The following is a 57671-nucleotide window of genomic DNA, read 5'->3' on the forward strand; positions in this document are numbered from 1 at the left end:
TGCTCGCCGAGACGCCGCGCCAGAAGCTGGCGTAAGGGCCGATGGCCAAGCGGCGTTCCGTAGTCCGTCAGCCCGCTCGCCTCCAGCTTGGATGCCGATTTAAGAGCACGGCGGATTGCAGTTTCCGGCATCCAGCTCGGCGGCAGCCAGCCGCAGCCGGGCTTCAGCACGCTATCGCCCGTTTCCAGCGCCTGGCGCGACACCCACAGCGGATCGACGGCCCGGTCGAGCCGCGGACCGATCTCGGCCAAAGACAGAGGCGCCAGCGGCGCCGCCACGAAGAAGCCGGCGCCGGGCTTCGAGCGAATGACACCTTCGGCCACCAGCCGTTCATAGGCTTCGACGACGGTGGATTTCGAAACGCGCATGGTGTTGGCGAAGGCGCGGATCGACGGAAGCTTCGCCCCCGGCGTTAGGACACGCCCGGCGATCCGCTGCCGGATCGTCGACATCACGCCTTCGAGCAGCGTTTCGCTGCCGAGCTCCAACTCCTGAACCGTCATCCGTACTGCTCATACATCCAATACAGTTTTGCAAAACTGTACCGCATTGTCTCTGGCAGAGCCAGTCCGTTCGACGGATACAGACGAAAAAGGAGAATGCTATGGACAAGACGGCAGACGGTTGGATGAGCGGTTTTCTCGGGGTGCTGATCTTCAGCGGATCATTGCCAGCGACCCGCGTCGCAGTGATGGACTTTGATCCGGTGTTTCTGACAGTCGCGCGCGCGGCGATCGCCGGCCTGCTCGGCCTCTTGCTGCTTCTCATCTTCCGCCAGCCGCGACCGGCGAAGGCCGATCTCGTTTCGCTGGCAATCGTCGCCTTCGGCGTCGTGCTCGGCTTTCCGCTGCTAACCGCGCTGGCCTTGCAGCACGTCACCTCGGCGCATCTGATCGTCTTCGTCGGACTTCTGCCATTGGCAACCGCGATCTTCGGCGTGCTTCGTGCCGGCGAGCGGCCGCGCCCAGCCTTCTGGTTCTTTTCCTCGCTCGGCAGCGCCGCGGTCGTCGGTTTCGCGCTGGTGCAGGGCTTTGCCGCATCGCCCGTCGGCGACCTCCTGATGCTCGGCGCCATCATTGTCTGCGGCCTCGGCTATGCCGAAGGCGCCAGCCTTTCGCGCAAGCTTGGCGGCTGGCAGGTGATCTGCTGGGCGCTGGTCCTGTCCTTGCCGATCATGCTGGCGCTGACGCTCTTCACGCTGCCGGCCTCCTTCGCAGCCGTCACCAACGGCGCCTGGGCGGGCCTTGCCTATGTCTCGCTCTTCAGCATGCTCGTCGGCTTTGTCTTCTGGTATCGCGGCCTTGCGCTCGGCGGCGTCGCCGGCGTCGGACAGTTGCAGTTGCTGCAGCCCTTCTTCGGCCTGGCACTCGCTGCAACACTTCTCGGCGAGCCGGTCAGCTGGAGCATGCTGGCCGCGACCGGCGCGATCGTGCTCTGCGTTGCCGGCGCCAAGAAATTCGCGAAATAGGCGGCTTTTCACGGGGCGGCGCAGCCCAAGCCCTTCAGAGGCGGTCGAGCTTCAACCGCGCGCCGAGCAGATCGAGAAAGCGGCGGATCTTTGCAGATGGGGTCCGCCCTTCCAACCACAGCGCATGGATCGGCACCGGGGCCGGCTCGAAGTCTTCAAGCACGGTTTCGACCTTGTCGGCATCGATCAGATGTTTGATCTGCCAGAGCGGCGAAAAGCCAAGGCCGAGGCCCTGCTCCACCGCCGCATAGATCGCATTCATCGAGTTGGTGCGAAACCCGCCGCTCACCTTGACGGCGCGAGCCCGCCCGTCGATGCTGAACATCCAGACGCCGGGTCGCTCGTCGCCCGTGCGCGTGACGCAACGATGCGCAGCGAGTTCCTGCGGATGAGACGGCCGGCCGAAGCTCGCAAAATAGGCGGGCGAGCCGAAGACGACGCGGCGAAGCGCGCCCAGGCGCTTGCCGGTCAGGCCAGAATCCTGCAGATCGCCGATCCGCAAGACCAGATCGAGTCCGCTCGCTGCCAGATCGACGAAGGCATCGGAGAGGTCGAGATCGACCTCGACTTCCGGATATTTCGCCATGTACTCGGCGATCACAGGTATCAGGAACCGCGGCGCAAACAGATTGGGCGCCCCAAGGCGCAGCACGCCTGACGGCTCGGAGCGCCGCTGTGCGGCCTCCTCGCGCGCGTCGTGTATCTCCTCCACCGCAGGCTTGATGCGCAGATAAAAGCTCTCGCCCGCCTCGCTCGGCATTGAGCGGCGGGTCGTGCGATGCACCAGCTCGACACCGACATCGGCTTCGAGCATGGCGAGCGACCGGCTGATGGTCTGGAGCGGTCTGCCCAGGCGTTTCGCCGCGGCCGTCAGGCTCCCCTGCTCGACGATGGCCAGAAAGGCCTCCAGATCTTCGATGCGGCTCATTCGATAATCCCGTTTTGCTGGAGAATAAATCACATTTTGCGTCGATTGTCCGCATTGTTGTGCAGCACTAGCTTGAGATCGTCACATCACGACGGCTCGAAAGGCAGACCCCATGAACCAGCGCTCCAACACGATCCTTGTCGTCGGTGCCACCGGCCGCTTCGCCGGCCTTGTCCTTCCCGAACTGGCGCGGCGCGGCGCCAGGGTCCGTGCCCTCATCCGCGACGAAGCGCAGGGCACGATTGCGAAATCGCTCGGTGCATCGGAGATCGCGATCGGCGATCTGCGCGAGCGCACCAGCCTTGACCGGGCACTTGAGGGCGCTGACGGCGTCTTCCACATCGGCCCGGCCTTTGCGCCGGACGAGGCGGCGATGGGCGTATCGATGGTCGAAGCCGCCGTTCGCGCCAGCGTCCGGAAGTTCGTTTTCTCCTCGGTCATCCAGCCAACCCATGTGCGGCTGAAGAACCATGCAGCCAAGATCCCGGTGGAGGACGCGCTCTATTCCTCGCCGCTCGAATACACCATTTTGCATCCGGCAAACTTCATGCAGAACCTGCGGTCGGCCTGGGCGAGCGTGCTTGCCACCGGCAGCTTCGCCGAGCCGTTTCCGACAGCAACGCGCATCGCCCGTGTCGACTACCGTGATGTCGCTGAAGTCGCGGCCATTGCCCTCACGGAGGACCGGCTCGCCTATGCGACGCTGGAACTTAGCGCCGAGGGCCGGCACAACCGCGAGGAAATCGCCCGAATGATGAGTGCCGCGCTCGGTCGGCCGATCGTTGCGGCAACCATCGGCTTTCACGAATGGGCAAAACCGATCGCCGCGAAATACACCGACCACCAGCTGGAGCTGCTGTCCAAGGTTCACGCCCACTATGCCGAAGTCGGACTTGGCGGAAACAGCCTGACGCTGCGCGCCGCTCTTCAGCGCGAACCGCGCAATCTCGAGAGTTTCATTCGCGAGCTGGCGCAGGCCTAACGGTCGGCGGCCACACCTATTCCCTTACCCCCGGAGTTCACCTCATGTCAAAAAAGCTTCCGCATCGATACCAGGCCATCGTCATGCCGCTTGTTCTTTCCGTCCTGATGTCGGGCATCGTCTCCTTCGTCTCGACGGCCATCGGCAACGGCATCCATCCCGATATTCTCGCACTATGGATCAAGGCCTGGGCTTTCTCCTGGCTGGTCGCCTTTCCGAGCCTGCTCGTGGTTCTTCCGCTCGTGCGCCGCATCGTGGCGGCGACCGTCGAACAGCCGCGCAGCAACTGACCGATCTCGCGCTATTCACCCCGAGCCGACCTTTCGGGCGCAACCGATATTTTTAGGATATCTAAAAACGATTGACAGGAAATCGGGCCGCGCCCTAGCTTGAGGAGAGACGAGAAGGGGACAGACAGTGACGACGGACCATGCCAGCGGCGCTTCGACCGGCGAGGCAGAAACGCCGCCGCTCGGCGATCGCCTGCGCCAACGGCGAAAGGCCCTGAAGATGACGCTTCAAGAGGTCGCCGACGAGGCCGGTTTTTCCGTCGGCTTCATCTCGCAGATCGAGCGCGGCATCACCGTCCCGTCGCTGACCTCGCTGATCGCTGTCTGCCGGACCTTGAAAGTCGAGGCCGGCAGCTTCCTCAATCCGCCGAAGGTGGCGACGCCATTTACCCGGCGCGAACACCGTCCGGTCTATGGGCTCGGCGGAGAAAGCGGCAAGGCCGTCTCCTATGAGCGGCTCTCCGCCTCCTTTCCCGGCAACGTGCTCAGAAGCACTATTATCCACGAGCCGCCCGGCCATCGCAGCGAGCCAATGTCGCATGAGGGAGAGGAAATCTTCTTCATCCTGAAGGGAGCGTTGACGCTGGAGGTGGACGGCGAAGCGATGGTTCTCGAAGCGGGCGATTCCGCTCATTTCCCGTCGCTGCGCACCCATACGATGTGGAACCACACCAGTGAGCCGACCACGATCCTGCACACCTGCACCATGGACGTCTTCGGCGACGGAGCGCCCTCAGGAAGCCCCACCGACAGCCTCGCCGTGACCCGGGCCGAGAACCGGCTCGAGGGGATCGCCGAAGGCAAGTGACGGGCGCCACAGCCAGCGCCGCCACGAGTTCTTAGAACATATCGCCCCATCGCTGGCCTTACGGCAGGAGCACCAAGGCGCCTGTCGTCTGGCGTCCTTCGAGCCGGCGATGCGCCTCGGCTGCCTCGGCCAATGGCAGTCGCGCGTGCACGCGGATATTGACCGCGCCGCGCGCGACAACGTCGAAGAGATCCTTGCTCATCGCCAGCACGTCCTCGCGTCGCGATAGATGCGCCGGTAACAGCGGCCAGGTGGCATAAAGCGATCCCTTCTGCGCCAGCGTCGTGATGTCGAAGGGAGGGATCGAGCCGGAAGCGGCGCCGAAACTGACGAAATGACCGAAGGGGCGCAGGCTGTCGAGCGAACCTTCGAACGTCGCCTTGCCGATGCTGTCGTAGACGACGTCGACCCCCTCGCCTTCGGTGATTTCGAGCACGCGCGTTGCAAAGTTCTCCTTGCCGTAGTCGATCACGTAGTCCGCACCATTGGCCCGCGCCAGTTCGGCCTTCTCCGGCGAACCGACGGTGCCAATGACCTTTGCCCCAAGATGTTTCGCCCATTGCGTCAGGATCAGGCCGACACCGCCCGCGGCCGCATGAACGAGGAGGGTGTGGCCGGCCTCGACCCGGAAGGTGCGACGCAACAGATATTGCGCCGTCAGCCCTTTCAGCATCATCGCCGCACCCGTCTCGAAGTCGATATCCTCAGGCAGATGCACGAGGACACGGGCCGGCACATTGTGTTCCTCGGCATAGGCTCCGAGCGCCTCGGCATAGGCAACGCGGTCACCCGGCTTGAAGCCCTCGACATCGGGCCCGACAGAGACCACCTCTCCGGCTCCCTCCTTACCTGGGATGAATGGAAGCTGCGGCGGCGGGTAGGCGCCGCTGCGCAAATAGATGTCGACGAAGTTGACGCCGATCGCCCGGTTGCGCACGCGCACTTCCCCCGGGCCGGGTTCGCCGAGTTCGAAATTTTCGTAGGCGAGCACATCGGGCCCGCCGTGCTGATGCACGCGGATAGCTTTCATGGATCTGGTCCTCTGGTTGAGTTGGCTGGTCCTGGCAGCCTCCAGGCGGCGGCCGATGCCGATCTGCCTGATGCTGCCTCGCCTTCCTCGCTGATCACATCTGACAGATAGCCATGCGTGAGTTACCCGTGTAGACTGATATCAATGACAACAGAGTTCAAACTTCATGATATCTGACCAGATTGGCATCGACCTCCTTCGCAGCTTCGTCGCGGTCTGCCGGCAGGGTAGCCTGAACCGCGTCGCCACCCAGACCGGCCGCACGCAATCGGCGCTGAGCATGCAGATGCGTCGGCTCGAAGATCTGCTAGGCCGACAACTCTTCACCCGCACCGGTCGCGGCGTCGTGCCGACACCCGAAGGCGAATTGTTCCTCGGATACGCCACGCGCATGCTCGCGCTTGGCGACGAAGCGGCGGCGCGGCTGCGGCAGGCTGACCTGAGCGGTGGCGTGCGGGTCGGGCTGGCCGAGGAAGTGGCAACGACGGCGCTGCCCGAAGCGCTCGGTCGACTGCGGCGCGGCTACCAGGAGATCCGGCTCGACGTGGTGGTCGAGCAATGCGTGGCGCTTGGAAAGACCTGGCCTGAAGGCGACCTCGATATCATGGTCGTGCCGACCTCCGTGATCACAGCCGACGCCCTCACCACCTGGAATGTGGAGCTGCAATGGGTCTGCGCGACGGACTACGCCTTCGACGAGACCCGACCGATCGACCTTGTTGCCTTCGCCGCACCCTGCCTCTGGCGCCGACGCATGATCGAGACCTTGGCCGACCAGGGCCGGGAACACCGGATCACTTTTACCAGCCAGAGCATCACGGCGCTGCAGGCCGCGATCGAGAACGGGCTCGGCATTGGTTTGCTTCCGCCGGACGCGATACGCGCGGGCACGATGCGGGCGCTGCCCGCCTCGTCAGCCGTACCGAAGCCGTTTGCCGTCCAGTATGGGCTTTTTGCCAGGGATCGGCGATCGGCCGTCGTCGATTGCGCGATCAGCGTGCTGCTCGAAGGCTTGCCGATCGCTTCAAGGACCTAACGTCCTTCGCGGCTGAGCGCGGCGCTCACCCGCCCCAGGTTGTCTCCAGCACGCGGATCCAGTTGCCGTGGCAGATCTTTACGAGTGCCGCATCGTCATAGCCGCGGGTGCGCAGCAGGTCGACGAGCAGCGGCAGATCGGCCGCGCTGCGCATCGCAGCAGGGATGGCCGTACCGTCGAAGTCAGAGCCGAGCGCCACATGATCGATACCGATACGCTCGACGATATAGTCGATGTGGTCGACAAGGAGCGAGAGCGGCGTATCCGTGTTCCTGGTCCCGTCCGCGCGCAGGAAAAGGACGCCGAAGTTGATGCCGGCCAAACCGCCGGTGTCCCTGATCGCGTCGAGCTGACGGTCCGTCAGGTTGCGGCTATGCGGGCAGAGCGCGTGCACGTTGGAATGGGAGGCGACGAGCGGCGCCTGCGACAGCGCGGCGATGTCCCAGAAGCCCTGCTCGTTCATGTGCGAGAGATCAAGCATGATCTTCAGCTCGTTGCAGGCGCGCACGAGATCCTTGCCGGCCTCGCTGAGGCCTGGACCGATATCGGGTGAAGAGGGAAAGCGGAAGGGAACGCCATAGGCAAAGAGGTTCGGCCGGCTCCAGACGGGGCCGAGCGTGCGCAGACCCGCGGCGTGAAGCACATAGAGCGCGTCGAGATCGGCGCCGACCGCCTCGATACCCTCGATGTGCAGCACCGAGGCAAAGGCACCCTTGTCCATGGCGGCGCGGATATCGGCAGCACTGCGGCAAATCTTCAGCCGGCCCTCCGACTGGCGTTCGATCCGCATCAGCAGGCTCGTCATGCCGAGCGTGGCTTCGAGTGCGCTTTGTTGATCGGGCGTTGCAAACTCGCCGCTGCCATCCTTGGCAAGGCCGGGCGAGGCGACGTAGACGGCGCAGAGGCCGCCGGCAAGGCCACCCGCCGCGGCCTTGTCGAGATCGATATGCCCGGTATCGACGCCATCGAGGAAGCGGCGCTCGGCAGCGCCGCCCGGCGAACGCCAGAGCCGCGACAGCACGTCGTTATGTCCGTCAAAGACCGGGATTTTCGCTTGCGTCGCCAATTCTGGATCGCCTTCTCAACCTGTTGTCCTCAAGTGCGACTCATGGATAGTCGCCGACGGACCATAGACATTGGGTGCGGGAACCGCACCCTTTTTCCCCGCCGGCCTAACGCAATGCAGGCGGGCCGGGCAAATGCAAACCGTGCATAGGCCCTGCCGGAATCGGAATTGGCGGCACGAGGTTCTGTCGTGCTTAGTCGGAGATACGCGTGGGAAACCACTGCGACCAGAATTGGAGAATGAACATGACGAAGCCGGCATCGCTGGATTGGCAAGCCGCCGAAGCGGCTGCGAGACGCCTGACCGCACAATGGGTGGCAGACGAACCGGGCGGCGCGGTCATCGGCTTCGATGCATCCGGGCCGCGCTTCTCGCATGCGGCCGGCGTCGAGAGCCTCGCGACATCCGCGCCGTTCACGCTCGACAGCGTCGTGCGCTATGCGTCCCTCACCAAGCACGTCTTCTCAGCGATGGTGCTCGCCCATGCCGACCTTATCGGTCTCGACGAACCGCTCGGCCAGCATCTTCCGGAACTGCGGTCGCCACTTGCGGACGTGACGGTCGGGCAGGCGCTCGACATGAGTGGCGGCCTGCCGGATACCCGCGAATGCCTGTCGTTGCTCGGCCTTTCCGTCTACACGGAGACCAGGGCCGGACCGCTGCTGGAGTACCTCTCACGCCTGGAGCGGCTGAACTTTGACGCCGGCACCGAGGTCTCATACTCCAACACCGGCTATCGCCTCATCGAAGCGGCTTTGGAGCGCAAGGGCTTCCGCTTCGACGATTTCGTCCAACGGGAAATCGCGGCCCCGCTTGGCATCGCGCTGAAGGCGCCGGATGTCTGGAACGATCCGGTGAGGGACCTCGTTCCCGGCTACTGGCACTCGGGCGAAACCTGGCAGCTTTCTGCCGCTGGCCTGCACATTTCCGCATCGGGCAGCCTCACCGGCAGCGCCGGGGCGCTTGCCACCTGGCTGCAGGCGCTGCTCGGTGGCGAAGGCCACTTCGCCGGTCTTCTGCAGAAGTTGCAGGCGCCCCGATATCTCGCCGACGGGCGACCAACAGGATACGGGCTCGGCCTGCGCAACTCGTCGCTCGGCGGCCGCGAATTCGTTGGCCATGGCGGTTCACATCCCGGCTACAAGACCTATTTCCTCCTCGATCCCGAAACGCGCGCCGGCTTCGTCGTCGTCTCCAACCGCGAGGACACCAACGGTTACAAGATCGCGCTCGAAAGCATGGCAGCGCTCACCGGCATTCCTCTGCCGACCCCGGCAGCCGATCTCGGCGACGGTCTCTACGTGACGGAGGCCGGTCCGTGGTGGGTCGAGGTCAAGGGCAGCACCTGTACCTATCTCGATGCGGATGAGACGCTCTATGACGACGGCGACGGCTGGGCCTCGTCGCGCTCGGCCTCATCCCCTCTCCGGCTGCGCCGCGACGGCTCCGCCCTTGTCGGCGAGGTCGGCCATGCCGTGCGACGCTTCCTTCCAGCGGCGACGCATGAGCCGCTGCCGGCGTCGCTCTCCGGGGTCTGGCGCTCCGACGAAAGGGCGGAATTCACGGTCGAGAACGGCGCGGTCCTGATGGGCGTCGGCCCCGTGCGTCAGACCATGAAGCTCACTCCCCTTGGCAATGGTCGCTTCCTGTTCACGCTGAGCGATGGGCCCTGGGTCAAGCGCATCTGCCTGCATCTCCTCGGGCCCGATCACCTCGAACTGGTGACAAGCCGAGCCCGGATGATCGAATATCGCCGCCGCGCCTGATTTTTCTTGATGACGCGCGGGCGCTGCCACAAAAGAAGTCCGGTCGCCGGCGAATGACGGACCGGACTTCAGGAGTGCATGCCCGTGGAAATCAAATGGCTTGAGGACTTTCTGGCGCTCGCCAGCACGCTGAACTTCTCAAAGGCGGCGGACGAGCGCCATGTCACCCAGTCCGCGTTCAGCCGCCGCATCCGGCAGTTGGAGGCCTGGCTCGGCGCCACGCTCGTCGACCGCGCGACCTATCCTTCGCGCCTGACGGAGGCGGGGTCGAAATTCGTGCCGGTGGCGCAGGAGACTCTGAAACAGCTCTACCAGGCAAGGCGCAATCTGCAGCAGGAGGAAGGCTCCGACGCCCGCACCATCAAGCTGACAGCGCTGCACACGCTTTCCTTCACCTTCTTTCCCGCATGGATGACACGGGTCAACGCCCGGAGCGGGCCGCTCTTCTCCCGACTTCGCCCCGATTCCGGCAGCATGGAGGAAAACCTCAATTCGCTTGTCGACGGCGAATGCGACTTCCTGCTGACCTACGCCCATACCCAGGTCCCGCACCTGCTCGACCCGCAGGCCTTCGAACATCGCGTGCTCGGCCACGAACGCATCATCCCCGTTTCGGCGGCGAATGAAGCGGGGGAGCCCCTGCACCGGCTGGAAGGCGGCACGAAACCGTTCCCGCATCTGAGCTACGAAAAATCGTCGTTCTTCGGCCAGCTTCTGGATGATCTGATCGGGCGCGAGCTACCGCCGGCGCAAAGGGTGCACGAAGGCAGCATGTCGGTGGGGCTGAAAGCCATGGCCGAATCCGGATGGGGCATCGCCTGGGTCCCCGAAAGCCTGATGACGGATGAGCTGGCGAACGGCTCGCTGGTCAGGGCCGCCGACCCGCGCTGGGACGTCAGTGTCGAGATCCGGCTCTATCGCGCCAAGGAAAACCGCCGCCCGATCGTCGGCCGCGTCTGGCAGAGCCTGGAAGCTGTCGCCTAAGCGACAGCCCTGGCCCGCACGGGCGAGTTAGATCGCCGTCTGTCGTGCGCGCTCCAGATAGAGCTCGCGCAGGCGCTTGACCACCGGGCCAGGCTCACCGCTACCGACGGCATTGCCGTCGATGCGGGTGATCGGCGCAACGAAGTTCGAAGCGCTGGTGAGGCACGCTTCGCGGGCGTTGAGCGCCTCTTCGAGCGTGAAGGGGCGTTCTTCCAGCGTCATTCCCTGTTCGGCGGCGAGCGCGAGAGCGGCGAGCCGGGTGCAGCCGGGCAGCGTCTTGTGGCTGTTGCCGCGCGTGACGATGCGGTTGTCCGCGGTGACGATGTAGGCGGTGGAGGAAGCACCTTCCGTCACGAACCCGTCCTCGATCATCCACGCCTCATCGCAGCCTTCAGCCTTGGCGATGCGCTTGGCGATCACCTGCGGCAGCAGGCACACACTCTTGATGTCGCGGCGCGCCCAGCGCTGGTCGGGCACGGTCTTGACCGACAGCCCCTTGGTGGTGGCAGTCACCAGCGTCTTTGCCTGGGTGAAGAGCACCAGCGTCGGCTTGATATCCTCGGAGAACAGAAAGTTCCGGTCCTCGGCGCCCCGGGTGAGCTGCAGATAGACCATGCCTTCGACAAGGCCGTTCTCTTCGATCAGCCGCTTTTCGATCGCGACGATCTCGTCGGTCGATACCGGCAAAGGCACATCGATTTCACGCGCGCAGCGCTCCAGGCGCGCCATATGCGATGCGCTGTCGATCAGCCTGCCCTCCAGCACGGCGGTGACCTCGTAGATGCCATCACCGAAGAGGAAGCCGCGATCGAAGATCGAGAGGCGCGCCTCGTTCTCGGGCAAAAACTCGCCGTTGAGATAGACGGTGCGGATGGACGGCTGGGACATGTAGGCTCCGTAAAAATTGGTTTGGCAGAAGCGCATGGACCGCAACACCGAACGCGATCCAGGGGCACAAATCAGTGTTCGCTGAGCGCGCGAAGCCGTTCGAGCGAGATCGCCTCGACCGTGCTCGGCTTGCCGTTCGCGGCATTGAAACCATGCGTCGTGCGGGCCATGGTCAGCGAATTGAGGATGGCCTCCTCCGTCGCCTCGATGGCCGCTTCGAAGAGCGGCGATATCAGGTCGTTTGGAAGATCGGGATAGTCGGCAATCGCGGCCCGGCGCGCCTTGGTGCGACGAACGGCGGCAGCCGTCGAGAAGGCGAGCGCATAATCGCCGGAACCATTGCTGAGCGCGGCGCCGGTGCGGGCCAGGCCGCCGAAGGCGCGTTCGGCCAGACGCTTGAGGTTGCGGGAAGAGAGCGGCGCATCGGTCGCGATCACGATGACGATCGAACCGTCGCGGTCGTGTGCCGCCGGCGCCTCATAGGCACGACCGCAGACGGTGAGCCGGCCGCCATAATTGGATTGGACGAGCACGCCGAGCGTAAAGACCTCGCCTGCCGCCTTCACAAGTCGCGAGCTCGTACCGATGCCGCCCTTCAGCCCGAAGGCCACCGTGCCGGTTCCGGCACCGACAGCCCCCTCCTCGACGGCACCGGTCTTCGCGGCGGCAAGGGCAGCGCCGATCTCGTCGATCGTCGGGCGACCGGCGCGGATGTCGTTGAGGCGGGAGTCGTTGGTCTCGCCGACGACCGCGTTCAGCGACACGACCTTCTCGTTGCCCGGCTGCGCCAGCGTCCAGCGATTGACGGCCTCGATGGCGCGTCCCGTCGCCAGCGTGTTGGTGAGGACGACGGGCGTTTCCAGCTCGCCGAGCTCCTCTACCTGGGTGGAGCCCGCAAACTTGCCGAAGCCGTTGAGCACAGCGAAGCCGGCCGGCACCTTGTCCTGAAACAGGTTGCCGTCATGAGGCAGTATGGCGGTGGCGCCGGTGCGGATGCAGTCGGCCTCGACAACGGTGGCATGGCCCACCGCGACACCCATCACATCGGTGATCGCATTGAGCGGTCCGGGTTCGTAAGCCCCCGGGCGGAAACCGATGTCGCGAAGCCGTAAACGTTTGATATTTGTCATTTTTCGCCGTTTTCCTCACCCATCACCGCGGTCGCGAAGCAGTCATTTCGTCGCAGGCGACCCTACCTGTATCGGCGGCAAAACGGCATCGCAAAAATGGAATAGTTTCATGAGAAGCCTGCAACGCCGCCCTTCGCGGTCGGTCGTGGAGCTATGAGCCGAATGCGACTTTTCCGCATGGGCCCATGGGTCAGCGCGGCGACTGATAGTCGAGTGAAATAAAGCAGTTGCAACCATAAGAAACAGTTCATAAGTTCGCCTCGTCTTTGGCAAGGGAGCCTCCCATCCATGACGAAGCCGCTTGATGCAACCTCAGGCAGGTCTCAGCAGACGACGGCCGAAATGGCGACACGGCCGAGCCTCGGCATCTGGGCTTGCTCCGCGCTCGTCGTCGGCAACATCATCGGCTCCGGCTTCTATCTCTCTCCCGCCGCACTCGCGCCCTACGGCGCCGCAGCCCTCGTCGGCTGGGTCTGCATGGCGGTTGCCGCCATGTGCCTCGGCCTTGTGTTTGCGCGGCTCGCAGGCGTCAGGCCCGCGACCGGCGGCCCCTACGCCTACAGTCGCATGGCTTTCGGTCCGTTTGCCGGCTTTCTGGTCGCCTGGGCCTACTGGATCTCGATCTGGGCGTCGCTGCCGGCGATCGCCATGGCCTTCACCGGTTATCTCGGCGTGTTCTTCCCGAACCTTCAGCATATGCCGGGCGGCTTCACGGCGGTTTCGCTCGCCGCCATGTGGCTGGTTGCCGCCATCAACATGTTCGGCGTCAGGAGCGCCGGGCGTTTCCAGATCGTGACCGTCGGATTGAAACTCCTTCCCTTCATCGCGATTGCGCTTCTCGGCCTCTTCTGGATCGAGCCGCAGAACCTGACACCCATCAACCCGAGCGGGCTGTCCATGCTCGGTCTGATCTCCGCGACCGCACCGTTGACGATGTTCGCCTTTCTCGGCATCGAGTCTGCCACCGTTCCGGCCGGCGATGTCGACGATCCGAAACGCACGATCCCGCGGGCGACCGTGCTCGGCACGCTCTGCTGCGGCCTCATCTTCATCCTAGGCACGCTCGTGGTCATGGGCACGGTCCCGCGCGAAACGCTTGCGCGTTCCGCCGCTCCCTTCTCCGATGCGGCCTTCATGATGTGGGGCTGGTGGGGGAGCACGCTGGTTGCGGCCGCCGTCGTTCTTTCGTCGATCGGCGCGCTCAACGGCTGGACGCTCCTGATGGCTCAGGTGCCGATGGCAGCGGCCCGCGATGGGCTGTTCCCTCCAGTTTTCGGGCGCCTTTCCAGCCGTGGCGTGCCGCAGTGGGGTATCGTCCTGTCGATGCTGCTTGCTTCGGCCCTTCTCGTTCTGCAGACCTCGGGCGTGTCGGGACTGATGGCCGTCTATAGGTTCGCCGTCGACCTTTCGACCACCGCAGCCATGGTGCCTTACGTCTTCTGCAGCCTCGTCGAGGGCGCGCTGTTCCTGGCACTCACACGTCCGCGCGACGAGGAATGGGGCGGCTTCCGCCTTGGCCCCTACAAGCCTTATGCCCTGGTCGCTTTCATCTTTTCGCTTTGGACGGTCTACGGCAGCGGACCTCAGGCGGGCCTCTGGTGCCTGCTGCTGCTGCTCGTGGCACTGCCCGTCTACCTGTCAGTCGAAAGGAAGGAGCCGTCCACTGGCTGACGTCAAAAAGAATACCCCAACCTGCACCTAGCACCGAACTAGAGAGAGGATTGGATATGAGCATGTTAAACAGGGGTCACCGCCGTCTCGGCATGAAAGCACTCGTCCTGGATGACGAAATCAGCGACGAAAGTGCTGCAGGCCGCGCCGTCCGGTCGCTGATCGCAGAACTCGAACGCCGCCAGATCGAAGTAGTCACCGCGGAAAGCGCCGATGATGGCATCGCGGTGATCCGGTCGGACCCCGCTCTCCAATGCGTATTGGTTGACTGGGATCTCGGGTCGGACGGCCACGAACAATCGATCGGCGTCGTCGAGGCGCTGCGCAAGCGCAACGGCACCGTTCCGCTGCTGCTGCTCGCCGACCGCAGCGTCGCCTCGTCGGTTCCGGCCGATATCATGGCGAAGGTCGACGATTTCGTCTGGATGCTCGAAGACACGATGGACTTCGTCGGCGGCCGTATCCAGGCGGCAATCGAGCGCTATCGTTCGACCGTGCTGCCGCCAATGTTCAAGGCGCTCGCCCAGTTCTCCCAGGTGCACGAATACTCCTGGCACACGCCCGGACACACCGGCGGCACGGGTTTCCTGAAGTCGCCGCCCGGCCGCGCCTTCTTCGAGTTCTTCGGCGAACCGCTGCTGCGCTCGGATCTCTCGATCTCGGTCGGTGAACTCGGATCTCTGCTCGACCATTCCGGCCCGATCGGCGCCAGTGAAAAATACGCTGCCCGCGTCTTCGGCTCGCACCGCAGCTACCACGTCACCAACGGCTCCTCGACCTCCAACCGCGTCATTCTGATGGCGAGCGTCAGCCGCGACCAGATCGCGCTGTGCGACCGCAATTGCCACAAGTCGGCCGAACACGCGATGACCATGTCGGGCGCCGTGCCGACCTATCTGGTGCCGACCCGGAACCACTACGGCATCATCGGGCCGATCCCGCCGGAACGGCTGACCGCGGTCGCGATCCGCAAGGCGATCGACCAGAACCCGCTTGCCGCGGACCTTTCGGACAAGGAGCCAAAGCACGCCATCATCACCAACTCGACCTATGACGGTCTTTGCTACAACGTGACCCGCGTCGAGGAACTGCTCGGCGCCAGCGTCGACCGCCTGCATTTCGACGAGGCCTGGTACGGCTACGCCCGCTTCAACCCGATCTATCGCGACCGCCACGCAATGCACGGTGATCCGAAGGCGCATACGGCCGACAAGCCGACGGTCTTTGCCACCCAGTCGACGCACAAGCTGCTGGCGGCCCTTTCTCAGGCGTCCTTCATTCACGTACGCGACGGCCGCAAGCCGATCCCGCATGGCATTTTCAACGAGACGTTCATGATGCACGCCTCGACCTCGCCGAACTACGCGATCATTGCCTCGAACGACGTCTCGGCGGCGATGATGGACGGGCCCGGCGGCGCGGCGCTCACCAACGAGTCGATCGAGGAAGCCGTGGCGTTCCGCCTGATGATGTCGCGGCTGGCCAACGACGCGGCAGAGCGCGGCGACTGGTTCTTCGATTGCTGGCAACCGGATACGGTGCGCGACCCGAAAACCGGCCGCACAAGCCCCTTCCATGAAGCCTCGCCGGAATCCCTCGCGACCGATCCGTCCTGCTGGGTGCTGAAGCCCGGGGCAGCGTGGCACGGCTTCGGCGAGATCGAGGACGGCTATTGCATGCTCGATCCGATCAAGGTCTCGATCGTCACACCGGGTGTTGCGCCCGGCGGCGGGCTGATGCCGGTCGGCATACCCGCAAGCCTCGTCACCGCCTATCTCGATGCCCGCGGCATCGTTGTCGAGAAGACGACCGACTTCACCATCCTCTTCCTCTTCTCGCTCGGCATCACCAAGGGCAAATGGGGCTCGCTTGTCAGCGCGCTTTGCGACTTCAAGCGCGACTACGACGCCAACCTCACGCTCGAAGTGGCCATCCCGTCGCTGATCGAGGACCACCCGGAACGCTACGCCGGCATGGGTCTCAAGGATCTCGCCGACACAATGTTCCAGGCGATGGACCAACTGAAGACCACCGCCTCCATGGCCGCCGGCTTCTCTGTCCTGCCACATCCGGACCTGAGCCCGGTGCGCGCCTACGAGCGGCTGGTGCGCGGCGAGGTGGAACAGGTGACGCTCGACCATCTGGCCGGCCGCACGGTCGCAACGGGCGTCGTGCCCTATCCGCCCGGCATCCCGCTTCTAATGCCGGGCGAAAACGCTGGGCCCGCCGATGGTCCAGTCCTCGGCTACCTCAAGGCGCTGGAGGCCTATGATCTCCGGTTCCCGGGCTTCACCCATGACACGCACGGGGTGGAGGTCGAGGACGGCCTCTATCGCGTCTATGTGTTGACCCGCTGACCCGGCTTCAGGAGCGAGAACAATGGCTGCTGTCGATACGGCTTCCAAAACCACATCCGCGGGCGTCGCGGAATCCGCCAAGATCGGCCTCGTGCCCGCGACCCTGATGGTCGCGGGCAACATGATGGGCTCGGGCGTCTTCATGCTGCCGGCGAACCTCGCCGCGGTCGGGTCCATCGCCGTCTTCGGATGGCTGATCACCATTGCCGGCGCGATCGCGCTGGCGCTGACCTTCGCCAAGCTCGCGGCGATCGATCCCGCCGCCGGCGGGCCTTACGCCTACACGCGCAAGGCCTTCGGCGACTACATGGGTTACCAGACCAACCTGATCTACTGGCTCGCCAATGTGGTTGGTAACGTCGGCCTTGCGGTCGCCGGTCTCGGCTACCTCACGGCCTTCTTCCCGATGTTGCGCGACCCGCTGGTCTCGGCGCTGGCGCAGGTGGCGCTGATCTGGTTCTTCACCTACGCCAACATCCTCGGCCCGAACGTCGTCGGACGGCTGCAATCCTTCACCACCTCCTTCGCGCTGGTGCCGATCCTCGGCATGGCGATCTTCGGCTGGTTCTGGTTCTCGCCGGCGACCTTCTCCGAAGGCTGGAACGTGTCGGGCAAGGACAGCTGGGCGGCGATCATGGCGACGCTCAACTTCACCCTCTGGGCCTTCATCGGGGTGGAAAGCGCGTCAGTTTCGGCCGGAGTCGTTCGCGACCCGCAGCGCAACGTCCCGATCGCCACCGTCGGCGGCGTCATCCTCGCCGCCGTCGCCTATATCCTGTCTTCGACGGTGATCATGGGCATGATCCCGAACAAGGAGCTGATCGCGTCTTCGGCACCTTTCGCAGACGCCGCGCGGTTGGCGCTCGGCGATACCGCGGGTGCGGTGGTCGCAATCTGCGCAGCACTCGGTTGCCTCGGCTCGCTTGCCGGCTGGACGCTGCTCGTCGGGCAGACCGCGAAAGCTGCGGCCGACGACGGCCTCTTCGGCTCGATCTTCGCCAAGGTCAATTCCAAGGGCGTGCCCTCGGCCGGCCTTGCGATCGTCGCCGTCATCATGACCGTGCAGGTCTTCGCCACGATGTCGCCGACCGCCAGCGAGCAGTTCGGCAAGATCGCCTCGATCGCAGTGATCATGACGCTGCTGCCCTATATCTACTCGGCGATCTCCATCAAGGTGCTCGGCTACAAGAAGATGCCGGCAAGCACCTACAATTGGTACGTCATCATCGGCCTTGCGGCGGCGATCTACAGCCTGGTGGCGCTCATCGGCTCCGACGGCGAACAGACGCGCTGGTCGCTGATCTTCGTGATCTCGACGATCGTGTTCTACTCGGCAGCGATCACCCGCAAGCGCGAGATCGACGAGAAGCACATCGATCCGGGTGGGCACGCCCCGACCTGGATCCGCTACGTTACCGTCACCGTGACCATTGCCGCGCTCGTCGCGCTCTTCTGGGTCTCGGTCGGCCGTCACCGCGCCGAAACGCTGCGCACCCGCTCGCCGGTTCCGCCTGTCGAAAGCACCGTCCAGCCCGCGGCCGGTTCGCCGGCGGCCGTGCTTCCGGCCGAGAGCCAGCCGGCGCAATAGCCAAAAGGAGGGGTGGTGGATGCAGCCACCGCCCCTTCTTGCATCGATGTCGTCGAGAACGCGCGACCTCGGCCGCGCGTGTTTCAGGTGCCCTCATCGCTGTCGCCGCGGCTTCTTCGACGAACCGCCTGTTGCCTGCCGCGATCCACCAACACAAATATCGGTTTCGGGCGACGAAATACGTCACCTGCCGTATTTTCCAAAGCAGGGTGCGCGACTAGCTTTCGCGCGCCCGCCTTGTGAATTTCCGTTTTTCTTCAATACCCTGCGCCACGGATGCGCCGCGATGCCGGGCATTGGGGAACTGCCTTGCAAAAGAACCGCCGAACCGCCGCTCGCATCGCCACGCTCGTCGTGTCGACCGCGCTGTCATCCTCCGGGTTCGCACAGGATGCGGGCGACCCCGGCGATCCGGCAACGTGGCGTACACCAGAGTTCAACGCCCAGTGGGGACTGGCAACTATCCACGCTGAATATGCCTACATGCTGGGCTACGACGGCAGCGGCATCAAGGTCGGCGTGGTCGACAGCGGCCTCGACATTACCCACCCGGAGTTTGCCGGACGCTATGTAGAGGGTATCACCTATGATCCGGAGAAGCCTTGGACGTTCGTAGGGGAGGGTCACGGCACAACGGTCGCCTCGGTCATCGCCGCCAATCGCGATGGGGTCGGCATGCACGGTGTTGCCCCGCGCGCGACCATCGTTCAGGCAGGGGCATCCGACATACCGGGCTACATCAACAATGCTGCCGCCAACTACGGAATCCGTACACTCGTCGACCGCGGCGTGAAGATCATCAACAACAGTTATGGCGACGGCTTCATTACAGAAATGACGGCCGACCGGGCCGAAGCGACGCTCTCAAACAATCTGTCCGCCTATCGCTACGCGGTTTCGCGTGGTGCACTTCTCGTCTTCGCAGCGATGAACGACGGCGCGGCACAGCCGTCCATCGATGCGGGTCTCCCCTATCTTTTCCCGGAGCTGGAACAGGGCTGGCTCGCCGTGGTGGCGACCAGTCCTACACACATGCCCGATTGGTCGAACAGGTGTGGCGTTGCATTAAATTGGTGTCTTGCCGCACCTGGTGGAGACGACGCCACGCGCTGGGACCCGGAAAGAGGCGAATGGGTCTGGGCCAATCCTCAGGACAACATCATGGTCGCCGTCCCCGGTGGAGGATACAGCAGGGAAAACGGCACATCCCTGGCTGCACCGTTCGTGGCCGGAACGGCCGCGCTGGTCGCGCAGGCATTCCCGTACATGACGATGGACCAGGTCCGCCAAGTCCTGTTGGGAACGGCCATCGACTATGGCGACCGGGGCGTCGATCCCGTGTTTGGCTATGGCATGGTCAACGCCGGGCGGGCAGTGCGAGGTCCGGGCAAGTTCGACTGGGGTGATTTCCACGCCGTGATCGAGGACGGCGAAAGCGCATGGTCCAATAACATCACCGGCGCGGGAGGGCTGATCAAGTCGGGCGACGGCATATTGATCTTGGCCGGTGACAGCACCTATCACGGCTCCACACGCGTCGATGGTGGCTTCCTGGCGATTGCCGGCAGCATTGCCTCCGAGACCTTTGCTGACGGAAACGGCATACTCTCCGGCAACGGTACCATCTACGGCAATGTCGACAACAACGGCGCCGTCAATCCGGGCTGGGGCCGCAGGGGCGGCACGCTGACCGTGGCCGGCAACTATCGCCAGTCGGGCGACGGCTGGTTCCTCGTCAATCTCGACGCACCCGATGGCACGAGCCGGCTCGACGTCACCGGCACGGCCGAAATCGCCGGTGCAGTCGACGTCAGGGTCCGGCCCGAAAATTACAAGGGCGACGGCCGCCACACCATTCTCTCCGCGGTCGGCGGCGTGACCGGGCGGTTCGAGGACGACTGCGGCTGCTACGCCTTCCTCGACCTCTCGCTCGCCTACGAGCCGAGCGCGGTCTACCTCGACGTCGCCCGCAACGGCGTTGCCTTCGCGGACTTTGCCGAGACCCGCAACGCCGCCGCGGCTGCCTTTGCCGTCGAGCGGCTCGGTATCGGCGGGACGCTCCACGATCTCGCCGTCACCCTCGACGGACAAACCGCAGCCGACCTCTTCGGACAGCTGCCGGGCGACGTTCACAGCTCGACCGTCACGGGCCTCATCGAAAACAGCCAGCTCATCGGCAACCGGATGAACGACCGGCTGCGTGCAGCCTTTGAAACTGTCGGCGCCACGGCGCGGCCGATCGTTAACACCGACGAGATCACCACGGCATCGATTTCTTCGCCAGAAACCATGGGCGCGTGGGGCTCGGCGTTCGGGTCCTGGGGGGATACCGACGGCGACGGCAATGCAGCCGACCTGTCGCGGTCCATAGGCGGCTTCGTCGCCGGTCTCGATGGCGACATCGGTAGCGACTGGCGGCTCGGCTTCCTCGGCGGCTACAGCCATTCCAGCTTCAAGGTCGACGACCGCCGCTCGCGGGCCTCGAGCGACAACTACCACCTCGGGGTCTATGGCGGTGGGACCTGGGGCGGTTTGTCGTTCCGATCCGGCCTTGCCTACACCTTTAGCGAGATCGACAGCAGCCGGCTCGTCGTTTCGCCAGCGCTCGTCGACAGCCTGACTGCGGATTACCGCGCCGGCACCACGCAGGTGTTTGGCGAACTCGGATATGATTTCAGGGCCGGCGATTTCGCGTTCGAGCCCTTCGCCAACCTCGCCTATGTCAACGTGCACACCAATGGGTTCAAGGAGAAGGGCGGTGCGGCAGCGCTCTCCGTCCATGGCGGTTCCAGCGACATGGCCTTCACCACATCAGGGCTTCGCGCGTCAGCCGATTTCGAACTCGGCGCGGCAAAGGCAACGGCGCGCGGTCTCATCGGCTGGCGGCATGCCTATGGCGACGTTACCCCTGCTCTCGCCCAGGCGTTCTCCGGCAGCGAGGCCTTCTCGGTCGCCGGTGCGCCCATCGCGCGCGACGGCGCCATCCTCGAGGCCGGTATCGATTCCGCGCTGACGCCAGCATCGACGCTCAGCGTTTCCTATCAGGGTCAGATCGCCTCGACGGCCCGGGAGCACGGGGTCCGAGCCGATCTCAATGTCAAGTTCTGAGGTTTCGCGACCGAAAGCGGATCAGGATGCCAGTTGATCCGCTGACATCGTCAGGCTGCGCGAATGGCTTGGCGGCGCGCCCATGATCTTGCGGAAGGCGCGGCTGAACGACGCCTCGGAATCGTAGCCCAGACGATTGGCGACATGGGCGACCCGTTTGCCCTCGCGCAGCCACTGATGCGCCTGGTGCATGCGCATGCGTGCCACGTAGCGGGCCGGTGTCTCGCCGACCGTATCGGCGAAGCGCTGGGCAAAACCGGAGCGCGACGCCCCCATGAGCTTTGCCAGTTCCGGCACCGTCCAGTCCTTCGTCGGGTCGAGATGGATGGCGGCGAGCACCCGGCCCACCTCCGGATGGCGCACGGCGGCAAGCCAGCCGGTTGACGTGCCGCAACCGTGTTCCACCCAGGCGCGGATGATCGTGGCGGTCAGCACGTCGGCAAGCCGCGCCAGAATGCCGCCCGAACCAACGCGCTGCATCGCCGCCTCGCGCGTCATGGTATCGAGCAGCGATGGGATCGACGGCTCGCTCTTGGCAAGATCGCTGGTGCGCATGACCGAAGGCATCAGTTGCAAGAGCGGGTGCAGGCGATCGACGTTGAACTGCATCACTGCAAAAAACAAAAGGTTCTGGCTGTCCGAGTTGGGGCACTGCACATCGACGATGCCGTCGCAAAGCTGCCGTTTCGGCAGGTCGCGGATCGATATCGTCGGCAGGCCGGGCTTGCTCGCGAGCACATGCGCATCGCCCCGCGGCAACAGCACGGCATCCCCGGGCGTCAACTCCATCCACGAACCATCTGGCGATTGCAGATGGGCGGAACCGGAGGCAAGAAAATGAAATCGTGCCGGTTCCTGTTCGGGATAGGAGGTCGCCCATGGCGCGCAGGGCTGGCAGCGCCCATATTCGACACCGTCGAGCCTGAGGCCGCGCAGGATCTCCGTCAGCGCATCGCTCATATTACATCTCACCTTTGGACAAACAGCACAGTGTTTTGGATTTTCTAGCATAGAAACTCCAGAGGGCCATGCATATTTTCATCATCACATGCAATGGAGATGAAAGTCATGGATGGTATTGTCGCCAAGCCCACGGGACAGGCGGATGAACGGGACAAACCCTTGTGGGCGGCTGTCGTTTCCCTGTCGCTCGGGGTCTTCGGCCTGGTCACGGCAGAGTTTCTGCCGGCAAGTCTGCTGACGCCGATGTCGGCGGATCTCGGCGTGACCGTCGGCGCCGCCGGCCAGTCGGTCACCACTACGGCCGTGGTCGCGGCCATCGCCGGCCCGGCGATCGTCGTCTATACCGGACGTTTCGACCGCCGCAACGTGCTCTTGTCCCTAACCGCGCTGCTCATCGTTTCCAGCCTGATCGCCGGTTTCGCGTCCAGCCTTTCGATGCTGCTCGTCGCCCGTTTCCTCCTCGGCATCGGCCTTGGCGGTTTCTGGGCGCTGTCTTTGGCGCTCGCCATGCGGCTCGTTCCCGGCCGGCTGATGCCGCGGGCGATGGCGATCGTGATGTCCGGCGTCTCGATCGCAACCGTCTGCGCCGCGCCTGTCGGCGCCTGGATCGGCGCGACGCTCGGCTGGCGCTACGCCTTCCTGCTTGCCGCCGCCGTCGGCATCGTCACCTTCATCGTCCAGGCGCTAACGGTTCCGCGCCTGCCTCCCATCGGCACAACCGGCCTCGACACGATCCTCAACGTCCTGAAGCGCCCGGCGATCCGGCTCGGCCTTGCGACCATCCTCTTGGTCGTCACCGGCCACTTTGCCGGCTTCACCTATGTCCGCCCGTTCCTTGAACAGGTGCCGCAGTTCGGCGTCGAGGCGATAACCGCGATCCTGCTCGCCTTCGGCATCGGCGGCTTCTTCGGCAACATTGCCGGCGGCTTCCTCGCCGAGCGCAGCACGCGGCTCTCGATGATGTCGGCGGCCGCCGGCGTCGCTGCCACCACGCTGGTCCTGGCCCTGGCGGGCGCGCTGCCGGCCGTCGCCATCGTCGCGACCGCCGCCTGGGGCTTCGCCTTCGGCGCCCTGCCGGTCAGCGTCCAGTCGTTCCTGAGCCGTGCGGCCGGTGATGAGGCCGAAGGTGCTGGAGCGGCGACGCTCACCACCTTCCAGATCGCCATTTCCACCGGGGCGATCCTAGGCGGCCTCCTTGTCGAACTGCAGGGCCCGGCCGGCGTCTTCCTCTTTGCGGCGGTTGCCGCGATGCTCGGCACCTCACTGGTTTCGGTCTATCGCGAGCGGGCTCTTCAACCGGCGGAGTAACAACATCCGCGCCAGCTTGGTGCGAGAGTGGCAACTCGCACTCGCGCCTGCCGGGCTCGGAAGAGTCCGGCAGGCAAGAATGTTCTAGGTGCAGCGCGGCGATCCGTGACGTCTGGCAACAGGCGCTGCACGCAGTGGGGCGCTGTTGCGGGATGGGGTTTAGTCAGGAAAACGACATGCCCCCATCCGTGTCGGAAGGATCAATTCCCCGGAAGCCGCCGCTCCTTCCAGGCAGCTTTCGGCACTTCGCCACCGATGGCAATGCTGAAGGAGGTCACTTCGGTCGCATCTTCATTGACGACGCAATTGAAGTCGACGTCGTACCAATTCGATTTGTTCTGGTAGGCCCCACCGCTGGCGTCCATGCGGTTTTTGGCGATGAAGCCACCCCTCGGCCCGAAGGGCACCAGTCCTTCGGGCGGGGTATCCTGCCGCTGGCTGCGGATCTGCTCCAGCGCCTCGAGATTGCACAGTTGCAGTATCCGCCTCTTGACCGGCAGGTTGATCAGGGCCTGTTTCACCCGCGGATCGGCAATCGACTTTGCAGAATAAAGTTCCTTTGCTTTAGTCAATTTGCTTGGAACGGGCTTGAGTTCGACCTTTGCCGCAGCATCGGCCGGCTTTGCCTTTGCCGTCCCGTCTTCCGATTTGACCGTCTGCGGCTTGGCGTCAGGCGTTTCTTTTGCTTCAGGCTTGGCTTCGGCCACCGTCGCCGCTGCCTTTTCATCCGCCTTCTGTGTGGCGCTGTCAGTGGCTCTCGCAGGCACGGCAAGCGTTGACGGGGGTTTCGGTTCCTTGACCGGTTCTCTTTTCTCGGTCGAGGACACGGTTGCCGGCTTATCCGCCGGCTTTGCCTTGTCATCCACGGCCTTTGCCGGCTCGGACGCCTCCGTCTTTTTCTCCGTCTCGCGCGCAGCCGGCGGAAGCTCTGCCTCCTTGTTGTCCTGCTTGGTCTTGGCCATGGCCGAGGCGAAGGATTGCGGCAGTTGCTGCGCCGGCTTGGGTTGCGGCTTCGGGTCTGCCTTCGGCTGGGGCTTGGGTTTGGGCTGCGGCTTTGGCTGTTCAGCCTTCTTCTCTTCGCCCTTTTTCGGCCCCGCCTTCTTCTGCTCTGCCTGTTTCTGCTCGGCCTTCTTCGGCTCCTTCGCCTCTGCTGGCGGCGGAACGAGCTCGACGTTGACGGTCTGCTCCTTCGGCGGCGTCGGCAGCTCGAAGGGCAGGTCGTACAAAAGAAAAAGGGCTACGACGAGGTGCAGGGCGACCGACACCGGCGCGCCCCATCCCATCCGTTCCCGCCAATTTCCCGCAAAAAGCTGCATCGCCAAGGAGATAAACCAATCGACGGGCGGAACCTAGGAGCTTCCGCCGATCTCAACAAGAGGCATAGGCCTGCATATGCAGCCGGAGGTTCGCGCTGCAGCTTGCGGGCCATCGATCGTGGGCGAATGAAATTGACGCCTTCGGGGGTCGCCGCCATCAACCGCTGGCTTCTTGTCAAAAACGTTCCCGGCAAAAACGAGGCGGCGAAATCTGTTTCGGGCCACGCGCCAATTTCGCACAAAAATACCTATTATATAATTTCTATAGATTTAATTTTTACTCACGCCCGAACGGCTTCGCCCGGTGGCGCAATGACATTCTTTTGGCTTTGGGGACCCTCATGCAGCGAACTTCCACTCACCGAAAACTTTTCACAAAAGCCTTTGCCGCGACGGCAGCGCTGGCGGCGGGCCTCATCGCCACCTCGGCGCTTGCCGGCGAAACGCTCGACAAGATCAAGGCGCGCGGCGTCATCAAGGTCGGCGTCGGCACCACGCCGGGCTTCTTCTCACCCGACAGCAACGGCCGCTGGCAGGGCTTCTTCGTCGATTTCGGCCGCGCCATCGCCATCACCGTCTTCAACGATGCCGAGAAGGTCGAGTTCACCAACTCGTCGCCGCAGCAGCGTCTGCCGGCGCTGCAATCGGGCGAGTTCGACATCCTGTTGTCCGGCGTCACCCAGACGGTGAGCCGCGCCTTCAAGCTCGGCTTCCATTTCGGCCCCGTCGTCTTCTACGACGGCCAGGGACTGCTGGTGCGCAAGGACCTTGGCGTAGCCAAGGGCGAGGAACTCGACGGCGCGACGATCGGCGTCCAGAGCGGCACGACCGGCGAACTCAACATCGCCGACTTCTTCCGCAAGACCGGCAAGGCCTTCACGCCGGTCACGATCGAGGAAACCGGCGAGTTCCTGAAGGCGCTCGACTCGGGCCGCGTCGACGCCCTGACCCAGGACGCGACCGATCTTGCCGCCAAGCGCACCCAGCTTTCCAAGCCCGACGATTACGTGCTTCTGCCCGAGCGCCTGTCGAAGGAGCCCTTGGCGCCGGCGATCCGCGCCGGTGACGACCAGTGGCTCGAAATCGTCAACTGGACCGTTTACGCGACGATCCAGGCCGAAGAGTTCGGCATCACCAAGGAGAACGTCGACACGTTCCTTGCGAGCGAGGATCCGGCGATCAAGCGCTTCCTCGGCGTCGATCCGTCGCTCGGCGAAGCGATCGGCCTTGATCCGAAATTCGCCTACAACATCGTCAAGACCGTCGGCAACTACGGCGAGATCTTCGAGCGCAACGTCGGCAAGGGCACGCCGCTCAACTTCGAGCGCGGCTACAACCAGCCCTGGACGGCCGGCGGCCTGCTCTATTCGCCGCCGTTCCGTTGAGCCGGTTCATGGTCCTTCCCATGACACGCCAACTCCAACCGGGCCCTTCGGGGCCCGGACCCGTCTCGCGCCTCATGTCCTGGATCGGGCCGCTGCCTTTGCAGCAAGGCCTGCTCTTTGTCGGCGTGCTGCTGCTCTTTGCCTTTCTCGGCCAGAACACCGCCGAGAGCATGCACCGCATGGGACTGACGCCGGGCTTTGCCTTCCTCTCCCATCAGGCCAATTTCGAGATCGGCGAAAGCGTTCTTCCTTACTCGGCCGGCGACAGCTACGCCCGGGCGCTTGCCGCCGGCATCGCCAATACCGTCAAGGTCGCGCTCGTCGGATGTCTGCTTGCAACCGTGCTCGGTGTCGCACTCGGCATCTTCAGGCTGTCCGGCAATCTGCTGCTAGCAACCTTCGCCCATGGCTATGTCGAGCTTCTGCGCAACACGCCTTTGTTGCTGCAACTGTTCCTGTGGAGTGCGATCATCCGCGCGCTTCCGCCGCCGCGCGGCGCCTATACGTTTCTGGGCAGCGTCTATCTCAGCAATCGCGGCGTCTTTCTGCCCTTGCTTTCGGTCGACGGTCTGCCGGCCTCCGTATGGCTGCCCGCGGTGCTCCTGACCGTCTTCGCGGCACTCGTCATTTCCAGGCGCCTGCTGGCGGGCGCGACGTTCTATCTGCCGAAAACCGCCGGCACCGTACTCGGCGCGTTGGCAATCTTCTATTTCGCTCTCGTATCCCTCGGCTTCAGCGCATCGGTCGAAGTGCCTGCCAAGGGCGGCTTCAACATTCGCGGCGGCCTATCGCTGACCCCGGAATTCGCCGCGCTGCTGATCGGCCTCGTCGTCAATGCCTCCGCTTCGATTTCCGAGATCGTGCGCAGCGGCATCCAGTCGGTGGCGTCGGGTCAATGGGAAGCCGCTCGCGCACTCGGGCTGAAGCCCGCGCAGATCATGCGCCTCGTCGTACTGCCGCAGGCGCTTCGGGTGATCACGCCGCTGATGATTTCGAGCTTTCTCGATCTGACCAAGAATTCGAGCCTCGCGGTCGCAATTGGTTACCCCGATCTCGTCAGCGTCGCCAACACGACGGCCAACACCACCGGTCAGGCTCTAGAAGCGATCATCATCATCGGCGCCGTCTACCTGACGATCAGTCTTGCGGTTTCGGCCGTCATGAACCTCTACAACCGTCGCGTCGTTCTGCGCGGAGAAGGAAAACGATGAGCCAGATCGAACTTGCGCCGCCGGTCGCGCCCGACTGGCACCGCTGGCGTGAAGGCCTCTTCAACGGTTGGGCCAATGGCCTCGTCACGCTGGCGACGCTCGCCGCAATCCTCTGGATTGCACTTCCCTTTGTCCGCTGGGCCGTCATCGATGCCGTTTGGACCGGCACCGCGGCCGATTGCGCCACGGAAACGGCGGGCGCCTGCTGGGCGTTTGTCGGCGCCAAGTTTCGTTTCATGCTCTTCGCCTTTTTCCCGCCGCCGCTGCAATGGCGCCCGGCGCTGGTGATCGCCCTCATTGCTGCGCTCCTGACCGTCTCCGCCATTCCCCGTTTCTGGAGCTTCCGCCTGGTGCCGGTCTGGTTGCTGGCGCTCGTCGGCATCTGGCTGCTGATGGCGGGGACGTCGGGCTTGGAACCGGTCTCGACCAATCATTGGGGCGGGCTGCCGATCACGCTAACAGTCTCGATCGCCGGCCTTGCCTTCGCCTTTCCGATCGCGCTGCTGCTGGCGCTTGCCCGCCAGTCGGACATGGGGCTCGTGCGCTCCCTGGCCATTGCCTTCATCGAAGTGCTGCGCGGTGTGCCGATGATCGCCGTGCTCTATGTCGCCATGCTGATCGTGCCGATGGCGCTACCGAGCGGCGCGGCCATCGACAAGCTGCTTCGGGCGCAGATCGGCGTCACCCTGTTCTTCTCGGCCTACCTCGCCGAGATCATCCGCGCCGGATTGCAGGTGATCCCGGCGGGTCAGAAGGAGGCGGCGCTGTCGCTTGGCCTCAGCCGGATCCAAATGCTCCGGCTGGTGGTGCTGCCGCAGGCGCTGCGAGCCGTCATCCCGGCCATCGTCAACCTGTCGATCGGCATCGTGCTCAACACCTCGCTGCTTGCGGTCATCGGCATCTACGATCTGCTCAATGCCGCCAAGACTTCGGCCACCGATCCCGCCTGGCTCGGCTTTTACAGCGAGGCCTACATCTTCGCGGCGCTGGTCTATTTCGCCATCTGCTTTTCCGGTTCGCGCTACAGCCTGTGGCTGGAGAAGAAGCTCAACGGCGCCCATCGCCGATAGCGGCATCTGACGGGGGTTGCGTGCCACGCGCCGCCGGGCCAAGAGTGCGCCGAAGCGAAATCTGTGACCGGGCAAAGCGCATGGGACAAAAGAACATCGCCGTCATTGGCGGCGGACCGAGCGGCTTGATGGCCGCCGAGGTGCTGTCCGAGCGCGGCCACGCGGTCACCGTCTATGACAGCATGCCGACGGTCGCGCGCAAATTTCTGCTGGCCGGCAAGTCGGGCCTGAACATCACCCATTCGGAGCCCTATACGGCCTTTGCGGAGCGCTTCGGCAATGCCTCGCCGCGATTGCGTGCGGCGCTGGACGCCTTCACGCCCGATGACATCAGGCAATGGGCGGCAGACCTCGGAACCAGGACCTTCGTCGGCTCCTCGGGCCGTGTCTTCCCGGAGGTGATGAAGGCGTCGCCGCTGCTGCGCGCCTGGCTCAAGTCGCTGGAAAGCCGAGGCGTTCGCATCCTGACGCGGCACCGCTGGACTGGCTTTGAAGGCAAAGCACCCGCGTTCGATACCCCGGACGGCAAGACGCTTGTCAGCGCAGATGCGACTCTGCTCGCCCTCGGCGGCGCCAGCTATCCGCGTCTCGGGTCGGATGCCGCCTGGGTTTCCTGGCTGGAACAGAAGGACGTGTCTGTCGCCAAATTCCAGCCCGCCAATTGCGGCTTCGACGTCGACTGGAGCGAGACCTTCCGCGATCGCTTCGCCGGCGCCGCGCTGAAGGGCGTCACCGCAACGTCGGAAGCCGGCAGCGTCCCGGGCGAATTCGTCGTCAGCAGGACCGGCATCGAAGGCAGTCTCGTCTATGCGCACACCAGCGCGCTTCGGGATCGACTGTCCGGCGGGGAACCGGCCGACCTGGTGGTCGACCTCACCCCGGGACGTACCGTCGGGAAATTGGCAAAAGACCTTGGCCGCCTCGACACCAAGACCAGCTTTTCCAACCGCCTGCGCAAGGGGGCCGGGCTCGAAGGGGTGAAAGCGGCGCTGCTGCGTGAGGTTTCGCCTGATGCCGCGCGCTTGCCGCCTCCAGAACTTGCGGCCTTGATCAAGGCGTTGCCAATCCCGCTCATCCGCCCACGCCCGATCGCCGAGGCCATCTCCTCCGCCGGCGGCATCGCCTGGTCGGCGATCGATGACGAATACATGTTAAGAGCGCTGCCCGGCACCTTCGTCGCCGGCGAAATGATCGATTGGGAAGCGCCGACCGGGGGCTATCTGCTGACCGCCTGCTTTGCCACAGGGCGTGCGGCGGCTCGCGGGCTCGATCGTTGGCTTAACCGGCCAGCATAAAAATCGCCGCGCCTTTGGCAGGCGCGGCGATGGTTTCAGGTGGCGTCAAAGCCTTACTGGTCGTTCAGCACCAACCCCTTGGTCAGCTCCAGCGCCTGGCGCTCGAAGAGACCGCGGTAGATGCCACCGTCGAGGCGGATCAGCGCGTCGTGCGTGCCCTCCTCGGCAATCCGGCCGTGGTCGAAGACCAGCAGCCGGTCGAGCGCCCGCACCGTCGAGAGCCGGTGCGCGATGACGAGCGTCGTGCGCCCAAGCATCAGCCGCTCCATCGCCTGCTGGATCAGCACTTCCGATTCCGAATCGAGGCTCGATGTCGCCTCGTCGAGGATCAGGATCGGCGCGTCCGCGAGGAACGCGCGGGCAATGGCGATGCGCTGGCGCTCGCCGCCCGAGAGCTTGACCCCGCGTTCGCCCACCAGCGTGCCGTAGCCTTTCGGCAGAGCCGTGATGAAGTCGTGGGCGCTCGCAAGCCTTGCCGCCTTCTCGATCTCGCTCTGCGTGGCGTCCGGCCGCGCATAGGCGATGTTCTCCGACAGAGAGCGATGGAACAGGATCGGCTCCTGCTGGACGATCGCGATCTGCTGGCGCAGCGACGTCTGCGTCACCGATGCGATGTCCTGACCATCGATCCGGATCTCGCCGGCCTTCAGGTCATGCAGACGCTGGATCAGCTTGACGAAGGTCGTCTTGCCCGAACCTGAGTGCCCGACAAGACCGACGCGTTCGCCCTCCCGGATCGTCACCGAGAAGCGGTCGTAGAGTGGCTTGCGGTGCGCACCGTAGTGGAACGTCACATCCTTGAACTCGATGCGGCCGTCGGTGATGCGGATCGGCTTGGCATCCGCCTTGTCGTCGATGCCGAGCGACTGGCCATGGATGTCGACAAGCTCTTCCATGTCGTTGATCGAGCGCTGCAGGTTGCGGATGTGCTGCCCGACTTCACGCAGATAACCCTGCAGGATGAAGAACGAGGTAAGCACGAAGGTGATGTCGCCGGCCGTCGCCTGGCCTTTCGACCAGAGGAACAGCGCAAAGCCGATCACCGCCGCGCGCAGGATGAGCAGCATGGCGCCCTGCGACGTGCCGTTTGTCGTGCCGCGGATCCAGGTGCGGCGCGTACGGTCACGCCATTTGGCGAGCACCTTGGCAAGGCGTGCGTCCTCGCGGCTTTCGCCGCCAAAACCCTTGACGACGATGTTGCAGCTCACGGCATCGGCGAGCGCCCCGCCGAGCTTGGTGTCCCACCGGTTGGCAAGGCTTGCCATCGGCGCGACGTAACCGAGCGACAGTACGATCGTCATCAGGATGAAGACGATCGACCCGATCCCGATGATGACGCCCATCATCGGCCAGTAGAACGACATCAGGATTGTCGATCCGACCAGCATCACGACGGACGGAAACAGGGCGACGAGCAAGGTGTCGTTCAAGAGATCGAGCGCCCACATGCCGCGGGTCACCTTGCGAACCGTCGATCCGGCAAAGCTGTTGGCATGCCAGTCGGTCGAGAAGCGCTGGATGCGGTAGAAGGCAGCCGACGCGATGTCGGTCATCATCTTGAGGGTCAGATCGGTGACCCCCAGGAAGGTGAGGTGCCTGAGAATGATCGCACCGAGCGACAGCGCCATCAGCATCCAGAAGGCGGCAAGCGCCGCATCCCAGGCAAGCTGATCGGTCGCCACACCGGAAACGACGGCATCGACGAGCCGGCCCGAATAGAGCGGCGTCAGGACGTCAGCGAGGGTCGACAAGAGAACCATGCCGAGAATGACGCTGATGCGCAGCGGCTGCGCTTTCCAGTGAGACCAGGTGAATCCAAGAACGCTGCGGAACGCACCGCCGCGCAGGTCAATACGAGTAAAAGCCATAACAATCGCCCGATGCGCGACGCATCGGCCTCAAACAAGATCAGAATGGAATATGCCGTTAAAAGGAACCCAGCTTCCGATGCGGCATCATTGGAGTGACCGAATCCTCCGGAGAGGAAGGGCCAAGGTCAGCGAAACGAAATCCGACCTGGAAAAGACGAAAAGGCGAAAATGCCCTTCCCGGCCCAGTTCAAGACTGCACGCCGCCCCGTAGGGAGAAAGAAAAAGCTGGCATCTTTTGAAACCTCCCTGATTGGTTGCCGGAAGACGACCTATAGGCGAATCGCGCGCAACCGCCAAGTGCAGAAATCTTGCCATGGCGCCAATCGTCGCGGCTGCGACCTGTTTGCAACAGTCTCCGACATGCCTCCCGGGGTTTACGGCGGTGGGCTCTTCGTAGCAGAGTACGCCGCGATCGCCGACCGTGCATGCACGAAACGGCGGCATCTTGGGGAGGGTCCGCGGCAACCGGCACCGGCAATGACCGGACGGCGATGCGCGGTGGGAGTGAATTGACAAGGTTCCGGTTCGATATCGTCGCGGCACTGCTGCCGCTGATCACCCTTGGCTTCATGGCGTTTGCAGGGCCCGCGCGTGCTGTCGAGAAGCAGGAACTCGTGGTGGTCACCTCCTACCCGCCCTCCTTCTTCGAGCCCTTTCGCGCCGCTTTCGAACGCGCCAATGCCGACATGCGCGTGACGATCGTGCAGCGCAACACCGCGAGCGCCAGCCGCTTCGTCATTGAGAAGGCGGACGTGCCGGCCGACATCTTCTGGGCCTCGGCGGCCGATGCCTTCGAGCTCTTGAAACGCAACGGAAGCCTACGCCCGATCGCGCCACGCAACACCGGCGCACCGGATCATGTCTTCGGTTATCCCGTGAACGACCCACAGGGCTACTATCTGGGCTTCGCGCTGTCGGGCTACGGCTTCGTCTACAATCCCGCCCATCTCGCCCGGAGCAAACTGCCCGTGCCGGAGGACTGGCAAGATCTGCTGAACCCCGTCTATTCCGGCCAGATCGGCATCACCACGCCTTCCCGCTCGGGCACGACGCACCTGATCGTCGAAGCCTTGCTGCAAACCTACGGCTGGGAGAAAGGCTGGGCGATGCTGTCGCAGCTCGGCGGCAATCTCTCAACGGTTACCGCCCGCAGCTTCGGGGTTGCTTCGGGCGTGGCGCAGCGGCGCTTCAGCATCGGCATCACCATCGATTTCCTCGCCACCTCGCCGGATTTCGCCGGCGCCGGCAATGTCTTCGTCCTGCCGCCCGACACCGTGTTCGTGCCGGCAAGCATCGGCATTCTGTCCCGGGCGCGCAACGTGCCGGGAGCCGAACGCTTCGTCGATTTCGTGCTTTCGGAGGCTGGCCAGAAACTCCTGCTGTCGCCGGCAATCGCCCGTATTCCCGTCAATCCGGCGCTCAACAGCGGCCTGCTGCCGCAGGAAGACGGCGAGCGCCTGCTGAAATCCGGCGGCTTCGACGCCGCCCTGTCGGCGCGCAGATATGGCCTCGTCAATCTGATTTTCGACGACTATATCGTGCGCCGCCGGGCAGCCCTTGCCCGCCTGTGGAAGAGGGCCGCGGATCTGGAGGCGATGAACATCGAAGACGGGCAACGGCTGAGCATGCTGGCTCGGGCGCGGCGGCTGTTGGGTCAGCCTCCGCTTTCGGCAAGCGAAGTCGCCAATGTTGCTGAGGCCCTGCAAGGCGAATGGCCCCGCGGCGTCGCCCGCTCCCCTGCCCACGCAGAACTCGCGAGCCGCCTGCGCGCACTGATCGAACAGAACCTCAACGAGGCGGAGCAGCTGCTGTCCTCGGCGGCGCGATCTGGCGGTCCCGTCAATCTCCATCCGTGGCGGCAGTGACGATGGCGGTTCTCGAAACGACCGCACAGCAGCCGCGCTGGCGCTTCGGCATCGGCGCCCGCCTCGTGCTGGCCTTTGTCGCGATCGTCGGGCTCGCTGTCGGCGCCTGCCTGGTCGGTTGGCTTTCCTACGAGCGGCTGTCGGGCGAACTGTCGCGCATGGCGGATGAGCAGATGCCGCAGCTCGCCTTCGCGTCGCGACTCTCCAAGGCCGGGGCCGACATCGGCTCCGTGACGTCGGTACTTGCCGGCGCCGAAAGCCGCACCGAGTACGACGAGATCCGCGCCGTCTACGCGACGCGCCTCCAGACCCTTCGCGCCCTGCTCGAAGAAAACACGGCGCAGTCGAGCACGGCGGCGCTGCTGCCGCTCGCCGAGGCCATCGGCACCAATCTGAAAAAGATCGACCTTGCCGCGGGCAAGCGCTTCACGCTGCGCGAGGCGATGCGGTCGGACATCGACGAGTTGCGCTGGGTCCAGGCCGATCTTCTGGAAGAAGCCGATCCGTTGGTCGACGACATCCGCTTCAACATCGAAGCGGAGACCCGCAAGGGTCAGGGTGCGGCCGCACTCGCCGAACAGCACAAGAGCGAAGCGCTGCTGACCGTCGTCTCCCAGGCGAACCTTGCGACAGGCCTCATCGGTCGGCTGGTCAACGCCACGACCGAAGAGGAAATGCAGGAGACCAACGCCTTCCTCGGCGATAGCGCCGACGAACTGGCAAGCCGCATCCGCTCGCTCGACAGCTGGCCCGACAGCATCACCGTTCGGCAGCTTGCCGGGCGCATTCTCGACCAGTCCAACGCCTCGACGGGCATACCCAATCGCAAGCGCTCGGAAATGCTGCAGGCCAGCACACTTGCCGAACTTGCCGGCGAAAACGGCCGGCTCGTCGAGGAGCTTGGCCGCAAGATCGAAACGGAAGTGATCGCGATCGAGGCAAGCGCCGGGGACGCCGCCCGGCGCGCGGCTGCGGCAATCGAGACCGGGCGAAGCCTGCTGGTCGCGATCGCCATTCTCTCGGTGCTCGTCGCAAGCGCGATCGGCTATTTCTACGTCCACCGCAACCTCATTGCCCGTATCCGCCTGCTGGCGACGGCCGCCGGCGCGATCAGCGGGGGCCGGCACTCCACGGCGATCCCGCCGCCCGAGGCCGACGAACTCGGCGACCTCTCGCGTGCGCTCACCCTCTTTCGCCAGACCCGCGACGAGCTGATCCAGTCGGCAAAGCTTGCGGCCCTCGGCCAGATGGCGGCCGGCATCGGCCACGAACTCAATCAGCCTCTAGCCGCCCTTCGCGCCCATATTCACAGCGCCGCCACTCTAATCGGCCGCGGCAAGGGCGAGCAGGCCGTCAACAACCTCGACAAGATGAAGGGGCTGACGGGACGCATGGCAGACCAGATCAGTCATATCCGCCGCTTTGCCCGGCGGCCGGACGCGCAGCTGCGGCCGGTCGATCTCACCGCGGCGGTGCGGGACGCCCTCAGCCTGCTCGAACACCGTTTCGAGGAGGAGAACGTCGCCCTCGATCTTTCGTTGCCGCTGGACAGTTCGGCAATGGTCATGGCCGAACCGGTCCGGCTCGAGCAAGTCGCCGTCAATCTCGTCGGCAACGCGCTCGACGCCGTCGCTGGCCAGCCACTTCGGCGCGTGACCGTCAGCGTTGAAGTCACCGGCGGCGTCGCCCGGCTGATCGTCGGCGATACCGGGCACGGCATCGCCGCGGAAAGCCTGCCAGCCGTGTTCGATCCCTTCTTCACCACCAAGCCGGTAGGCTCGGGGCTCGGTCTCGGCCTGTCGATCTCCTACAACATCGTCAAGGATTTTGGCGGCGACATCACGATCCTCGACACCGGCCCGGCCGGCACACGATTCCTCGTATCCCTGAAAGGCCCGGAATGAGACCGGAAGCGGACATCATCCTGATAGACGACGACGCCAGCGTGCTTGAGGCCTGCTGCCAGGTGTTGGAACTGGAGGACTTCACAGTCTCCCCGCACGGTTCCGTCGTCGCGGCGCTCGCCGGCCTTCGCGCCGACAGCGACACCGTCATCGTCTCGGATGTGCGCATGCCCGATCATGACGGCTTCGACCTGGTCGCCGCCGTGCGCAAGGTCGATCCCGATATCCCGATCGTGCTGATGTCCGGACATGGCGATATCCCGATGGCGCTGCGTGCGATGCGCGAAGGTGCCTGGGATTTCCTGGAGAAGCCAGCCGATCCGGTGCACCTGATCGAAACCGTGCGCCGGGCCCGCGATCACCGTCGCCTGCTGCTGGAAAATCGGCAGCTGCGCCTCTCCGTCGACAAGGACGGCTGGGAGACGCGGCTGATCGGCCATTCGGCGCCGATGGTGGCGCTTCGCGAAAAGCTGCAGCGCATCGCTGCCGCCTCCGCCGACGTGCTGATCATCGGCGATACCGGCACCGGCAAGGAAGTGACCGCAAGGGCGCTGCACGATTTCAGCGGCCGCGAGGGCCGTTTCGTCGCCGTCAACTGCGGCGCCATCCCTGAGACCATGCTCGAATCCGAGCTTTTCGGCCATGAGGCCGGCGCCTTTACCGGCGCGCGCGAAAAGCGCATCGGCAAGATCGAATATGCCGATGGCGGCACGCTGTTTCTCGACGAGATCGAGTCCATGCCGATCGCAGCCCAGGTGCGGCTGCTACGCGTCCTGCAGGAGCGCGTCATCGAACGGCTCGGATCGAACGTCGAACTGCCAGTCAACATCTGTGTGGTGGCGGCAACGAAAGCCGACCTGCACGATGCCGCGCGGCGGGGAGAATTCCGCGAAGACCTCGCCTACCGCCTCGACATCGCCCGGGTCGAACTGCCGCCGCTCGCGCGCCGCAAGGGCGATGTCGGCCTTCTGTTCCAGCACTTCCTCAGCCTTGCCGCAAAGCGCCAGGGGCGCACTGCGCCGCCGGTCGGCGTCGATCTGCTGGCCGATCTCAACGCCCGGCCCTGGCCCGGCAACGTGCGTGAACTGCGCAATGTCGCGGAACGCTTCGTGCTCGGGCTCGAAGAGCGCCCGGACACCGAAGGCACGACCGCAGGCGGCGAGACGCTGGAAGCGCAGATGGACCGGCTGGAGCGGACCATCATCATCAACAGTCTCGCCAGACATGAGGGCCGCGTGGGTGCGACCGCCGATGCGCTCGGCATTTCCCGCAAGACGCTCTATCTGAAGATGCGCAAGTTCGACATCGACGCCCGGGGCGATGGCGACGAGGGGTAATGTTACCCTTTTGACCCCGCCTCGCCCGCCCCGATGTTACCCTTCTTACCCATTCCGACGTGAAACTGGCTGGTTTTGCGGGGTTTTTCGATCTGGCACGGGCCTTGCTCTCAATAGGACAGCCGCCAAGCACTGGCGGTCTATTGGGAGGAGATACCTATGTTGAAAACCATCGCAGCAGCGATGCTGATGTCGGCTGCCTTTATCGTGACGGCCCACGCCCAGGACGGCGGCAAGGTGACGATCGTCACTTCGTTCTCCAAGGACGTGACCGATCCGTTCAAGGCGGGCTTCGAGGCCGCCAATCCCGGCTTTACCCTCGACGTCCAGAACAAGAGCACCAGCTCGGGCGTGAAATACATCGACGAGACCAAGGTCAACAACCAGGTCGACCTGTTCTGGGCGTCGGCGCCTGACGCCTTCGACAGCCTGAAGAGCAAGGAACTCCTGGCCAAGTTCACCCCGTCGGTGACGGGCCTGCCCGAAAAAGTCGGCTCCTATCCGGTCAACGATCCGGACGGCTTCTACTTCGGCTTTGCCGCGTCGGGCTACGGCATCATGTCGAACGACCGCTATCTGGAAGCCAACAACCTGCCGAAGCCGGCCGAATGGGGCGACCTCGCCAAGCCGGAATACTTTGACCACGTCGCCATCGCCGCCCCGTCGCGCTCCGGCACCACCCACCTGACGATCGAGACGATCCTGCAGGGCGAAGGCTGGGACAAGGGCTGGGGCACGCTCAAGGGCATCGGCGGCAACCTGCAGCAGGTAACCGAGCGCTCCTTCGGCGTTCCCGACGCCGTCAACTCAGGCCAGACCGGCATCGGCATCGTCATCGACTTCTTCGCCTTCTCGGCTCAGGCAAGCGGCTTCCCGGTGAGCTTCGCCTATCCTTCGGTCACGACAGTCGTGCCGGCCAATATCGGCATCGTCGCCAATGCCCCGAACCAGGCCGGCGCCGAGGCCTTCGTCAACTACATCCTGTCGGAGAAGGGCCAGGAAGTCCTGCTCGAGCCGGCGATCCGTCGCCTGCCGATCAACCCGGCGCTCTACGCCAAGGCGCCCGAAGGCTTCCCGAACCCCTTCAAGGATCCGCGCTTCCAGTCGATGATCACCTTTGACAGCGACGTTTCGAAGAAGCGCACCGACGTCGTCGACACGCTGTTCGACCAGCTCATCTCCTTCCAGCTCGAAAACCTGAAGGGCGCCACCCAGGCGATCCATGCGGCCGAAAAGGCGCTCGCTGCCAACGAACAGCCGGCGGCCCGCGCGCTTCTTGACGAAGCCAAGGTCCTGGCTGCCGCCATGCCGATCACGGCGGAGGAGGCAGCCAGCAAGGAAACGCGCGACGCCTTTACCGGCGGCGAAGAGAAGACCGCACGCCAGGCGGAACTGGAGCAGAAGTGGGCCGCGTTCGCGACGGAGAAATATGCCGCCGCCAAGGCCAAGGCTGAAGAAGCCCTGAACCTCGTCGACTAACGCGCGACAGCGACCGCCTGCCCGACTGGCGGGCGGTCATGCTCCCAAAACATCATAGCTTCGCCGACCTTGGCGCGCCTTGCGCGCGCCCGGCTGGCCGAACTCACTCCGGAGTCTGCCCCATGGCGCTCGTCGCTTCCGTTCCCATCAGGCCCGCCGTGGCCAAACCAGGCCAGATCCTGGCGGTCTCGGTGATCGCCCTGTTCCTGACGATCTTCCTGGTCATCCCCGCCGGCACGGTCATCTACACCGCCTTTACCGAGAAGGGCACCGGTGCGCTGACCATCGTCAACTTCATCGACTTCTTCAACACCGACCTCTTCCGCCGGTCCTTCTTCAATTCGGTCTATGTGTCCGGCATGTCGGTCGTCTGGGCGAGTGCCATTGCGCTGCCGCTCGCGGTGCTCACGACCCGCTTCGACTTCCGCGGCTCGCTCATCATCCAGACGCTCGGCTTCGTGCCCCTGATCATGCCGCCCTTCGTCGGCGCGGTGGCGATGCAGCTTCTCTTCGGCCGCAACGGCACGGTGAACCTGCTTCTCAACGACTGGTTCGGCATCCGCATCCCCTTCATGGAGGGGCTGAACGGCGTCATCTTCGTGCAGTCGCTGCACTATTTCCCCTTCATCCTGATCAACCTGTCGACCAGCCTGCGCAATATCGACCGGTCGATGGAGGAAGCTGCCCAGAACCTCGGCTCCTCCGGCTTCCGGCTCTTCCGTCGCATCGTCTTTCCGCTTGCCATGCCCGGCTATCTCGCCGGCGCGTCGCTCGTCTTCGTCAAGGTCTTCGACGATCTGGCGACACCGCTGCTCCTCAACGTCAAGGACATGCTGGCGCCGCAGGCCTATCTCCGCGTCACCTCCGTCGGCCTCACCGACCCGATGGGCTACGTCATCTCGGTCATCCTCATCGCGGTCTCGATCTTCGCCATGTGGCTTTCGGCGGTCGCCATGCGCGGCAAGGACTATTCGACCGTGCAGCGTGGCGGCGGCGGCCTTTCCAGGCGCAAGCTCAGCCGCGGCGAAAGCGTCATCGCCTATGGCGTCGTCGCTCTGATCCTTCTCCTGGTGCTCTCGCCACACATCGGCCTGCTGCTGCTGTCCTTCGCAACGGTCTGGTCGTTCAGCCCGCTGCCGGACGCCTATACCGTTGCGCATTACGGCCGCGTCTTCGGCGAAAGCTCGCTCTACATCAAGAACACGCTGATCTACGCCAGCCTTGCCGGCCTGATCGACGTGATGATCGGCGGCGCCATCGCCTATCTGGTGCTGCGCACCAAGGTCGTCGGCCGCCGCTGGCTCGATTGGGCGGCCACCGCAGCGCTCGCGATCCCCGGCGTCGTGCTCGGCATCGGCTATCTCCGGACCTTCTACGGCATCACGCTGCCCGACGGTACACCGCTTGCAACGCTCTGGGTCATGGTGGTTTTGGCGCTTGCCATCCGCCGCCTGCCTTATGCGCTGAGGGCCTGCTACGCCGCCCTGCAACAGGTGTCGGAATCGCTCGAAGAAGCCGCCGAAAACCTCGGCGCGACCAAGCAGCGGACCATCCGCCGCATCGTCTTGCCGCTGATGACCGGCGGCCTGCTTGCCGGTTTCGTCACCAGCTTCTCGACGGCCGCCGTCGAGCTCTCGGCGACGCTGATGCTGATCCAGAGCAATTCGGACGCGCCGATCGCCTACGGGCTCTACGTCTTCATGCAATCGCCGGCCGGTCGCGGTCCGGGTGCGGCCCTCGGCGTCATCGCCGTGATCATGGTCGCGCTCTGCACGCTCCTGTCCCACTACGTCATCGAGCGCCGCCAGAAGGCGCTCGGGACGGCAAAATAATTCGGGAGGAAACAATGACAGTGAACATCAACAGCGCCGCACTCGCCGCCGGCCCCGCCAAGGCGATCAGCATCAGTGACGTCAATCTCTACTACGGCGCGCTGCACGTCCTGAAGAACATCAATCTCGAAATACAGCCGGGGGAATTCTTCGCCTTTCTCGGCCCGTCCGGCTGCGGCAAGACCACGCTTTTGCGGCTGATCGCCGGCTTCAACAACGCCCGTCAGGGCAAGGTCGTGATCGGCGGGCAGGACGTGCTCGACATGCCCGCATGGAAGCGCGACATCGGCATGGTCTTCCAGTCCTACGCGCTCTGGCCGCACATGACGGTCGCCGCCAATGTCGCCTTCGGCCTTGAAGAACGGCGCCTGCCACGCGCCGAGGTCGACCGTCGGGTCAAGGCGGCGCTGGACCTCGTCGGCCTCAAGCACCTCGCTGATCGCCGCCCGTCGCAACTTTCCGGCGGCCAGCAGCAGCGCGTGGCGCTCGCCCGCACCATCGCGATCGAACCGAAGGTGCTGTTGCTCGACGAGCCGCTGTCCAACCTCGACGCCAAGATGCGTGTCGAAGTCAGGCGCGAGCTGCGCGAGTTGCAGCAGCGGCTGCAACTGACGACGATCTTCGTCACCCACGACCAGGAAGAGGCCAACACCGTCTGCGACCGGATCGCCGTCTTCAACGAGGGCAGCATCCAGCAGGTGGGAACGCCGATGGGGCTCTACGAGAAGCCGGCCAACCTCTTCGTCGCCAACTTCCTCGGCACGGCCAACATTCTCGACGGCAAGGTGGCCGGCAGCGGCGCTGCCAGAAGCTTCGAGGTCGTGGGCGGCGGCTCCATCCCGATCCCTTCGGGGACCGAGGTCCCCGAAGGCGCCAAGCTCGTCTTCCGGCCGCAATATGCGACGATCGGCAGCCTCGAGCCCGGCGCCGTCGCGCTCGAGGGCATCATCGCGCATCGCGAGTTCCTGGGCGCGACCGTGCGCTATGGTGTCAGGATTGGGGCGGCGACGGTGCTGATCGACGCGCCGTTCCATTCCGGCGACGCGCTTCTCGAACCCGGCGCGACGACGACGCTCGGCCTCAAGCCGTCGTCGGCGCAATGGCTCGCCCACTAGAGCATACGACGCGCGTCCGCCGGTCTCGCCGGCGGGCGCGAGCTTCCCCATTTCAAGCAGCGCCAGATCGCTGACACCCGAGTTCCGCATGAAAAGAGATCTTCCAAGCCTCATCCTCATCCGCCACGGCGAAACCCAATGGAACGTCGCCGGCCGCCTGCAGGGCCGCAAGGACACGCCGCTGACCGCCAATGGCGTGCGCCAGGCACTCGCCGTCGGCCTGCGCCTTGCCGAACGGATCGCCGAGGAAGAAAAGAACCTGACCTTCTGGGTGAGCCCGCTCGGCCGCGCCCGCCAGACCGCATCGATCCTCGCCGACACCTGGTCGATCCCCTTCGATCGTTTTGCCGAGGCGGCTGCCCTTGCCGAACGCTCCTATGGCGCCTGGGAAGGGCTGGCCCATGACGAGATCGAGCGCGATCTTGCCGATCAGTACGATGCGCACAGCGCCGACCCGTTCGACTATTCGATGCCGGGCGGCGAAAGCCGGACGGCGCTTTCAGCGCGCCTTCAGGCCTGGCTCGACACGCTCGACCGCGGCCGCCGCCATGTCGTCGTCACCCATAGCGGTTGCCTCAGGGCCCTGCGCGGCATCTACACCGCCGCCTCGCGCGACGAGATTCTTGCCTATCGCGAGCCGCAGACCGCCTCGTTCCTTCTGACCGCGGGTCGCGAGACCATGCTCGACGTGCCCCTCAACATCCTGCGCGCCCTTGGCTGCGATGGCGCAGGAAGGACCGTCTGGATCTGATCGACAAGGCCGCCGCAACCAACCCAAAGAAACGCCGCGCATGGAAACCATGCGCGGCGTTCGATGTTCAGAGCGATGTGTTGCCGCCTCAGAAACTCACCTTCAGCTTGGCGTTGACGCCGTTGTCGGAAACGCCTGAGGCGATCTGGCCGGTGTAGTTGACGCCGAAGGTCGCGGCCGGAGCGATCTTGAAGTCGATGCCCGCTTCGACGAGTGCCGCATCCCGGGCAATCGGCGCACCGCCGACGGTAAAGCCCTGGCCGCCGGCAAAGGCAAGCGTGGAGGTCGGCACGACATCGCCGAAGGCATGGCGCCAGCCGACGGTGCCACTCAGAACCGCCGCCGTTTCGCCGAAAGAAACGTCGGTCGAGGTGCGCACGCCAATCGTCGTGAAGGTCGTGTCGTTGTTGTTCGAGCGGCCGGAGAGCGCCGCTGCCCCGCCCTTTTCACGGAAACCGTCCGTGTCGAGGTTGAGATAGGCGAGATTGGCGAAGCCTTCGAAATCGAAGCGACCGGCACTCGCGGCATAGCTCGCCTCGCCGAAGATCTGGGCGGTGCGGGCGTCATAGGCCGCCGACAGGCTGTCGTCGAAACCGCCGAAGGACACGCTGCGCGTCGTTTCGATGCGATGCCAGCTATAGGTCGCACCCGCTGTCAGCGACAGCGCGCCAAGCCCGGTCCCGGCATAGGCACCGATGTGGTAGTTGTCGCTGTCCCCGGAGGAACGACGGTCGACCACATCGAAGGACGAGCGGCTGTAGCCGCCGAAGAGACCGGCGCGCCAGTTATCGCCGACGAGGCCATCGGCGCCCATGAGAAAGCCGCCGACGTTACGCTGGAAGCCCGCCGCATTGCCGTTGCCATCCGTATCGCCCCAGGTGCCGAAGGCCTGGCTCCAGAAGGCGAAGCGGTCCGTATCGGCAGCAACGCTTTCGATGCCGCCTTCGCCATAGACAAGCACTGGCGTCGCCTTGGTGCTGTCATCGCCGAAAGCCGCGCGGATGCGGTTGGTGGCTGCAGCGTTCAGGAGCAGGCCGTCCTGCAGCAACATACCCTTGGTCGAGGCATAGATTTCACCCGAGAGCTGGTCGAAGGCAAAACGCGCCTGCGCGCGGTCGAGGTTGGTGAGCGCCGAATAGGCTGCATTGGAGAAGCCGAGGCTTTCAGCGGCGATCGCCGTTGCCCGCTGGTTGGCGGTTTCCGTGACATCCGCGAAGCGGATGTCGTTGCGGCTGAGTGTCAGCGTCACGTTGTTGGCGTCGTAGCCGAGCGTCGGATCGAGGAAGACGAGGCTCGATGCGACGTCGGCAAAGGTACCGGTCACGCCGCCGGCCGCCGTCAGGATCGTGTAGTTGGTCTGCGGCGCATAGCTGCCATTGGCTGCGAGCGCCAGGACAGAGCCGCCATTGAGCGTCGCCTTGCCTGACGCGACGATCTTGTCGCTCTCGCCCTTGTCGTTGGCCTCGACCTCATAGGTCGAGCCCGCTGCAAAATTAATATCTCCGGCAACGTTGAGCGTGCCGATCGAATTGCCGGGGGCAATCACGCCGCCGTCGGCAATCGTGATGCTGCCGAACGTCCCGATGCCGCCGATGGCGCCGTCCTTTTCGATGGTGAGCGCTGAAGACGAGGCGATCGACCCTTGCACCGAAAGCAGGCCGGACTTGACCACGGTCGCGCCGGTATAGGTGTTCTGGCCGTTAAGCACGAGCGCGCCGGGGCCGAGCTTGGTGAGACCGCCGCTGCCGCTGATCGCCTTGTTGACGGCAACCACGTTGGCGGCGTCCGCCACGTCGAGCGCGCCACCGGCACCTTCGAGAACGATATCGCGGTCGATCTGATGCATGTCGCGACCGGCGATCCTGAGGGCCCCGCCATCGAGCCTCAGTTTCGCTGCTGCGCTGCCAAGCGCAGCGTCCTCTTCGACGACAACGGTACCTCCGTCGGTCACCAGCGTTTCGCCGATGAACGAATGATCGTCGATGCAATAGTCGCGGATCGCCTGCTGGAAGCGCGGATCGCTGCTCTTGCAATCAAGCAGCGTCTTCTTCTCCTGGTCGGTCAGACCGGCCAGAATTGGCAGGCCGTTCTCGTCGGCGATCTGGCCGAGATAGACGTCGTTGCGCATGTTGTTGCGGCTAAGGTTGAAGACCTTGCCCTTCTCGGCGAAGGTCGATGCTTCATCGCCCCAGACGATCCGGGTCCTGGCCGTCGCTGTCGCCGGATCCGTGTAGTTCTGCAGCACCGGACCGACCCAGCGCACCGTGTGCGCAACCGGCTCGTGGTCCGAAAGCGGCGTCTTCGATCCATCCGGATTGGTCACGTAGCTGACGTCGGTGATGACGCCCGAATAGGGATCCTTCGGATCGTCGGCGAGCGTCCACCACTTGCCGAAAGGACGAGACGCCAGGAAGTGATCGATCTTGACCCGGTGCCAGCTTGCCCAGGTGTTGGTGGCGTCTTCGCCGTGCGACGGCCAGGTGACACTGCCGTCGTTCAAGCCATGCGGCGAGAACTGCTCGCGCTCGTTTGGAAGCTGCAAGATCTGGAACTGCTTCTTCAGGATGTTCATCGTCTGCGGCAGGTTGCCGGCAACCGGGTACATCTCGTCGGCGAAGAGGCCAGAGGGAACCGTCGAGCCGTTGATCGCCGAAGCACTCTTGCCCTTCCACTCGGCGATATAGGCATCTAGCTTCTGCTGATCCTTGGCATAGTCGCGCAAGAGGCTCAGATAGAAGCTGTTGCTCGGGCTCTTGACGTAGGTCTTCAGCAGCAATTCCTGCTGGCTGATCGAATGCAGGCCGCGTTCCGAGACATCGCCGGCATTGAAATCACCGGTGAGGATGATCGGCCGCGTCTCGGACTTCGCCCATTGATTGATGCCCTTGGCCTCGCTGATGCGGGTCGTCGGCGGGTCGTAATAGTTGAGGTGAGTGGTGCCGACGACCACCTGCGGCTTGCTGACGGTCGGATCGGCCACCGTGTAGGTCACGATGTCGCCGAGTGTGCTGGCGCCGAAGGTGCCGGGGAGACGCGAGAACACGCCGGTATCGCTGTCCTGACGCGTCGCGTAGGTGCCAAGGCCCGCATTCTTCAGGATGCCGGGAATGTCGCGTGCGTAGGTGCTGTTGGCGCGGAACTCCTGGAAGGTCAGGATGTCGTAGTTCCCCTTGATGAAGAAGTCCGACATCACGCTCGGGTTGGCCTTGAAGCGGTCCAGCCAGGTGTTGAGCGTCAGGATCTTCATGCTGTCGTCGGCGGAGCGCGCCTCGGCCGCCGAGAGCGTCAGGCTCGTTCCGCACAGAAGGATCGCCGTCGCCAGGCGCAACGGTTGCGCAAGGCGCGCAAAAGCCCGCACCCCGCGGAGGTGGTGTCCACGTTGTCTCATATCTTGCTCCAATGTCGCGATGCGAACACGCTCCGTCACAAGACCTTCATGGCGATGGTATTGATGTGCGGAAGAGTTCACTGAAATGTACGATTACGGACATTAAGCGAGTCAAATGTCAGTTTTACAACATTTCATGGGGCGCCATAAAATTTCGCGCGGCCCATAGGTGCTGCGCTGATTTCCTTGGAGATCGGCGTCGGCCCTATGGTAGCAAAGCGTGCTGAGGGGCAATCAGGATGAGGGTGATGGACGATCGGGATATTTCGGATGGGGACAAGAAGACGCGCCGGCAGGCGCAGCTTCTCAGCCACCTCGAGAAGAACCACTATATCTCGATCGAGGAGATCACCGGCCTGTTCGGCGTCACCACCCAGACGGCACGGCGCGATATCATGGCGCTCGAACAGGAGGGCAAGGTGCGGCGCCTGCACGGCGGCGCGACCATTGCGACTCCGGTTGATCCCAACATCTACCGCCAGCGGCGCATCGACAACGCGGAGGTGAAGGAACGCATCGGGCAACTGACCGCCGAGCTTGTTGCCGACGGCGCTGCCGTCTTCCTCGACACCGGCACGACCTGCGAAGCGGTGGCGCGCGGACTGCTCAAGCGCCGCGATCTTCGTGTCGTCACCTACAGTCTGCGCGTCGCAACCACGCTCAGCGAAAGCAGCAGCTTTGCCGTCGCGGTGCCCGGCGGCTTCGTGCGGCAAGTGGATGCCGGCGTGTTTCGCGAGGAGACCGCCGACTATATCCGCAAGTTCAAATTCGACGTCGCCATCATCTCGGTCAGCGGCATCGATCAGGACGGCGATATCGGCGACGACGACCATGCCGAAGTCGCCGCCGTCTCGGCCGCGATGCGCCAGGCCGAGCGGGTGATCCTCGCCGTCGACAGCAGCAAGTTTGGCCGGCGTGCGCTGGTGCGTCTGGCTTCGCTTGCCGATATCGATGCGTTGGTAACCAATGAATTGCCGGAGAAGCGTCTCGTCTCGCTACTGCGCGAACACGGCGTCAGCATTCATTGCTAGTGCAAGGGCCGAAGCGATGGAAGCCCGCGGCGATCTCTTGCCAGGGGCTTGAAACCTTTGGTGCGGCACCACACATAGGCATCAGGAAATTGCCCGTGGAGCCTGACGGACATGATCAACCGAAGGCTCCGGGCGTAGTTCGCGCGCAAACGCTGACCACGGATGTACTGGCAGTGTGACGCAGCGAGCGGGAAAAGGTCGGCATTGCCGGCCTTTTTTGTTTTGAACGCCGGCGAAGGCTCATATGGCCGGCCCTACCAGCGAAGCGCCCAGCGGCCGCCCAACGCCCCAAGCACCGTCAGCATGAGGACCGCGATCGTGTACCAGGTCGCGACGAAAAGCGGTGAATCGTCCGGGCAGTGGGCCGCGTAGAAGGTCGCGGCGATGCCGCCGGCCGCGAGCCCTGCCAGGGCGCCTGCAAGCCCGGGACGCGACGGGGCGCCATGGCGCAGTGCGAGAAGGAACAGCGCCAAGGGCGCAACGCCGATCAGCGGAATGAAGGTCATGCAGACCAAATAGTTGGTTCCAACGAGTTTCGTCACCCAGCTACCGGATGGCACTGCAAGAAGCTCGAGCAACACGCCGCCGACAACGAGCGCCGGCGCGACGGCAAGGTAGGGCATCAGCTTGCGCGGATCCGCGTCGGGCCATGCGGCAACGCGCATGGCCGCAAAAGCGGCCGTGGCGAGCGCGATAGTCACCACGAATTTGAACAGGAACCGCACCGTCTCGGCGGCAGCGGCGATATCCGGCCGCGGCCCGAGCAGGATCGAGAACACGACACCGGCAAGGACGAGTGCGCCGATGGCGACGCCGGACCATACGGTGTTCATCGGCAGGCCGGGTCGCCGATTGTCCGCTGCGAGAGCCTTGATGAGGTCGTTCGTGTCCATGGTCAGTTTCGTCCAAATCGGCGGGCGATTGCAGCAAGGCCTCGGTGAAGCGCCACCCGAACCGCCGTTTCATTCATGTCCAGTTTCTGCGCCGTCTCAGCCACCGTGAAACCCTCGATCGAAATCGCGTTGACCACTGAGCGCTGCCCAGGTGCCAGCCCTTCCAGCGCCCGGCCGATTTCCCAATCCCTGGCCTTTTCCGTCTCGACGCTTGCCAGCGTGTCTTCAAGCCCCTCGATGCCGACCGTCGGGCGGCGAGCCTGACGACGCACGGCATCGACGTATTTGTGCCTGGCAATGGCATGCAGCCACGGTATGACCGGCGCATCCTCCCGCCAGGTGTGGCGCTTGACGTGCGCTGCCAGCAGCGCCTCCTGCACGACGTCCTCGGCATCGACGCCTCCGCCGATGGTCCAACGTCGGGCCCAGCCACGGATCGCCTGCGCTGCGTCCCGCAGGAAGTCGGCATAGGCTTTTTCGTCGCCGGCCACGGCCGCGCGGAGAAGTCTTGCGAGATGTTCGTCGTCCGCGCCGCTCACCCGCGCCTTTCCTCCCCATTCGCCGATTCCCGGCGTTTGTTACACGGCTATCTCAAATTCGCGGCCGCTGTCTCCTCAGACCGACCTCGCAAGCCCATCACGAAAGCGTGTTGCCAACGTTATGTAACGCCCGGTGTCGCCGCGGCGAAAGACCCGATGTGCGCCTCAGACAGGACGCACGGGAACAGTTCAACACGGAGATAATATGATGTCCATGAAGTCCACGATCAGCAGCGCAATGCTGGCAAGCGCGGTCGCCGCCGCCCTGTCGTCGCTCGCGGTTGCGAGCCCACTGACTGAAGCGCAGGTCAAGTCCGCCATGGATGCCGGCAAGGAGAAATGCTTCGGCGTCGCGCTCAAGGGCCAGAACGATTGCGCCGCCGGCCCGGGCACAACGTGCCAGGCAACATCCACCGTCGACTATCAGGGCAATGCCTGGAAATTCGTCGACGGCGGCACCTGCACGACGATGAAGCTGCCCGACGGCCGCATGGGTTCGCCCGAGGCGCTTTCGCGCGACATGCCGTCCTGATCGATCGCAATTCAGGAACGGGACGCGGGGCGATCGCGTCCCGTTCCGCCTCGGTTTTCAAGGGGTAGCGGTCCAGGGACGTTCCCACCCGCCATCCAGGGTCTCAGGATTATGACGGGATTGGCAATGCGCACATCAACGGACGACGGCAGCAGACTTGCCCCGGTAGGTCCTCACCTGCCGAAACACGAAATCACCGGGCTCGCCGGAACGAGCTTCAAGCATCAGCACCTCCAGGCGATCCTTGCCGATGATGCCTGCGGCGGCTTCTTCGAAATTCATGCGGAGAACTACATGGGTGCCGGCGGACCGCCGCATGCGGCGCTCGCCCGCATTCGCCAGGATTTTCCGGTGTCTCTGCATGGTGTCTGCATGTCGATCGGCGGCCCACAGCCGCTCGACAAGGCGCACCTGGGGCGGTTCAAGGCACTGGTCGACCGCTATGAACCGGCCCTCGTCTCCGAGCATCTCGCCTGGTCGACCCACGAGACCACCTTCTACAACGATCTCTTGCCGCTGCCCTACACCGAGGCGACCGTTGCCCGCGTATCCGATCATATCGACGAGGTCCAGGACGCGATCGGCCGCCGGCTGCTGCTCGAAAACCCGTCGACCTACGTCACCTTCCAGGATTCGACGATGAGCGAAACGGTATTCATCCGAGAACTGGTGAAGCGCACCGGCTGCGGGCTGCTGCTCGACATCAACAATGTCTTCGTTTCCGCCACCAACCAGGGCTATTCGGCGCTTGCCTATCTCGATGACTTCCCACTTGAACATGTCGGAGAAATTCACCTTGCCGGGCATGCGGAGCAGCAAGACGACGAAGGCGACCTGCTCCTGATCGACAGCCATGACGGGCCGGTTGCCGACGCCGTCTGGAAACTCTACGACATCGTCATCGCCCGCGTCGGCGCCATCCCGACGCTGATCGAGTGGGACGGCGCCATTCCGGACTGGCCGGTCTTGAAACGCGAGGCCACGGCGGCGCAGACGATCCTCGATGCCTACGGGCAGCGGATATCGCGGGAGAAGATCCGTGTCCGCGCCTGACGGGTTGCTCCCCATGCCTCTTGACCGCATCGGCAATTATGCCGCCGGTTTCGTGCCGCCGCTGCTCGCACCTGACCGGCCGACGCCGGCTCTGGTCGCCGGCCCGAACGGCAAGGCGGCGGTGAAGCGCTTCAATGTCTACCGCAACAACGTCACCGTCAGCCTGATCGAAGCGCTGGCGGCGACCTTCCCGGCGACCGAACGCATTACCGGCGAAGCTTTCTTTCGCGCCATGGCCCGCTTTCACGTGCGCGAAACACCGCCAGTCTCGCCGCTGCTCTTCGAATATGGCCGCGACTTTCCGGGTTTCATTGCCCGCTACGAGTATGCCCAATCCATGCCATGGCTTGCCGATGTAGCAAGGATCGAACGGGCCTGGCTCGACGCCTATCACGCCGCCGACGCCCCGGCGCTTCCGCCTTCTGCACTTTCCCTGATTGCGCCCGAGCAGCTCGGCGGCGTCGTCTTCGATCCGCATCCGGCGACCAGGCTTGTCCGTTCCGATTATCCGGCCGTCACGATCTTTGCCGTCAACCGCGAGAGCGGGCCGGTCGGACGAATCGAAACGGCTGATGCGGAGAGCGCGCTGATCACCCGCCCTGACCTGGAGGTCATCGTTCGCCGTCTCGCGCCCGGCGCCGATCTTCTGCTTTCGCGGCTGCTGGCAGGCATCCCCCTCGCCGCGGCTGCTGCGGATGCCGCCACGCAATGCCCCACGCTTGATCTCGCAGCCGCAATCGCCACCGCGCTCGAAGCGGGGGCCTTTACGGCAACTCATCACGGAGGATGAAACCATGATGTCCGCATCCAGATTTTCGCAAAACGGCCACACAGCCGATCTGTCGCAATGGACCCGTCGGGCGAACCGAGCCGTCGGCGCGCTCGCGCCGCTCTGGCTCTCCCAGCTTGTCCTGCGCTTCGGCCTTGCCGTTCCCTTCTTTCGGTCAGGCATGAGCAAGTGGGACGGGTTCCTGCAATTGAACGACGTGGCGGTCCTGCTGTTCAGCTCGGAATTCCGGCTGCATCTACCCGGCGGCCCCTATCCCTATCCGGCTCCCGCCGTGACGGCCTTTGCCGCCGGTTCGGCGGAAATCATTCTTCCCATCTTGCTTGTCTTTGGCCTGGGAACGCGTTTTGCCGCCCTCGGGCTGCTGGTCATGACGATTGTTGTGCAGCTGACCGTACCGGACGGCTGGCCCATCCACATCACCTGGGCTGCCATGGCGCTCGCGCTGATGGCCTCGGGTCCCGGGAGGCTGTCGCTCGACCACGCATTGTGCGCCTGGCGCAAGGGCGAGCGATAGGCCGCGCGCGATCCCGGCGCCTGCTTTGACCGCAGGCAGCGCCCTTCAATTCGGGCGCAGCCGAACCGGAGTATCGACGATCAGCTTGGTCCAGTCGTCAATGAACCGGGAGCGCTGCAGCCGGTCCTGCGCGGCAAGCAAGGCCGGGCCGATCCGGATCGGCCGGCCGATCCCGGACTCCACCAGTTTTTCGGGTCCGTCGACCTCGGCCGGCAGTGCGCCGCTCCGCGAGAAGAAAAACGCTTTCTCCCGTGCCGCGTCCTGTCCTCGTTCGGACAGCAGATAATCGAGGAAGCGACCGGCAAGCTCGGGGTGCTTGGCGCCCATCGGAACCAGGGCGCCGCGGCTGAGGATCAGCGTGTAGTCGCGCGGCAGCACGATCCTGAGCTTGCCGTTACGTCGCGCCGCGGCATAGGCGTAGGAGCCGAGGATGTTGTAGCCGATATAGACGTTACCGCTGTCGAGTTCAGACAACACCACATTGTTGCAGCAGCGCAGCACGGCTTCGGCGCGGCTGAGGCTTTCAAGCAGGCGGCCGTAGGTCGTCGAGGCCTGCTGGGCATCGAGGAAGGCCAGCAGATAGCCGATGCCGGACTGGCGCAGGTCGTAGGTGCCGATGCGGCCGCGATAATAGTCCGGTTTGAAGCGCAGCAGGTCAGTGAGCTCGCCATGGGTGTGCGGCACATCCTCCGGCGGCACGAAATCCTTGTGGTAGACCATGACGGAGGGCTCGAAGGTAAAGCCGAAGACCTCGTCACGCCAGTTCGCCCAGGCCGGCACGTCGCGGGTTTCCGGCGAGACATGCGTCAGCGCACAGCCGTCGTTTGCAAGCTTCACCAACTGATCGACGGACGAAGACAGCAGGAGATCACCGAAAGGCTGCTTCAATCGGCAGGCGATGTCGGCGTCCCGATAGAGATCGTTGGTCACGTAGTCCGTATAATCGATGGCGACATCGCGCGCCGTCTCCTGAAAATCGCGGATCAGCGGCTCCATCGCCTCGATGTCGGTCGCGCCGTTGATGACAAGCCGGCCGCGCTCGGCTTCGAGCGCCGGAAAGAACGCCCGCGTGCCCTCGACCGCGCCGGCCGGGCTGGCAAAGCCAAGGACCGCAACAAGTGCGATCGGTCGAAGTTGCCGCCACATCCTCATGTTCCCTCCCGATAAAGGGGAACATCGAGAATGACCGTGAAGTCGCGCGCGCCTTTCTCCAGAAACCGAACTGTGCCGCGATGCGCCAGCGCCACCTCCGCCGCGATTGCAAAGCCGAGCCCCATGCTTCCCTCTCCCGTCTTGGAACTAACGAACCGCGTCGTGACCGCCGCCCATTCTGCTGGCGGAATGCCGGGACCGTCGTCGGCGACCTCCACCAGGGCCCGGTCATCCTCGCGCCTCACGCGCACGGCCAGCCGTTGCTCGACACCATGCTGCAGCGCGTTGTCGATGATATTGGCTATCGCCTCACGCAGGCTCACCGCATCGCCGCGCACGACGACCGGCTCGGCACTGTCCTCGAAGGAAACGACGACGTCCGGGTCGACTGTAATCGGCACCGTCGAGCGGAAAGCCTTCCGGGCGATATCGCCAAGGTCGACGGGCTTGAAGCGCACGGAATCGGACCGGTGGATGACCATGGCATGGCTGAGCAACTGGTTGGTGAGGCGCGCCAGCTGGCTGACGCGGTCCCGCACGCGCCCGAGATGCCGCTTGCGGTTGACGTCGAGGTCGTCGTCTTCGAGCATGTCGACCTGTGCCGAAAGGGCTGTCAGCGGCGTGCGTATCTGATGCGCCGCATCGGCGATGAAGCGCTGAAGCAAGGTGACGCGCTCGTCGAGGCGGCCCATGAAGTGATTGATCGACCCGACGAAAGGCTTGAGCTCCCTGGGCATGTCGGCCTCGACGGGGGTCAGATCCTGCGGATCGCGGGCACGCAGCGTCGCGGCAAGGGCATCGACGGGCAGCAGTGAATAGCGGATGGCAAGCACGGTGCCGGCAAGCGCAAGCAGGCTCATGATGCCGACGAGGATCATGGCGCGGGTCGTCAATTCCCCGGCAAGCCCGCGCCGCGCTTCGGTCGTCTGCGCCATGACCACATAGGCCCAGCCGGAGAAGGACGGATCCGAAAGCGCCCGCGAGACCACGGCCACGCGGACCGGCACGTTGCGATATTCCGTCGTCAGGAACACCGGGCCGGCCCGCGCCGCGGTGACGTCTATGCCGATGTCGAGATCGTCGTAGCCGGTCAAGGTTCGGCCGTCGGGGCCAACCACGCGATAGAAAATGCGGTCGCGCTCGGCAAGGCCGAGCAACTCGAAGGCCGACGACGGAAGCGTTACACCCAGATTGCCCGCATCCACAGTCATGTTCGCAGTGATCTGGATCGCCGCCCCGAGGAGCAGCCGGTCATAGGCATCGTCGGCGGCCGCGCGGGCATAGTACCAGGCGGCGGCGGAAAGCAGCGTCGCACCACCACAAAGCACCAGCGCCACGCGCAGCACGAGCCGCCAGAAGAGCGAGGTTTCACGCCGCTTCATCGGCCACCAGTTGATAGCCGAGACCGCGGATGGTGACGATGCGCACCGACGAGCCCTCGATCTTCTTGCGCAGCCTTCCGACATAGAGTTCGACGGCGTTGGGGTTGACGTTTTCGTCGAAACCGAAGAGCCGATCGAGCAGTTCGTCCTTGCTGAAAACCCGGCCCGGCCGGGCGGCCAGCACTTCGAGAAGCGTGATCTCGCGCCGCTTGAGCTGGACCTCGCGGTTGCCGACCCGCACGGAGCGGCTGTTGCGGTCGAGCACCAGATCGCCGCACTCGATGAGGTTGGTCGGGTCGCCCTGGCGGCGGCGCAGGAGCACGCGCGTGCGCGCTTCGAGCTCGCGGAAATCGAACGGCTTGACGAGATAGTCGTCGGCGCCAAGGTCCAGCGCGCCGACCCGGTCCTCGATTTCAGAACGCGCCGTCAGCACCAGCACCGGCGTCGTCTTTTTCCGGGCGCGCAGATGGCGCAGGATCTCAAACCCGTCGAGCCCCGGCAACATGACGTCGAGGATCACGAGATCATAGTCGGTAAATTCGAGTATGTCGGCGGCGGCTTGACCGTCCGTCTGCCAATCGACGGTGTGCCCGACCTTTTCCAGTCGCCGGCTGATTGCCTCCCCGACATCCCTCGTGTCCTCCACCAGAAAGATGCGCATGGGCAAGCAGTGACACGGAAGATTTCACCGATCAACCCGGCGGATCTGACCGCTTTCGTGACAGCGTGGTGACAGGTTCGCGGAGGAAAGAGGACTGCCTGATCGCCACAACGGGAGATGCGGCCAGGGTCTGGAGGACAATCATCGCCGAGGCATTTTCAGGCGGCCGCCACGCGGTCCGTCGATGCGGGTCGATGCCGTCCGGATCCTGGATGTCACGGTGGAGGCAGGCGCGCGATAGCGCCTTTGAAAGAAGAACTCATGGATGGGAGAGAGACCATGACCCGAACCTTTGTGAAGACCCTTCTGGCGGCCGGCTTTTTCGCCGCCGTGGCATCGCCCGCCGGTGCGGAGCCGTCGAAGCCCGAGTGCCTGGCCGGCGCCAAGCCTGGCGGTGGCTTCGACCTTACCTGCCGGCTTGCCGCCAATGCGCTGCTCGAAGCCAAGATCATCGGCAAGCCGATGGCCGTTACCTATATGGAAGGCGGCGTCGGTGCGGTTGCCTACAACCATGTCATCGGCAAGCGCGGCGCCGACGGCAACCTGATCACCGCTGCTTCCTCCGGCTCGGCGCTCCTGATCGCCCAGGGCAAGTTCGGGCAATATGACGAAACCGCCGTGCGCTGGCTCGGCGCGCTCGGCGCCGACTACGGCGTGCTCGTGGTCGCCGCGGATTCCCCCTACAAGAGCCTCGGCGAGCTGATCGCCGCCTACAAGGCAAGCCCGACCGACTTCTCGGTCGCCGGCGGCGGCGCTGTCGGCTCGCAGGACTGGATGAAGGGCTCGCTCTTGGCAAAAGCTGCGGGACAGGAGCCGAAGCAGATGCGCTACGTCGCGCTTGAAGGCGGCGGCGCAGTACTGACGGCGCTCGAAGGCGGCCACGTCAAGGTCGGTGCCGGCGATGCTGCGGAAATGTCCAAGCACCATGCAGCCGGCAAGGTCCGCGTGCTCGCGGTCATGGCGCCCGATCGCCTGCCGGGCGAACTCGCCGAAGTGCCGACCGCCAGGGAACAGGGCGTCGACATCGAATGGCCGGTCTGGCGCGGCTACTACGTCGGCAAGGACGTCTCCGACGCCGACTACAAATGGTGGGCCGATGCCTTCACCAAGCTCGCCGCAACGCCGGAATTCGTGAAGGAGCGCGAGGCGCGCGGCCTCTACGAATACACCCAGGTTGGCGACGCCTTCGACCAGCAGGTCAAGGCGGACGTGGCACGCTTCAAGATCATCGCCAAGGAAGCCGGCATGTAAGCCGGACGGTGGAGCGGGACAGTCTCCCGCTCCGCTTGTTTGCCACCACCTTACGGGCTCCCTGCCGATCGTCTCATCCGGCCGGATTGAAGACCCGTTCCCTGGCGTAAACATCGGGAACAGAACCATGTCAGACACCACTTCCTCATCCTCCCGCATCGGCAGGGTCGGCGGGCTCTTGATGCTCGCGCTGGCGATTGCCTATGGCATCGGCGGCAGCCAGATCGAATATGCCTTCGCCTCGGACCCGCTCGGTCCACGCGTCGTGCCGGTGCTGCTCGCCATCACCCTCGCGGTGCTTTGCCTCTTCTACCTGAAAAGCCCCGGAACGACCGAAGCCTTTCCGCAGGGGCAGCTTCTCGTGAAGATCATTGCAGTACCGCTCCTGCTTCTTGCATCGGCACTGCTTCTGGAGCCCGCCGGCTTCGCCGCCTCGATCTTCCTGCTGACCTTCGGCGTCGGCTGGATCTTCGGCGCGCCGCTGCGTCTCGCGCTGATTGGCGGCGTCGGGCAAGCCGCCCTCTGGTGGTTCGTCTTTTCCTACCTGCTCGACGTCTATCTGCCCGCCGGCCGGCTGTTTGGCTGATCCGCCGGCTATGGAGTGATCTCAATGAATCTCGATTATCTCTGGAACGGTTTTACCGTCGCCCTCACCCTGCAGAACCTGCTCATCGGTCTTGCAGGCTGCTTCATCGGCACCCTGGTCGGCGCCCTGCCGGCGATCGGGCCGATCAACGGCATCGCGCTGCTGATCCCGATCGCCTATACGATGGGCCTGCCGGCCGAAAGCACGATGATCCTGCTCGCCGCCGTCTATTGCGGGGCCGAATATGGCGGCCGCATTTCCTCGATCCTTCTGAACGTGCCGGGCGATGCCGGCGCCGTCATGACGGCGCTCGACGGCAACCCGATGGCCCGCCAGGGCCGCGCCGGCGAAGCGTTGATGCTCTCCGGCCTCTCCTCCTTCGTCGGCGGGGTCTTCGGCGCCGTCGGGCTGGCGCTGTTCGCGCCGCTGCTTGCGGGCCTCGCCATCGGCTTCGGCCCGGCCGAATACTTCGTGCTGATGGTGTTCGCCTTCGCGACCCTCGGTTCCATGGTCGGTAGCCAGCCGGTAAAGACGCTGATCGGCTGCACGCTCGGCCTGATGCTTGCGACCGTCGGGCTCGACGCCACCTCCGGCGCCTATCGCTTCACCTTCAACGAGCCGGAACTCGGCGACGGCATCGAATTCGTCGTGCTGGTCATCGGTCTCTTCTCGGTATCCGAGGCGCTGCTGATCCTCGAACACCAGGCAAGCGGCGTCACGGTCATCCGCGAACTCGGCCGCATGACCGCCCGCCTCGACGATATCCGTAAATCGATCGGTGCCACGCTGCGTGGTTCGGTCATCGGCTTCATCGTTGGCGTGTTGCCGGGCACCGGCGCATCGGTTTCGAGCGCCGTTTCCTACACCACGGAGAAGCGCATCTCCGACAGCGAAGGCACCTTTGGCAAGGGCGACGTACGAGGTCTCACGGCCCCTGAGGCTGCCAACAACGCCACCGCCTGCGGCGCCTTCGTACCGATGCTGACGCTCGGCGTGCCCGGCTCCGGCACGACCGCCGTCATGCTCGGCGCATTGATGCTCTACAACATCCAGCCGGGTCCGATGCTGATTACCGAGCGGCCGGAAGTGGTCGGCGGTCTCGTCGCATCGCTCTTCATCGGCAACGTACTCTTGCTTCTCCTCAACCTGCCGCTCGTCAACATCTTCGCCCGCGTCTTGACGGTACCGAACTGGCTGCTGGTTCCGGGCATCCTCGTGCTGTCGGTTGTCGGCGTCTATTCCACCCACGCCTCGGTTTTCTCGATCCTCCTGATGCTCGGCATCGGCATCATCGGCTGGCTGCTTCGAAAGGCCGGCTTCGACATGGCGCCGATCATCCTCGGCTTCGTGCTCGGCCATGTGATGGAGGTGAACCTGCGCAATGCGCTGGCGATCAGCGGCGGCGATATCTCGATCCTGTTCCAGAGCAAGATCTCGATCGTCCTCTGGATCCTGGCGGGCGCCATGGCCGTGATGCCACTCGCCGCCGGCTGGAGGCGGACGAAGGCCGTCAAGACCGCCACGAGCTAGCTGATCCCCCTCCCTGTTGGCTGCTTGGACAGCGGCGCGCGAGCCCATCGCGCGCCGCCGTTGTCGTTTTAAGCAGTATTCAGACTATAAATCTAATATAGACTTTTTCGTCTACGCATGATTTATGGATTGCTATCGAGGAAGAGGAACGCCGTGACTCCAGAACTCCGCCCCTATTGCCTGGTCTGCGACGCGATCGCCTTGCTGTTCCAGCCCTATGCCGAGGTCGTGCTGCACGATCTGGCGACTGAAACCGTCGTCCATATCGCTGGCAACTTCTCCAAGCGCGAGATCGGCGAAGCTTCGCTGCTGAGCGAAATCGGCTTCAGCCAAGGCGAAGCGATCATCGGCCCCTACGAGAAGGTCAATTGGGACGGACGCTCGATCAAGGCGATCAGCGCCGTGCTGCGAAACGCGGACGGCAAGGCGATCGGCGTGCTCTGCATCAATGCCGATGTCTCCGACTTTCATGCGGCGCTCAGGACGCTCAACGCGCTCGTCCGCGTTCCCATCGACGCAGACAAGCCCGAAAGCCTGTTCAAGGAAGACTGGCACGAGCGCGTCAAC

At 64.4% G+C, this 57671-nt stretch carries 47 protein-coding genes (2 of these 47 cut by a window edge); 32 read left to right on the plus strand and 15 right to left on the minus strand.

Translation table 11 applies throughout. The features are described from left to right. Positions 1-503, minus strand: the beginning of a protein-coding gene (locus tag ASE71_RS10960; protein ID WP_060519928.1) for a PLP-dependent aminotransferase family protein. 913 nt of this gene lie to the left of the window's left edge; 503 of the gene's 1416 nt are visible here — the first part of the coding sequence; it begins with the start codon at positions 501-503; the stop codon falls past the left edge of the window. A 101-nt stretch (positions 504-604) separates the two neighbouring features. Here ASE71_RS10960 and ASE71_RS10965 point away from each other — a divergent pair, with 101 nt between their 5' ends. Then, complete coding sequence (locus tag ASE71_RS10965; protein WP_034790119.1) at positions 605-1468, plus strand: DMT family transporter; 864 nt, start codon at positions 605-607, stop codon at positions 1466-1468. 34 nt (positions 1469-1502) lie between these two features. Here the strand turns inward: ASE71_RS10965 and ASE71_RS10970 are convergent, their stop codons facing one another. Further along, positions 1503-2396: a LysR family transcriptional regulator gene (locus tag ASE71_RS10970; RefSeq protein WP_034790120.1), complete on the minus strand. Its 894-nt coding sequence runs from the start codon at positions 2394-2396 to the stop codon at positions 1503-1505. 112 nt (positions 2397-2508) lie between these two features. On the opposite strand from ASE71_RS10970, the gene ASE71_RS10975 reads away from it, so the two are divergent. The 3 genes from ASE71_RS10975 to ASE71_RS10985 all read left to right on the plus strand — a co-directional run bounded on the left by ASE71_RS10975 (position 2509) and on the right by ASE71_RS10985 (position 4476). Further along, positions 2509-3378: an NmrA family NAD(P)-binding protein gene (locus ASE71_RS10975; protein ID WP_034790122.1), complete on the plus strand. Its 870-nt coding sequence runs from the start codon at positions 2509-2511 to the stop codon at positions 3376-3378. Positions 3379-3422: 44 nt separating this feature from the next. After that, complete coding sequence (locus ASE71_RS10980; RefSeq protein ID WP_034790124.1) at positions 3423-3668, plus strand: DUF2798 domain-containing protein; 246 nt, start codon at positions 3423-3425, stop codon at positions 3666-3668. 127 nt (positions 3669-3795) lie between these two features. Next, on the plus strand, positions 3796-4476 hold the full coding sequence (locus ASE71_RS10985) for a helix-turn-helix domain-containing protein (protein WP_063891316.1): 681 nt from the start codon (positions 3796-3798) through the stop codon (positions 4474-4476). A 58-nt stretch (positions 4477-4534) separates the two neighbouring features. On the opposite strand, the gene ASE71_RS10990 is transcribed toward ASE71_RS10985, so the two are convergent. Then, positions 4535-5506 carry a quinone oxidoreductase family protein gene (locus ASE71_RS10990; protein ID WP_034790126.1) on the minus strand — a complete coding sequence of 324 codons (972 nt, stop codon included), beginning with the start codon at positions 5504-5506 and terminating at the stop codon, positions 4535-4537. 166 nt (positions 5507-5672) lie between these two features. On the opposite strand from ASE71_RS10990, the gene ASE71_RS10995 reads away from it, so the two are divergent. Next, positions 5673-6542, plus strand: a complete 870-nt coding sequence (locus ASE71_RS10995) for a LysR substrate-binding domain-containing protein (RefSeq protein WP_060519931.1) — start codon at positions 5673-5675, stop codon at positions 6540-6542. Positions 6543-6567: 25 nt separating this feature from the next. Here the strand turns inward: ASE71_RS10995 and ASE71_RS11000 are convergent, their stop codons facing one another. Then, positions 6568-7608: a dipeptidase gene (locus tag ASE71_RS11000; RefSeq protein ID WP_060519933.1), complete on the minus strand. Its 1041-nt coding sequence runs from the start codon at positions 7606-7608 to the stop codon at positions 6568-6570. Positions 7609-7853: 245 nt separating this feature from the next. Between ASE71_RS11000 and ASE71_RS11005 the strand changes: the two genes are divergently transcribed. Both ASE71_RS11005 and ASE71_RS11010 read left to right on the plus strand, forming a co-directional pair. Continuing rightward, positions 7854-9374: a serine hydrolase domain-containing protein gene (locus ASE71_RS11005; protein WP_060520021.1), complete on the plus strand. Its 1521-nt coding sequence runs from the start codon at positions 7854-7856 to the stop codon at positions 9372-9374. 84 nt (positions 9375-9458) lie between these two features. Beyond that, positions 9459-10358: a LysR substrate-binding domain-containing protein gene (locus tag ASE71_RS11010; RefSeq protein ID WP_034790308.1), complete on the plus strand. Its 900-nt coding sequence runs from the start codon at positions 9459-9461 to the stop codon at positions 10356-10358. Between the two features lie 27 nt (positions 10359-10385). On the opposite strand, the gene ASE71_RS11015 is transcribed toward ASE71_RS11010, so the two are convergent. Together ASE71_RS11015 and ASE71_RS11020 are read right to left on the minus strand one after the other, a co-directional pair. After that, a complete protein-coding gene (locus ASE71_RS11015) occupies positions 10386-11246 on the minus strand; it encodes a D-amino-acid transaminase (RefSeq protein ID WP_060519935.1) in 861 nt (286 codons plus the stop codon). Between the two features lie 71 nt (positions 11247-11317). After that, positions 11318-12376 (minus strand): P1 family peptidase, encoded by a 1059-nt coding sequence (locus ASE71_RS11020; protein ID WP_060519937.1) that lies wholly within the window; start codon positions 12374-12376, stop codon positions 11318-11320. A gap of 288 nt (positions 12377-12664) precedes the next feature. On the opposite strand from ASE71_RS11020, the gene ASE71_RS11025 reads away from it, so the two are divergent. The 4 genes from ASE71_RS11025 (at position 12665) to ASE71_RS11040 (ending at position 21100) form a co-directional block, all read left to right on the plus strand. Further along, positions 12665-14047: an amino acid permease gene (locus ASE71_RS11025; protein WP_060519939.1), complete on the plus strand. Its 1383-nt coding sequence runs from the start codon at positions 12665-12667 to the stop codon at positions 14045-14047. Positions 14048-14109: 62 nt separating this feature from the next. After that, positions 14110-16404, plus strand: coding sequence for an Orn/Lys/Arg decarboxylase N-terminal domain-containing protein (locus ASE71_RS11030; RefSeq protein ID WP_200949928.1), 2295 nt, complete (start codon positions 14110-14112; stop codon positions 16402-16404). Between the two features lie 22 nt (positions 16405-16426). Beyond that, positions 16427-17992: an arginine/agmatine antiporter gene (adiC, locus tag ASE71_RS11035; RefSeq protein ID WP_060519942.1), complete on the plus strand. Its 1566-nt coding sequence runs from the start codon at positions 16427-16429 to the stop codon at positions 17990-17992. Between the two features lie 309 nt (positions 17993-18301). Then, positions 18302-21100 carry an autotransporter domain-containing protein gene (locus tag ASE71_RS11040; protein WP_060519944.1) on the plus strand — a complete coding sequence of 933 codons (2799 nt, stop codon included), beginning with the start codon at positions 18302-18304 and terminating at the stop codon, positions 21098-21100. Positions 21101-21121: 21 nt separating this feature from the next. Here ASE71_RS11040 and ASE71_RS11045 read toward each other — a convergent pair whose 3' ends face one another. Next, entirely contained in the window at positions 21122-22060 is a 939-nt protein-coding gene (locus tag ASE71_RS11045) for an AraC family transcriptional regulator (RefSeq protein WP_060519946.1), read from the minus strand. A 108-nt stretch (positions 22061-22168) separates the two neighbouring features. On the opposite strand from ASE71_RS11045, the gene ASE71_RS11050 reads away from it, so the two are divergent. Continuing rightward, positions 22169-23371, plus strand: coding sequence for an MFS transporter (locus ASE71_RS11050; protein ID WP_051659184.1), 1203 nt, complete (start codon positions 22169-22171; stop codon positions 23369-23371). Between the two features lie 200 nt (positions 23372-23571). Here ASE71_RS11050 and ASE71_RS11055 read toward each other — a convergent pair whose 3' ends face one another. Further along, complete coding sequence (locus tag ASE71_RS11055) at positions 23572-24654, minus strand: DUF930 domain-containing protein (RefSeq protein WP_060519947.1); 1083 nt, start codon at positions 24652-24654, stop codon at positions 23572-23574. 374 nt (positions 24655-25028) lie between these two features. On the opposite strand from ASE71_RS11055, the gene ASE71_RS11060 reads away from it, so the two are divergent. The 4 genes from ASE71_RS11060 (at position 25029) to ASE71_RS11075 (ending at position 29648) form a co-directional block, all read left to right on the plus strand. Continuing rightward, entirely contained in the window at positions 25029-26072 is a 1044-nt protein-coding gene (locus ASE71_RS11060; RefSeq protein ID WP_034790164.1) for an amino acid ABC transporter substrate-binding protein, read from the plus strand. Between the two features lie 20 nt (positions 26073-26092). Then, positions 26093-27283, plus strand: a complete 1191-nt coding sequence (locus ASE71_RS11065; RefSeq protein ID WP_060520023.1) for an amino acid ABC transporter permease — start codon at positions 26093-26095, stop codon at positions 27281-27283. Beyond that, the gene (locus ASE71_RS11070; RefSeq protein WP_034790167.1) at positions 27280-28353 is read left to right on the plus strand and encodes an amino acid ABC transporter permease; all 1074 of its coding nucleotides are present in this window, start codon (positions 27280-27282) and stop codon (positions 28351-28353) included. Before ASE71_RS11065 ends, ASE71_RS11070 begins: the two co-directional genes overlap by 4 nt. A gap of 80 nt (positions 28354-28433) precedes the next feature. Beyond that, positions 28434-29648 carry a TIGR03862 family flavoprotein gene (locus tag ASE71_RS11075; protein WP_060519949.1) on the plus strand — a complete coding sequence of 405 codons (1215 nt, stop codon included), beginning with the start codon at positions 28434-28436 and terminating at the stop codon, positions 29646-29648. Between the two features lie 53 nt (positions 29649-29701). Here the strand turns inward: ASE71_RS11075 and ASE71_RS11080 are convergent, their stop codons facing one another. Next, the gene (locus ASE71_RS11080) at positions 29702-31516 is read right to left on the minus strand and encodes an ABC transporter ATP-binding protein (RefSeq protein ID WP_060519951.1); all 1815 of its coding nucleotides are present in this window, start codon (positions 31514-31516) and stop codon (positions 29702-29704) included. Positions 31517-32028: 512 nt separating this feature from the next. Between ASE71_RS11080 and ASE71_RS11085 the strand changes: the two genes are divergently transcribed. The 7 genes from ASE71_RS11085 to ASE71_RS11115 all read left to right on the plus strand — a co-directional run bounded on the left by ASE71_RS11085 (position 32029) and on the right by ASE71_RS11115 (position 41802). Continuing rightward, entirely contained in the window at positions 32029-33384 is a 1356-nt protein-coding gene (locus ASE71_RS11085) for an ABC transporter substrate-binding protein (RefSeq protein ID WP_060539374.1), read from the plus strand. A 2-nt stretch (positions 33385-33386) separates the two neighbouring features. Continuing rightward, positions 33387-35288, plus strand: a complete 1902-nt coding sequence (locus tag ASE71_RS11090) for an ATP-binding protein (protein ID WP_060519956.1) — start codon at positions 33387-33389, stop codon at positions 35286-35288. Further along, the gene (locus tag ASE71_RS11095) at positions 35285-36625 is read left to right on the plus strand and encodes a sigma-54-dependent transcriptional regulator (protein WP_060519958.1); all 1341 of its coding nucleotides are present in this window, start codon (positions 35285-35287) and stop codon (positions 36623-36625) included. Before ASE71_RS11090 ends, ASE71_RS11095 begins: the two co-directional genes overlap by 4 nt. A gap of 159 nt (positions 36626-36784) precedes the next feature. Next, the gene (locus ASE71_RS11100) at positions 36785-38104 is read left to right on the plus strand and encodes an ABC transporter substrate-binding protein (RefSeq protein ID WP_060519960.1); all 1320 of its coding nucleotides are present in this window, start codon (positions 36785-36787) and stop codon (positions 38102-38104) included. A gap of 122 nt (positions 38105-38226) precedes the next feature. Then, positions 38227-39936 (plus strand): ABC transporter permease, encoded by a 1710-nt coding sequence (locus tag ASE71_RS11105; protein WP_082566563.1) that lies wholly within the window; start codon positions 38227-38229, stop codon positions 39934-39936. A gap of 14 nt (positions 39937-39950) precedes the next feature. After that, complete coding sequence (locus ASE71_RS11110; RefSeq protein ID WP_060519962.1) at positions 39951-41051, plus strand: ABC transporter ATP-binding protein; 1101 nt, start codon at positions 39951-39953, stop codon at positions 41049-41051. An 88-nt stretch (positions 41052-41139) separates the two neighbouring features. Then, a complete protein-coding gene (locus ASE71_RS11115) occupies positions 41140-41802 on the plus strand; it encodes a histidine phosphatase family protein (RefSeq protein WP_034790208.1) in 663 nt (220 codons plus the stop codon). Positions 41803-41890: 88 nt separating this feature from the next. Here the strand turns inward: ASE71_RS11115 and ASE71_RS11120 are convergent, their stop codons facing one another. After that, positions 41891-45190: an autotransporter domain-containing protein gene (locus ASE71_RS11120; RefSeq protein ID WP_082566564.1), complete on the minus strand. Its 3300-nt coding sequence runs from the start codon at positions 45188-45190 to the stop codon at positions 41891-41893. A gap of 248 nt (positions 45191-45438) precedes the next feature. Between ASE71_RS11120 and ASE71_RS11125 the strand changes: the two genes are divergently transcribed. Continuing rightward, positions 45439-46221 (plus strand): DeoR/GlpR family DNA-binding transcription regulator, encoded by a 783-nt coding sequence (locus tag ASE71_RS11125; protein ID WP_413814633.1) that lies wholly within the window; start codon positions 45439-45441, stop codon positions 46219-46221. Between the two features lie 254 nt (positions 46222-46475). On the opposite strand, the gene ASE71_RS11130 is transcribed toward ASE71_RS11125, so the two are convergent. Beyond that, on the minus strand, positions 46476-47114 hold the full coding sequence (locus ASE71_RS11130; protein WP_060519966.1) for an NrsF family protein: 639 nt from the start codon (positions 47112-47114) through the stop codon (positions 46476-46478). 2 nt (positions 47115-47116) lie between these two features. Next, entirely contained in the window at positions 47117-47653 is a 537-nt protein-coding gene (locus ASE71_RS11135) for a sigma-70 family RNA polymerase sigma factor (RefSeq protein WP_060519968.1), read from the minus strand. 208 nt (positions 47654-47861) lie between these two features. Here ASE71_RS11135 and ASE71_RS11140 point away from each other — a divergent pair, with 208 nt between their 5' ends. The 4 genes from ASE71_RS11140 (at position 47862) to ASE71_RS11155 (ending at position 50542) form a co-directional block, all read left to right on the plus strand. Next, positions 47862-48185 (plus strand): DUF2282 domain-containing protein, encoded by a 324-nt coding sequence (locus ASE71_RS11140; RefSeq protein ID WP_034790329.1) that lies wholly within the window; start codon positions 47862-47864, stop codon positions 48183-48185. 126 nt (positions 48186-48311) lie between these two features. Further along, on the plus strand, positions 48312-49238 hold the full coding sequence (locus tag ASE71_RS11145; protein ID WP_113293673.1) for a DUF692 domain-containing protein: 927 nt from the start codon (positions 48312-48314) through the stop codon (positions 49236-49238). Positions 49239-49251: 13 nt separating this feature from the next. After that, entirely contained in the window at positions 49252-50028 is a 777-nt protein-coding gene (locus tag ASE71_RS11150) for a DNA-binding domain-containing protein (protein WP_060519970.1), read from the plus strand. A gap of 4 nt (positions 50029-50032) precedes the next feature. Further along, entirely contained in the window at positions 50033-50542 is a 510-nt protein-coding gene (locus ASE71_RS11155; RefSeq protein WP_060519972.1) for a DoxX family protein, read from the plus strand. Positions 50543-50587: 45 nt separating this feature from the next. Here ASE71_RS11155 and ASE71_RS11160 read toward each other — a convergent pair whose 3' ends face one another. The 3 genes from ASE71_RS11160 to ASE71_RS11170 are packed head-to-tail and all read right to left on the minus strand — an operon-like array spanning position 50588 to position 53737. Beyond that, positions 50588-51694, minus strand: coding sequence for an ABC transporter substrate-binding protein (locus tag ASE71_RS11160; protein WP_060519974.1), 1107 nt, complete (start codon positions 51692-51694; stop codon positions 50588-50590). Beyond that, on the minus strand, positions 51691-53076 hold the full coding sequence (locus ASE71_RS11165) for a sensor histidine kinase (RefSeq protein ID WP_060519976.1): 1386 nt from the start codon (positions 53074-53076) through the stop codon (positions 51691-51693). Before ASE71_RS11165 ends, ASE71_RS11160 begins: the two co-directional genes overlap by 4 nt. Further along, the gene (locus ASE71_RS11170; protein ID WP_034790222.1) at positions 53063-53737 is read right to left on the minus strand and encodes a response regulator transcription factor; all 675 of its coding nucleotides are present in this window, start codon (positions 53735-53737) and stop codon (positions 53063-53065) included. Before ASE71_RS11170 ends, ASE71_RS11165 begins: the two co-directional genes overlap by 14 nt. A gap of 279 nt (positions 53738-54016) precedes the next feature. Between ASE71_RS11170 and ASE71_RS11175 the strand changes: the two genes are divergently transcribed. The 4 genes from ASE71_RS11175 to ASE71_RS11190 all read left to right on the plus strand — a co-directional run. Further along, positions 54017-54988 (plus strand): Bug family tripartite tricarboxylate transporter substrate binding protein, encoded by a 972-nt coding sequence (locus tag ASE71_RS11175; RefSeq protein WP_060519978.1) that lies wholly within the window; start codon positions 54017-54019, stop codon positions 54986-54988. A gap of 127 nt (positions 54989-55115) precedes the next feature. Next, complete coding sequence (locus ASE71_RS11180; RefSeq protein WP_060519980.1) at positions 55116-55574, plus strand: tripartite tricarboxylate transporter TctB family protein; 459 nt, start codon at positions 55116-55118, stop codon at positions 55572-55574. Between the two features lie 24 nt (positions 55575-55598). Further along, entirely contained in the window at positions 55599-57104 is a 1506-nt protein-coding gene (locus tag ASE71_RS11185; RefSeq protein WP_060519982.1) for a tripartite tricarboxylate transporter permease, read from the plus strand. Positions 57105-57257: 153 nt separating this feature from the next. After that, a protein-coding gene (locus tag ASE71_RS11190; RefSeq protein ID WP_113189458.1) for a transcriptional regulator crosses the window boundary here: on the plus strand, positions 57258-57671 show its 5' portion. Its footprint extends 198 nt past the window's final position; 414 of the gene's 612 nt are visible here — the first part of the coding sequence; it begins with the start codon at positions 57258-57260; its stop codon lies off the right edge, out of view.

This window comes from Ensifer sp. Root954 (genome assembly GCF_001429005.1).
Lineage (GTDB): Bacteria > Pseudomonadota > Alphaproteobacteria > Rhizobiales > Rhizobiaceae > Ensifer > Ensifer adhaerens.

Excerpts from the sequence above, each read along its gene's own strand:
- ASE71_RS10965 (WP_034790119.1), top strand. The coding sequence starts at position 605 with ATGGACAAGACGGCAGACGGTTGGATGAGCGGTTTTCTCGGGGTGCTG.
- ASE71_RS10970 (WP_034790120.1), bottom strand. The coding sequence starts at position 2,396 with ATGAGCCGCATCGAAGATCTGGAGGCCTTTCTGGCCATCGTCGAGCAG.
- ASE71_RS10975 (WP_034790122.1), top strand. The coding sequence starts at position 2,509 with ATGAACCAGCGCTCCAACACGATCCTTGTCGTCGGTGCCACCGGCCGC.
- ASE71_RS10980 (WP_034790124.1), top strand. The coding sequence starts at position 3,423 with ATGTCAAAAAAGCTTCCGCATCGATACCAGGCCATCGTCATGCCGCTT.
- ASE71_RS10990 (WP_034790126.1), bottom strand. The coding sequence starts at position 5,506 with ATGAAAGCTATCCGCGTGCATCAGCACGGCGGGCCCGATGTGCTCGCC.
- ASE71_RS10995 (WP_060519931.1), top strand. The coding sequence starts at position 5,673 with ATGATATCTGACCAGATTGGCATCGACCTCCTTCGCAGCTTCGTCGCG.
- ASE71_RS11005 (WP_060520021.1), top strand. The coding sequence starts at position 7,854 with ATGACGAAGCCGGCATCGCTGGATTGGCAAGCCGCCGAAGCGGCTGCG.
- ASE71_RS11015 (WP_060519935.1), bottom strand. The coding sequence starts at position 11,246 with ATGTCCCAGCCGTCCATCCGCACCGTCTATCTCAACGGCGAGTTTTTG.
- ASE71_RS11020 (WP_060519937.1), bottom strand. The coding sequence starts at position 12,376 with ATGACAAATATCAAACGTTTACGGCTTCGCGACATCGGTTTCCGCCCG.
- ASE71_RS11025 (WP_060519939.1), top strand. The coding sequence starts at position 12,665 with ATGACGAAGCCGCTTGATGCAACCTCAGGCAGGTCTCAGCAGACGACG.
- ASE71_RS11030 (WP_200949928.1), top strand. The coding sequence starts at position 14,110 with ATGTTAAACAGGGGTCACCGCCGTCTCGGCATGAAAGCACTCGTCCTG.
- adiC (WP_060519942.1), top strand. The coding sequence starts at position 16,427 with ATGGCTGCTGTCGATACGGCTTCCAAAACCACATCCGCGGGCGTCGCG.
- ASE71_RS11045 (WP_060519946.1), bottom strand. The coding sequence starts at position 22,060 with ATGAGCGATGCGCTGACGGAGATCCTGCGCGGCCTCAGGCTCGACGGT.
- ASE71_RS11050 (WP_051659184.1), top strand. The coding sequence starts at position 22,169 with ATGGATGGTATTGTCGCCAAGCCCACGGGACAGGCGGATGAACGGGAC.
- ASE71_RS11055 (WP_060519947.1), bottom strand. The coding sequence starts at position 24,654 with ATGGGATGGGGCGCGCCGGTGTCGGTCGCCCTGCACCTCGTCGTAGCC.
- ASE71_RS11060 (WP_034790164.1), top strand. The coding sequence starts at position 25,029 with ATGCAGCGAACTTCCACTCACCGAAAACTTTTCACAAAAGCCTTTGCC.
- ASE71_RS11065 (WP_060520023.1), top strand. The coding sequence starts at position 26,093 with ATGACACGCCAACTCCAACCGGGCCCTTCGGGGCCCGGACCCGTCTCG.
- ASE71_RS11070 (WP_034790167.1), top strand. The coding sequence starts at position 27,280 with ATGAGCCAGATCGAACTTGCGCCGCCGGTCGCGCCCGACTGGCACCGC.
- ASE71_RS11075 (WP_060519949.1), top strand. The coding sequence starts at position 28,434 with ATGGGACAAAAGAACATCGCCGTCATTGGCGGCGGACCGAGCGGCTTG.
- ASE71_RS11080 (WP_060519951.1), bottom strand. The coding sequence starts at position 31,516 with ATGGCTTTTACTCGTATTGACCTGCGCGGCGGTGCGTTCCGCAGCGTT.
- ASE71_RS11090 (WP_060519956.1), top strand. The coding sequence starts at position 33,387 with ATGGCGGTTCTCGAAACGACCGCACAGCAGCCGCGCTGGCGCTTCGGC.
- ASE71_RS11095 (WP_060519958.1), top strand. The coding sequence starts at position 35,285 with ATGAGACCGGAAGCGGACATCATCCTGATAGACGACGACGCCAGCGTG.
- ASE71_RS11100 (WP_060519960.1), top strand. The coding sequence starts at position 36,785 with ATGTTGAAAACCATCGCAGCAGCGATGCTGATGTCGGCTGCCTTTATC.
- ASE71_RS11105 (WP_082566563.1), top strand. The coding sequence starts at position 38,227 with ATGGCGCTCGTCGCTTCCGTTCCCATCAGGCCCGCCGTGGCCAAACCA.
- ASE71_RS11110 (WP_060519962.1), top strand. The coding sequence starts at position 39,951 with ATGACAGTGAACATCAACAGCGCCGCACTCGCCGCCGGCCCCGCCAAG.
- ASE71_RS11115 (WP_034790208.1), top strand. The coding sequence starts at position 41,140 with ATGAAAAGAGATCTTCCAAGCCTCATCCTCATCCGCCACGGCGAAACC.
- ASE71_RS11120 (WP_082566564.1), bottom strand. The coding sequence starts at position 45,190 with ATGAGACAACGTGGACACCACCTCCGCGGGGTGCGGGCTTTTGCGCGC.
- ASE71_RS11125 (WP_413814633.1), top strand. The coding sequence starts at position 45,439 with ATGGACGATCGGGATATTTCGGATGGGGACAAGAAGACGCGCCGGCAG.
- ASE71_RS11130 (WP_060519966.1), bottom strand. The coding sequence starts at position 47,114 with ATGGACACGAACGACCTCATCAAGGCTCTCGCAGCGGACAATCGGCGA.
- ASE71_RS11140 (WP_034790329.1), top strand. The coding sequence starts at position 47,862 with ATGTCCATGAAGTCCACGATCAGCAGCGCAATGCTGGCAAGCGCGGTC.
- ASE71_RS11145 (WP_113293673.1), top strand. The coding sequence starts at position 48,312 with ATGCGCACATCAACGGACGACGGCAGCAGACTTGCCCCGGTAGGTCCT.
- ASE71_RS11150 (WP_060519970.1), top strand. The coding sequence starts at position 49,252 with ATGCCTCTTGACCGCATCGGCAATTATGCCGCCGGTTTCGTGCCGCCG.
- ASE71_RS11155 (WP_060519972.1), top strand. The coding sequence starts at position 50,033 with ATGATGTCCGCATCCAGATTTTCGCAAAACGGCCACACAGCCGATCTG.
- ASE71_RS11160 (WP_060519974.1), bottom strand. The coding sequence starts at position 51,694 with ATGAGGATGTGGCGGCAACTTCGACCGATCGCACTTGTTGCGGTCCTT.
- ASE71_RS11165 (WP_060519976.1), bottom strand. The coding sequence starts at position 53,076 with ATGAAGCGGCGTGAAACCTCGCTCTTCTGGCGGCTCGTGCTGCGCGTG.
- ASE71_RS11170 (WP_034790222.1), bottom strand. The coding sequence starts at position 53,737 with ATGCGCATCTTTCTGGTGGAGGACACGAGGGATGTCGGGGAGGCAATC.
- ASE71_RS11175 (WP_060519978.1), top strand. The coding sequence starts at position 54,017 with ATGACCCGAACCTTTGTGAAGACCCTTCTGGCGGCCGGCTTTTTCGCC.
- ASE71_RS11180 (WP_060519980.1), top strand. The coding sequence starts at position 55,116 with ATGTCAGACACCACTTCCTCATCCTCCCGCATCGGCAGGGTCGGCGGG.
- ASE71_RS11185 (WP_060519982.1), top strand. The coding sequence starts at position 55,599 with ATGAATCTCGATTATCTCTGGAACGGTTTTACCGTCGCCCTCACCCTG.